At 62.3% G+C, this 56471-nt stretch carries 47 protein-coding genes and 7 pseudogenes; 17 read left to right on the top strand and 37 right to left on the bottom strand.

All coding sequences use genetic code 11. The annotated features are described in order from the left end of the window. A partial coding sequence (locus WA145_RS01410; RefSeq protein WP_422579848.1) for a metal-dependent hydrolase occupies positions 1-795 on the top strand: 795 nt, incomplete at its 5' end. Positions 796-807: 12 nt separating this feature from the next. Here the strand turns inward: WA145_RS01410 and WA145_RS01415 are convergent. The 10 genes and pseudogenes from WA145_RS01415 to WA145_RS01460 form a co-directional block, all read right to left on the bottom strand. Further along, the gene (locus WA145_RS01415; protein ID WP_422579892.1) at positions 808-1689 is read right to left on the bottom strand and encodes a methyl-accepting chemotaxis protein; all 882 of its coding nucleotides are present in this window, start codon (positions 1687-1689) and stop codon (positions 808-810) included. Further along, positions 1666-2763: pseudogene (locus WA145_RS01420) on the bottom strand (HAMP domain-containing protein); the annotation flags it as partial. The pseudogene WA145_RS01420 and the gene WA145_RS01415, both read right to left, overlap by 24 nt. A 356-nt stretch (positions 2764-3119) precedes the next feature. Beyond that, entirely contained in the window at positions 3120-4580 is a 1461-nt protein-coding gene (locus WA145_RS01425) for a sodium-dependent transporter (protein WP_422579849.1), read from the bottom strand. A 123-nt stretch (positions 4581-4703) separates the two neighbouring features. Beyond that, positions 4704-5354 carry a maleylacetoacetate isomerase gene (maiA, locus tag WA145_RS01430; protein ID WP_422579850.1) on the bottom strand — a complete coding sequence of 217 codons (651 nt, stop codon included), beginning with the start codon at positions 5352-5354 and terminating at the stop codon, positions 4704-4706. An 88-nt stretch (positions 5355-5442) separates the two neighbouring features. Then, the gene (locus WA145_RS01435) at positions 5443-6426 is read right to left on the bottom strand and encodes a fumarylacetoacetate hydrolase family protein (RefSeq protein WP_422579851.1); all 984 of its coding nucleotides are present in this window, start codon (positions 6424-6426) and stop codon (positions 5443-5445) included. Beyond that, positions 6426-7565 (bottom strand): homogentisate 1,2-dioxygenase, encoded by a 1140-nt coding sequence (locus tag WA145_RS01440; protein WP_422579852.1) that lies wholly within the window; start codon positions 7563-7565, stop codon positions 6426-6428. Before WA145_RS01440 ends, WA145_RS01435 begins: the two co-directional genes overlap by 1 nt. A gap of 4 nt (positions 7566-7569) precedes the next feature. After that, positions 7570-8652, bottom strand: coding sequence for a 4-hydroxyphenylpyruvate dioxygenase (hppD, locus tag WA145_RS01445; protein ID WP_422579853.1), 1083 nt, complete (start codon positions 8650-8652; stop codon positions 7570-7572). 267 nt (positions 8653-8919) lie between these two features. Then, positions 8920-9246: pseudogene (locus WA145_RS01450) on the bottom strand (DUF934 domain-containing protein); the annotation flags it as partial. A 17-nt stretch (positions 9247-9263) separates the two neighbouring features. Next, positions 9264-9817 (bottom strand): annotated as a pseudogene (locus WA145_RS01455) (hypothetical protein); the annotation flags it as partial. A 33-nt stretch (positions 9818-9850) separates the two neighbouring features. Continuing rightward, positions 9851-9913 (bottom strand): annotated as a pseudogene (locus tag WA145_RS01460) (GFA family protein); the annotation flags it as partial. Between the two features lie 264 nt (positions 9914-10177). On the opposite strand from WA145_RS01460, the gene ccoG reads away from it, so the two are divergent. Next, on the top strand, positions 10178-11593 hold the full coding sequence (gene ccoG / locus WA145_RS01465) for a cytochrome c oxidase accessory protein CcoG (protein WP_422579854.1): 1416 nt from the start codon (positions 10178-10180) through the stop codon (positions 11591-11593). Positions 11594-11657: 64 nt separating this feature from the next. Next, positions 11658-13067 carry a GntR family transcriptional regulator MpaR gene (gene mapR / locus WA145_RS01470; protein ID WP_422579855.1) on the top strand — a complete coding sequence of 470 codons (1410 nt, stop codon included), beginning with the start codon at positions 11658-11660 and terminating at the stop codon, positions 13065-13067. A gap of 149 nt (positions 13068-13216) precedes the next feature. Here mapR and WA145_RS01475 read toward each other — a convergent pair whose 3' ends face one another. The 5 genes from WA145_RS01475 to WA145_RS01495 all read right to left on the bottom strand — a co-directional run bounded on the left by WA145_RS01475 (position 13217) and on the right by WA145_RS01495 (position 17610). Next, a complete protein-coding gene (locus WA145_RS01475) occupies positions 13217-14995 on the bottom strand; it encodes an ABC transporter ATP-binding protein (RefSeq protein WP_422579856.1) in 1779 nt (592 codons plus the stop codon). Then, the gene (locus WA145_RS01480; RefSeq protein WP_422579857.1) at positions 14988-15620 is read right to left on the bottom strand and encodes a DsbA family protein; all 633 of its coding nucleotides are present in this window, start codon (positions 15618-15620) and stop codon (positions 14988-14990) included. Before WA145_RS01480 ends, WA145_RS01475 begins: the two co-directional genes overlap by 8 nt. A gap of 2 nt (positions 15621-15622) precedes the next feature. Then, a complete protein-coding gene (locus WA145_RS01485) occupies positions 15623-16561 on the bottom strand; it encodes a rhodanese-related sulfurtransferase (RefSeq protein ID WP_422579858.1) in 939 nt (312 codons plus the stop codon). A 242-nt stretch (positions 16562-16803) separates the two neighbouring features. Then, positions 16804-17097, bottom strand: coding sequence for a BolA family protein (locus WA145_RS01490; protein WP_422579859.1), 294 nt, complete (start codon positions 17095-17097; stop codon positions 16804-16806). A 12-nt stretch (positions 17098-17109) separates the two neighbouring features. Further along, positions 17110-17610 (bottom strand): DUF2059 domain-containing protein, encoded by a 501-nt coding sequence (locus tag WA145_RS01495; protein ID WP_422579860.1) that lies wholly within the window; start codon positions 17608-17610, stop codon positions 17110-17112. A 263-nt stretch (positions 17611-17873) separates the two neighbouring features. On the opposite strand from WA145_RS01495, the gene WA145_RS01500 reads away from it, so the two are divergent. From WA145_RS01500 to WA145_RS01515, 4 genes are all read left to right on the top strand, one after another. After that, positions 17874-18884, top strand: coding sequence for a DUF2804 domain-containing protein (locus WA145_RS01500; protein ID WP_422579861.1), 1011 nt, complete (start codon positions 17874-17876; stop codon positions 18882-18884). Positions 18885-19003: 119 nt separating this feature from the next. Next, positions 19004-20398, top strand: a complete 1395-nt coding sequence (locus tag WA145_RS01505) for a class II fumarate hydratase (RefSeq protein WP_422579862.1) — start codon at positions 19004-19006, stop codon at positions 20396-20398. After that, the gene (locus tag WA145_RS01510; protein ID WP_422579863.1) at positions 20391-21011 is read left to right on the top strand and encodes an NAD(P)H-dependent oxidoreductase; all 621 of its coding nucleotides are present in this window, start codon (positions 20391-20393) and stop codon (positions 21009-21011) included. The genes WA145_RS01505 and WA145_RS01510 overlap by 8 nt, the downstream gene beginning before the upstream one ends. Positions 21012-21322: 311 nt before the next feature. Next, complete coding sequence (locus WA145_RS01515; protein ID WP_422579864.1) at positions 21323-21538, top strand: DUF6316 family protein; 216 nt, start codon at positions 21323-21325, stop codon at positions 21536-21538. Between the two features lie 108 nt (positions 21539-21646). Here WA145_RS01515 and WA145_RS01520 read toward each other — a convergent pair whose 3' ends face one another. From WA145_RS01520 to WA145_RS01530, 3 genes are all read right to left on the bottom strand, one after another. After that, a complete protein-coding gene (locus WA145_RS01520) occupies positions 21647-22831 on the bottom strand; it encodes a thiolase family protein (protein WP_422579865.1) in 1185 nt (394 codons plus the stop codon). A gap of 112 nt (positions 22832-22943) precedes the next feature. After that, positions 22944-24431 carry a polyphosphate:AMP phosphotransferase gene (gene pap, locus WA145_RS01525; RefSeq protein ID WP_422579866.1) on the bottom strand — a complete coding sequence of 496 codons (1488 nt, stop codon included), beginning with the start codon at positions 24429-24431 and terminating at the stop codon, positions 22944-22946. A 331-nt stretch (positions 24432-24762) separates the two neighbouring features. Further along, positions 24763-25071: a class I SAM-dependent methyltransferase gene (locus tag WA145_RS01530; RefSeq protein ID WP_422579867.1), complete on the bottom strand. Its 309-nt coding sequence runs from the start codon at positions 25069-25071 to the stop codon at positions 24763-24765. A 543-nt stretch (positions 25072-25614) separates the two neighbouring features. On the opposite strand from WA145_RS01530, the gene WA145_RS01535 reads away from it, so the two are divergent. Then, positions 25615-26559, top strand: a complete 945-nt coding sequence (locus WA145_RS01535; RefSeq protein ID WP_422579868.1) for a triacylglycerol lipase — start codon at positions 25615-25617, stop codon at positions 26557-26559. 93 nt (positions 26560-26652) lie between these two features. After that, a complete protein-coding gene (locus WA145_RS01540; RefSeq protein WP_422579869.1) occupies positions 26653-27675 on the top strand; it encodes a lipase secretion chaperone in 1023 nt (340 codons plus the stop codon). Between the two features lie 51 nt (positions 27676-27726). Here the strand turns inward: WA145_RS01540 and WA145_RS01545 are convergent, their stop codons facing one another. Beyond that, positions 27727-28161 (bottom strand): DoxX family protein, encoded by a 435-nt coding sequence (locus WA145_RS01545; protein ID WP_422579870.1) that lies wholly within the window; start codon positions 28159-28161, stop codon positions 27727-27729. Positions 28162-28287: 126 nt separating this feature from the next. Beyond that, positions 28288-29673 carry a transglycosylase SLT domain-containing protein gene (locus tag WA145_RS01550; protein WP_422579871.1) on the bottom strand — a complete coding sequence of 462 codons (1386 nt, stop codon included), beginning with the start codon at positions 29671-29673 and terminating at the stop codon, positions 28288-28290. 234 nt (positions 29674-29907) lie between these two features. Between WA145_RS01550 and WA145_RS01555 the strand changes: the two genes are divergently transcribed. The 3 genes and pseudogenes from WA145_RS01555 (at position 29908) to WA145_RS01565 (ending at position 32298) form a co-directional block, all read left to right on the top strand. After that, entirely contained in the window at positions 29908-30726 is an 819-nt protein-coding gene (locus tag WA145_RS01555) for a TatD family hydrolase (protein ID WP_422579872.1), read from the top strand. Positions 30727-31266: 540 nt separating this feature from the next. Beyond that, positions 31267-31428, top strand: a pseudogene (locus WA145_RS01560) (HAMP domain-containing protein); the annotation flags it as partial. A 114-nt stretch (positions 31429-31542) separates the two neighbouring features. After that, complete coding sequence (locus tag WA145_RS01565) at positions 31543-32298, top strand: methyl-accepting chemotaxis protein (RefSeq protein ID WP_422579893.1); 756 nt, start codon at positions 31543-31545, stop codon at positions 32296-32298. A 140-nt stretch (positions 32299-32438) separates the two neighbouring features. Here WA145_RS01565 and WA145_RS01570 read toward each other — a convergent pair whose 3' ends face one another. The 5 genes from WA145_RS01570 to WA145_RS01590 all read right to left on the bottom strand — a co-directional run bounded on the left by WA145_RS01570 (position 32439) and on the right by WA145_RS01590 (position 38048). Further along, positions 32439-33236 (bottom strand): acyl-CoA thioesterase, encoded by a 798-nt coding sequence (locus tag WA145_RS01570; protein WP_422579873.1) that lies wholly within the window; start codon positions 33234-33236, stop codon positions 32439-32441. A 107-nt stretch (positions 33237-33343) separates the two neighbouring features. Then, entirely contained in the window at positions 33344-34117 is a 774-nt protein-coding gene (locus tag WA145_RS01575) for a CHAD domain-containing protein (RefSeq protein WP_422579874.1), read from the bottom strand. 69 nt (positions 34118-34186) lie between these two features. Further along, positions 34187-36181 (bottom strand): transglutaminase TgpA family protein, encoded by a 1995-nt coding sequence (locus WA145_RS01580; RefSeq protein ID WP_422579875.1) that lies wholly within the window; start codon positions 36179-36181, stop codon positions 34187-34189. Further along, a complete protein-coding gene (locus tag WA145_RS01585) occupies positions 36178-37134 on the bottom strand; it encodes a DUF58 domain-containing protein (RefSeq protein ID WP_422579876.1) in 957 nt (318 codons plus the stop codon). Before WA145_RS01585 ends, WA145_RS01580 begins: the two co-directional genes overlap by 4 nt. Then, positions 37131-38048, bottom strand: a complete 918-nt coding sequence (locus WA145_RS01590; protein ID WP_422579877.1) for an AAA family ATPase — start codon at positions 38046-38048, stop codon at positions 37131-37133. Before WA145_RS01590 ends, WA145_RS01585 begins: the two co-directional genes overlap by 4 nt. A 183-nt stretch (positions 38049-38231) precedes the next feature. On the opposite strand from WA145_RS01590, the pseudogene WA145_RS01595 reads away from it, so the two are divergent. Beyond that, positions 38232-40898, top strand: a pseudogene (locus WA145_RS01595) (HAD-IC family P-type ATPase); the annotation flags it as partial. A 64-nt stretch (positions 40899-40962) separates the two neighbouring features. Here the strand turns inward: WA145_RS01595 and WA145_RS01600 are convergent. The 4 genes and pseudogenes from WA145_RS01600 to WA145_RS01615 all read right to left on the bottom strand — a co-directional run bounded on the left by WA145_RS01600 (position 40963) and on the right by WA145_RS01615 (position 43971). Then, positions 40963-41835, bottom strand: coding sequence for a methyl-accepting chemotaxis protein (locus tag WA145_RS01600; RefSeq protein ID WP_422579894.1), 873 nt, complete (start codon positions 41833-41835; stop codon positions 40963-40965). After that, positions 41818-42975, bottom strand: a pseudogene (locus tag WA145_RS01605) (HAMP domain-containing protein); the annotation flags it as partial. The pseudogene WA145_RS01605 and the gene WA145_RS01600, both read right to left, overlap by 18 nt. Positions 42976-43084: 109 nt before the next feature. Next, positions 43085-43693, bottom strand: coding sequence for a flavin reductase family protein (locus WA145_RS01610; RefSeq protein ID WP_422579878.1), 609 nt, complete (start codon positions 43691-43693; stop codon positions 43085-43087). Then, positions 43693-43971, bottom strand: a complete 279-nt coding sequence (locus tag WA145_RS01615; protein WP_422579879.1) for a hypothetical protein — start codon at positions 43969-43971, stop codon at positions 43693-43695. Before WA145_RS01615 ends, WA145_RS01610 begins: the two co-directional genes overlap by 1 nt. A gap of 232 nt (positions 43972-44203) precedes the next feature. Between WA145_RS01615 and WA145_RS01620 the strand changes: the two genes are divergently transcribed. After that, positions 44204-45226: a patatin-like phospholipase family protein gene (locus tag WA145_RS01620; protein ID WP_422579880.1), complete on the top strand. Its 1023-nt coding sequence runs from the start codon at positions 44204-44206 to the stop codon at positions 45224-45226. Between the two features lie 98 nt (positions 45227-45324). On the opposite strand, the gene WA145_RS01625 is transcribed toward WA145_RS01620, so the two are convergent. The 8 genes from WA145_RS01625 to WA145_RS01660 form a co-directional block, all read right to left on the bottom strand. Continuing rightward, positions 45325-46869, bottom strand: coding sequence for a YdgA family protein (locus WA145_RS01625; protein WP_422579881.1), 1545 nt, complete (start codon positions 46867-46869; stop codon positions 45325-45327). Positions 46870-47054: 185 nt separating this feature from the next. Next, on the bottom strand, positions 47055-48134 hold the full coding sequence (locus tag WA145_RS01630) for an AI-2E family transporter (protein WP_422579882.1): 1080 nt from the start codon (positions 48132-48134) through the stop codon (positions 47055-47057). Positions 48135-48224: 90 nt separating this feature from the next. Beyond that, entirely contained in the window at positions 48225-49037 is an 813-nt protein-coding gene (locus WA145_RS01635; RefSeq protein ID WP_422579883.1) for a DUF4892 domain-containing protein, read from the bottom strand. After that, positions 49034-49696: a glutathione S-transferase family protein gene (locus tag WA145_RS01640; protein WP_422579884.1), complete on the bottom strand. Its 663-nt coding sequence runs from the start codon at positions 49694-49696 to the stop codon at positions 49034-49036. Before WA145_RS01640 ends, WA145_RS01635 begins: the two co-directional genes overlap by 4 nt. 51 nt (positions 49697-49747) lie before the next feature. After that, on the bottom strand, positions 49748-50611 hold the full coding sequence (locus tag WA145_RS01645) for an alpha/beta fold hydrolase (RefSeq protein WP_422579885.1): 864 nt from the start codon (positions 50609-50611) through the stop codon (positions 49748-49750). Next, positions 50608-51417, bottom strand: a complete 810-nt coding sequence (locus WA145_RS01650) for an alpha/beta fold hydrolase (protein WP_422579886.1) — start codon at positions 51415-51417, stop codon at positions 50608-50610. The genes WA145_RS01645 and WA145_RS01650 overlap by 4 nt, the downstream gene beginning before the upstream one ends. A 138-nt stretch (positions 51418-51555) precedes the next feature. Next, positions 51556-52002 (bottom strand): hotdog fold thioesterase, encoded by a 447-nt coding sequence (locus tag WA145_RS01655; RefSeq protein ID WP_422579887.1) that lies wholly within the window; start codon positions 52000-52002, stop codon positions 51556-51558. Between the two features lie 68 nt (positions 52003-52070). Then, on the bottom strand, positions 52071-53738 hold the full coding sequence (locus tag WA145_RS01660) for an AMP-binding protein (protein WP_422579888.1): 1668 nt from the start codon (positions 53736-53738) through the stop codon (positions 52071-52073). 371 nt (positions 53739-54109) lie between these two features. Here WA145_RS01660 and WA145_RS01665 point away from each other — a divergent pair, with 371 nt between their 5' ends. From WA145_RS01665 to WA145_RS01675, 3 genes are all read left to right on the top strand, one after another. After that, positions 54110-55843, top strand: coding sequence for a PAS domain-containing sensor histidine kinase (locus WA145_RS01665; protein ID WP_422579889.1), 1734 nt, complete (start codon positions 54110-54112; stop codon positions 55841-55843). Then, a complete protein-coding gene (locus WA145_RS01670; protein WP_422579890.1) occupies positions 55828-56196 on the top strand; it encodes a response regulator in 369 nt (122 codons plus the stop codon). The genes WA145_RS01665 and WA145_RS01670 overlap by 16 nt, the downstream gene beginning before the upstream one ends. A 29-nt stretch (positions 56197-56225) precedes the next feature. Beyond that, positions 56226-56471 (top strand): response regulator (locus WA145_RS01675; protein ID WP_422579891.1); only part of this gene is annotated, 246 nt, incomplete at its 3' end.

The raw sequence follows: 56471 nt of genomic DNA on the forward strand, positions 1-56471 counted from the left end.
TGGCTGGTGCTGATTACCCATCCGCTGCTCGACAGCTTTACCAGCTACGGCACCCAGCTGCTCTGGCCGCTGACGCCGATCCCCACCGCCTGGTCGAGCATCTTTATCATCGACCCGCTGTACACCTTACCGCTATGCATCGCCGTGACGCTGGGGCTGCTCTATGGCCTGCGCGGCAACGGCTTGCAGAAAACGGCGGCCAAGGCGCCGACCCTGGCGTTGCTGGTTTCCTCGCTGTACCTGGGCTTTACCCTGGCCGGCAAATACATGGCCGAGCAGCGCGTGGAAGCCGAACTGGCGCGCCAGGGCATCGAGGCGCAGCAAATCTTCAGCACCACCACGCCGTTCAACAGCCTGCTGTGGCGGGTGATCGTGCTCGATGGCGAGGATTACCACGAGGCACTGGTCAGCTGGTTTGACGATGCACCGCCAACGCTGGCGCGCATCCCCCGCGGCACGCACCTGGCGGCAGCCCTGGCCGATTCACCGGCGCATGCGCGGTTGGCCTGGTTTACCAATGGTGTGCTGCGCTATGACCAACTGGGCGAGCAGTTGGTGGTCACCGATATCCGCCTGGGCATGACCGGTTTCCACCCCTTCCGCTTCACCTTCGCCACCCTGGAAAACGGCCAGTGGCGCGTGCATGACGAGATTCAGCGCCTGCCGTTTCAGCGCGGCGACGTTTCGCGCCTGCTGCTGCTGTGGGCGCGCATCTGGCAGCCCGAGGTACAAGTGCCGCTGCTGGCCTGGGCCGATGAGCTGCGTAAAGTGCCGCTGGCCAGCAGTTCGCAATAACGCACTTGCCGATCAGCTGCGAAACTGTGCCACCAGCCCCTGCAGCTCGACACCCAGGCGCGCCAATTCGGCGCTGGATACCGCCGTCTGCTGACTGGCACTGGCGCTTTGCTCACCGATATCACGCACCCGCGTCACGCTTTCGCTGATGGTTTCCGCCACCGCGCTCTGTTCTTCGGCGGCAGCGGCGATCTGCTGATTCATCTGCTCGATGGTGCTTACCGCCTGGGTAATGCGACCCAGGGCGGCGCCGGCTTCACCCGCCAGGGTCACGGTGCGCTGAGTCAGGTTGCGACTGCTGTCCATTTTCTCCACCGCGCCCTTGGCCAGACGTTGCAGGCTGGCAATCAGCCCTTCGATTTCTTCGGTGGAGTCCTGCGCGCGCTTGGCCAGGGCGCGCACTTCATCGGCCACCACGGCAAAGCCACGGCCCTGCTCGCCGGCCCGCGCGGCTTCGATGGCAGCGTTCAGCGCAAGCAGATTGGTCTGTTCGGCGACGTTGCGAATCACCTCCAACACGCCGCCAATCCGCGCACTTTCCTGATTCAGCGCGGCGATGGCTTCGGCAGACTCTTCCACCTCGGTGGCCAGGTCGCCGATCTGGCTGACCGCCTGTTGCACCACCAGATTGCCCTGCTGCGCCTGCTGATCGGCGGCGCGGGCGGCCAGGGACGCCTGTTCGGCGTTCTGCGCCACCTCCTGCACGGTCGCGGCCATTTCATGCATGGCGGTGGCGGTCTGTTCGGTTTCCATCTTCTGGTTCTGCACCCCTATGCTGGTTTGCGCGGTAATCGCCGAGAGCTGCTCAGCAGCGGCGGCAATCTGGCTGACGCCTCCACCAATGCGCCCGACCAGGGTGCGTAGGCTCACGCTCATCACCTGCATGGCCGCCATCAACTGGCCCGGCTCGTCACGGCGATCCTGCGGCAGGTCGTGGGTCAGGTCGCCAGCAGCGATGCGCTGGGCAAACAACACGGTCTGCTGCAAAGGCGCAACAATCAGGCGGGAGATAATCAGCGCCGCCAGCATGCCAATAATCACCGCTGCAATCCCCATGGCACCGAGCATCAGCAGGGCCTGGCGACTATCAGCAGTCATGGCGCGTTCTTCCTCGACCTTGGCTTCATCCACCAAAGCCAGCACCGCCTGAGCGCGCTCAACCATGGCGGCCTCGCTCTGCTGGCTCAGCCCACGCACCTGCTGGTAATTGGCAAAGGCCTGCTGATACAGCGTCAGCGCCTGCAAGGCGGTTTCGATGGCACCTTTCTGCTCGTCGTCCAGCCAGACCATCAAACTGCGCGCCACGGTTTGCAGGTCATCGTTGATATAGGTCCACTCTTCCAGGGCTTCGGCCGAGCCGTCGATGAGGTACTGGCTCTCATGGCCGCGCAGGTCGAGCATGCGCTTGCTCAGGCCCGAGGCGGTTTCCGCCAGGGTCAGCGGGTCGCTGCCACGCAGCTTGTCACCTTCCAGGCGCAGCTCACGCACCGCGTCATACATGTCCAGCTCGATCACCTCGAACTGATCACGCGCCTCACCGGCCGCCTCACGCATCTGCGTGCGCGCGGCGCGGGCATTGTTCTGCTGCTCGACAAAGCTGTCGAACTGCCGGCGATAGTCGTCGAGGGCCTGCTGCATGCTTTGCAGACGCGCCTGATCGGCACTGGAGGCGGCCGCCAGCTGCTGGGCGACTGCGGCGCCGACCCGGTCCAGCTGCTCATGCACCTGGGCGGCGGCCGCGCTGGTCTGCCGCAGGGCAAAATCACGCTCGGCGCGGCGCGCCTGCAACACCTGGGCATCAATTGCCGAGAGGCCACTGCTGCTGGCATGCCCGTCCAATACGGCTTGCACTGCCAGAAAGCCACTGCCGGTAACGGCAACCGTGAGCAACAGCACCAGGCCGAAGCCACACATAAGCTTTTTACCGACAGACAGATCGGCCAACAGGCGCGCGGCAGAAGAGGACATAACAACACTCCGTTTTTATTATCAGGCGCAGCCAGGCGGCAGATGGCGGCCCAGGCAAGCACATAAACCAGTGATGGCAGTTTAGCTCCGCTCTGTTGCAACCCTTGAGCCAGAGGCCTACCCAGCGGCTAGGTAACAGCGTCAAGGCCTGAGCCAGAGCCGTTGGCGCCAGCTCAGGGAGATAAAGCCAACGCTCGAATGCGGCGTATAGCCCAGTTTTTCGGCAGGTTTCCGCTGATCCTTTATCGAGAGTGGCGAGTTATCGCCAAAAGGCCCACGCCAAGGATATGACCATAAAAAAGGGCGCCCGGCTTTTGCCCGTGCGCCCTTCTCTACTGCCGCTTAGCGAGGCGTGATTAACGCCCGGCGAGCGCCGTTACGACCCGTGGCCGCAGCAGTTCACCGAGCACCGCGAGCAGCCCGATGGCACCGGCAATCCAGTACCACTGGGCCACCGGGTCAAACATCAACCAGCCCAGGGCGTGGAGGAACACCACCATGATCAGCACCGGGCTGACGTAGCGCACCATAAACAGCCACAGGGCATAGCCCAGCGGCGGCAGGTTCAGCTCATCACGCATGATCTCACTGCGCAGGGCGTAACCGGCCAGCAGCACCATAAAGATCCCGCCCAGCGGCATCATCCAGCGTGACGTCAGGTAATCCAGCCAGTCGAAGAAGTTCTTGCCCAGTGGCGTCCAGCCGGCCAGCAGGTTGAACGAGAGCATGGCCAGCAGGCTGATTACCAGCAGCACCGCGCCGGACATGGCCGCCGCCTTGAAGCGGCTGATGCCGTGTTTTTCATTGAGGTAGGCCACCGTGGCTTCGATCATGGAAATCGCCGAGGTCAGCGCGGCAATCGATACCATGGCGAAGAACAGCACGCCGAAGGCAGTGCCGAACGGCATCTGCTGGAAGGCCAGCGGCAGGCTCATAAAGATCAGCCCAGGCCCGGCGCTCGGGCTCAGGCCGTTGGCGAAGATGATCGGGAAGATCGCCAGCCCCGCCAGCAGCGCCACGCAGGTGTCGCAGATGGCCACGACAAAGGTGGTACGCGCCACTGACTGACCGTCCGGCAGGTAGGAGCCGTAGGTGAGAATCGCTCCGGAGGCCAGGCTCAGGGTAAAGAACGCATGACCCAACGCGGCCAGCAGCGCTTCGCCGGTGATTTTCGAGGCATCGAAGGTAAACAGGAAATCGAAGCCGGCGCTGAAGCCGCCACTGGTAAAGGCGTAGCCCACCAGAATCAGCAGCATCACAGCCAGGCCCGGCATCATCCAGCGCACGGCGTTTTCGATGCCCTTCTGCACGCCCTTGGCGACGATCCACAGGGTCAGTAGCGCCACCAGCACGCTCCAGCCGCCGAGCTGCCAGGGGTTGGCGTTATGCGCCTCGAACACCCCGCCCAGCGCCTCGACACTGGTAGCGGCCAGGGAGCCGTCGAGCATTTTCAGCGTGTAGGCAAAGGCCCAACCGGCCACCACCACGTAGAAACACAGAATCATAAAGCCGGCCAGCATGGACATGCCGCCGACCGCCTTCCACAGCGGATTGCCGTTATTTTCCTTAACCACCCGACCGATCGCATCGATGGGGCTGCCCCGGCCGCGTCGGCCAATGGCGATCTCGGTCATCATCACCGGAATACCGATGGCCAGGATGCAGGCCAGGTACATCAGCACAAAGGCTCCACCGCCGTATTCGCCGGTGATGTAGGGGAATTTCCAGATATTACCCAGGCCCACAGCGGAGCCGGTTGCAGCAAGAATAAAGCCCCAGCGCGAGAGCCAGAGGTTTTTCGGTTTTTCACGGGTCATGCGTCACCTGTTTGTTTTTATCTGTGACGAAATGGAACCCGCCGCGCTTGTGGCGCGACGGAATGAGCAAGGCTTGGATAAAGCCGGGATTCACCTGACCCCGGCAGGCTAAACCGGCTGGGGTCACTGGGCGTCGGGTTGCACCTCCGGCGCGGCCTGCTTAAAGGCATCCAGAGATTCACAACGCGCCGCCATGGCAAGGATGCGCGGGTACGCATCAAGGTCACAGTTAAAACGGCGCGCATTATACAGCTGTGGCACCAGACAGGCTTCCAGATAGCCGGGCCGCTCGCCGAGCGACAGACGATCATTGAATACCGCCAGGCCGGCGTCGACCGCAGCCAGGCCCTTGTGCAGCCAGTGCTGATACCAGGCGTCCTTGGCCGCCTCACTTACCCCAAGCTCACCGCTCAGGTACTGCAGCACCCGCAGGTTGTTCAGTGGGTGCAGATCACAGGCGATATGCAAGGCCAGGGCACGCACCTGGGCGCGTTGCGCCGCATCGCTGGGCAGCAACGCCGGCACGGGGAAGACTTCTTCGAGGTATTCAAGAATCGCCAAGGACTGGGCGATACGTACCCCGCCGTTGCCGTGATCCACCAACAAGGGCAACAGCTCCTGCGGATTCAGCGCCTGGTACTCGGCCGAGTGCTGCTGGCCGCCATCCTTGACCAGGTGCACCGGTACTTGTTGGTACGCCAGGCCCTTGAGGTTTAGCGCGATGCGCACCCGGTAGGCGGCGCTGGAGCGCCAGTAAGAATAAAGCGTCAGCATGGACATTCTCCCAACGTAGGATGGGTTGAGCGTAGCGATACCCATCACGGCCCTCGATGGGTATCGTCGCTACGCTCCTCAACCCATCCTACGACTCGTATTTTTCCACCCGCTGGTCGATAGCGCCGAAAATGCTATGGCCGGCGGTGTCGAACATCTCGATGCGCACCCGGTCGCCGAACTTGAGGAACGGGGTTTTCGCCTCGCCGCTCTCGATGATTTCCAGCATGCGTTTTTCCGCCAGGCAGCTGGACCCCGCGCTACGGTCGTAGTTCGACACGGTGCCCGAGCCGATAATGGTGCCGCAGCCCAGCGGGCGGGTCTTGGCGGCGTGGGCGACCAGGGTGGGGAAGTTGAAGGTCATGTCCACGCCGGCATCCGGCTGGCCGAACAGCGCGCCGTTGATATGCGAGACCAGCGGCCGGTGCACCTTGCCGCCCTCCCAGGTATCGCCCAGTTCATCCGGGGTAATCGCCACCGGCGAGAAGCTGGACGACGGTTTGCTCTGGTAGAAGCCAAAGCCCTTGGCCAGCTCGCCGGGAATCAGGTTACGCAGCGACACATCGTTGACCAGCATCAAGAGCTGGATATGCCCGGCCGCCTCGGCGGGGCTGGCGCCCATGGGTACGTCATCGGTGATCACCGCGATCTCGGCTTCCAGGTCGATACCCCAGGCCTCGTCGGCCATCTGGATCGGGCTGTGCGGCGGGATAAAGCAGTCGGCGCCGCCCTGGTAGATCAGCGGATCATGCCAGAAGCTTTCCGGCATCTCGGCGCCGCGAGCCTTGCGCACCAGCTCCACATGATTGACGTAGGCGCTGCCGTCGGCCCAGTGATAGGCACGCGGCAACGGGCTATGGCAGGCGGCCTGATCGAAGGCAAACGCGCCCGCTTCCAGGCCATCGTTCAACCGCTGATACACCGCCTCCAGCTTGGGTTTGGCCACCGCCCAGTTATCCAGCGCGGCTTGCAGGGTCACGGCAATCGCCGGAACTTCGGTAGCGCGGCTTAGATCGCGCGATACCACGACGAGTACACCGTCGCGGCCTTGTTTCAGTGATGCGAGTTTCATCAGGATTCCTTGCCCGGCGCGCGCCAGGAATTCACGTATTCGGGAACATCCACCCCAGCGGCGGCTTCGCCAACTTCCAGGGCGCGGCGGGTGTCGATCATCACCGCCACTTCATCGATAAAGGTCGCCGGATCGGTCTGCGCCTTCTTCAGCGCCTTCGGATGCGGGCCGTGGGGGAAGCCGCACGGATGCAGGGTGACCATGCCCTGCTCGATATTGTCGCGGCTGAAGAAGTTACCGCGGTGGTAGAACAGCACTTCGTCGTAGTCGTCGTTGTTGTGATAGAACGGCACCTTCAGCGCACCGGGGTCGCTCTCCACCGGGCGCGGGGTAAAGGTGCAGATCACAAAACCATTGGCGACAAAGGTGGTGTGCGCCGACGGCGGCAGGTGGTAGCGGTGGCTCATCAGCGGGCGGATATCGCGCCAGTTGAGCCGCACCACGGTGTTGTCGCCATGCCAACCGACCACGTCCAGCGGGTTGTAGGGATAGGTCACGGTGCTGATCTGGCCACGCCGCTTGATCCTGATCTGCCAGGTGTTTTCGTCCTGTTGGGCCTTGAAGGCGTCGTCGATGCGCGGATGATCGAGCACCGCCGGGTCGAAGATCGCCTGGGGGCCGAGCAGGCCCTTGTCCGGCAGCTGGTACGCGCCATCGGTGCTTTCGATCAGCAGCATAAAGCTCGGCGCGCTGGCCTCGATGCGCCAGGCGGTGCCGCGCGGGATCAGCAGGTAATCGCCGTCGCGGTAGCTCAGGTGGCCGAAGTCACAGTAGAAGTGCCCTGCCCCCTCATGGATAAACAGCAGGTCATCGCCATCGGCGTTGCGCACCAGATGACGCATGGCGCCGTGGGTCTTCCATACGCGCAGCTTCAGATCACTGTTATGCAGGGTCAGCGGCGCGGCCAGCGGGCAATCACGCTCGCTGGCAATGTCGTTGAAGTTGAACGCATGCGGGCGCAACGGCCCCTGCCAATCGATCCAGCCGGTGGGCGGATGCTTGTGGTGCAGGTGCGCGGTGGGGCCGAAAAACCCCTCACGGCCCATCTCGCGCTCGTAGGTGCCTTCGGGAAAGTCACAGTGCGCCTGGCGCGAACACTCGCCTTCACGCAGGGGAAAACTGATCCAGTGTCGGCTCATCGCATCACTCCTCGGAGATTACGCCGCGCTTGATCTGGTCTTCCTCGATGGACTCGAACAGCGCCTTGAAGTTGCCCTCGCCAAAGCCCTGGTTGCCCTTGCGCTGGATGATCTCGAAGAAGATCGGGCCAATCACAGTATTGGTGAAAATCTGCAACAGAATGCCGTCATCGCCCGGCGCGCCGTCGATCAGGATATTCAGCTCGCGCAGCAGCTCGGTCGGTTCGCCATGCCCGGCCACTCGGCTGTCGACCTTGTCGTAGTAAGTGCCGGGGGTGACCATAAAATCCACGCCATTGGCGCGTAGACGCCGTACCGTCTCGTAGATATCGTCGGTGCTCAGGGCGATATGCTGGATGCCCTCGCCGTGGTACTCACGGATAAATTCCTCGATCTGCGACTTGTCGTCGGCCGACTCGTTGATCGGGATACGGATCTTGCCGCATGGCGCGGTCATGGCCCGCGACAGCAGGCCGGTGAGCTTGCCTTCGATATCGAAGTAGCGGATCTCGCGGAAGCCCGCGATACGCTCATAGAAGCCCGACCACACGTCCATCTGCCCGCGCTTGACGTTGTGGGTCAGGTGGTCCAGCTCTTTCAGGCCGACCGCGTTATCATTCGGCGTGCGGCCCTCGATGTACTCGAAGTCAACGTCGTAGATGCTCTTGTCGCCGTAGCGGTCCACCAGATACAGCAGGGAGCCGCCGATACCCTCGACGCAGGGGATATTCAGCTCGCCGAAGTTGGCGTGGCTGCCTACCAGCTTGGCACCCTGGGATTCCACATAGGCGGCGGCCTGGGCGGCGTTCTGCACGCGGAAGGCCATGGCGCAGGCGCTCGGCCCGTGCTTCAAGCCGAACTCGCGCACATGCCCGGTAGGGCTGCCGTTAAGCACGAAGTTGATATCGTTCTGCTGGAACAGCCAGACCTCTTTCGAGCGGTGCTTGGCGGTTTCGGTAAAGCCCATGGCGGTGAACAGCTCGCGCAGCTGCTGAATGCCTTCCGGCGTCGGGGCGGTGTATTCGACGAACTCGAAGCCGTCGGTACCGATAGGGTTGTGCTGCTCGATCTTGTTCACGGCGTTCATTGCGCCTCCTCGTTGTTGTTGTAGGCATACGCCCTGCCCTGGCGGCAGCGCGCTATGAATGGCTCCATAACAACCCGCAACAAAGGTACGAACAAGCCGGCTCACGCACCCGGGGCAGCCAGCCTAACCGCCTGACTGGCAGATTTTCCTTACACCCTTAAAATCCCCGGAAAGCACCACCGTAAAGGCTTGCCATACGTAACGATTTCTTGCCGGAGCGGCTCAGTAAGCTGCCAACGCACGCTCGACAAGCCCACCCAGAGGAGCTTAGCGCCGGCGAAACAGTGGCCGCGGCTCGATCACCGAGCGGCCGTACTGCACGCTTATGCCGGCCAGGCCCTTGAGCGCATCGGCAGCCGACTTGTCGGCGCGTACGGCAAAGCTGTCGAAGCCACACTGGTGCATATGGCTGAGCTGGTCGCGCAGCACATCGCCCACCGCGCGCAACTCGCCACGCCAGCCCAAGCGCGTACGCAGCAGGTAGGCCTGGCTGTAGCCGCGACCATCACGAAAACTGGGGAAGTCCACGGCAATCAGCGGCAGCGCGGGCAGGCAGATGGCCAGGCTGTGCACCTCGTCGTCCGGAGCCAGCCACAGACCCTGTGCCGGGTCGCGGCGCCGTGGCCCTGGGCGCCGCCGAGAGTGATCTGGTACCACTCGCTGCCGTTCTTATCCACGCCGAGGATGCCGATGTTGCCGATATGGTGGTGGCCGCAGGCGTTCATGCAGCCGGAGATGTTCAGGCTCAGCTCACCGATATCGTGCAGGTAATCGAGGTCTTCGAAACGCTGCTGGATGGCCTGGGCGATGGGGATCGACTTGGCGTTGGCCAGCGAACAGTAGTCGCCGCCCGGACAAAGGCCGCGGCGGTGACGTTGCGCACGCAGTTACCGGAGGTCTGGATGGCGTGCATCTGCACCGCCGCCAGCTGCTCGAGAATGTCCGGCACCTGTGCCAGCTCGATCCAGTTGAACTGGATATTCTGCCGCGTGGTCAGGTGACCGTAGCCGCGATCATGCTCGCGGGCGATCCGCGCCAAAGTACGCAACTGGGTCGACAACAGGGTGCCGTAGGGTATCGCCACCCGCAGCATATGGGCGTGCTTCTGCAGGTACAGGCTGTTCTGCAGGCGCAGCGGTAGGAACTCCTCCTCGCTCAGCTCGCCACAGTCGAGACAGTGGCAAAGACCTACCCGCTATGGCAGCCCCGAAGCCACAAGGCGGGCGTTGCCGCACAGGCAACCAGCGGTGAATTGCTGCATGCTGCGCCTCCTTGCAAATCATCCGCTGGCAATCCTGATAACGCGCCTGGTCTGGCGTGTATGCGAGCGGTAGCAACTATTGTGGGTGTGAAAATAGCAGCTAAAGCAACTACAGAAGAGCACCGCAGCCCTTCGCGAAAACCATCTCCGGCCCAAGCTCACCAGGCCATCTGATCCGCTTTTTATTTGAAAACCTGAGTCTGTTATCCAAACAGCTGCACTCACATCATTCGCCTCGCCTGATTAAGCCCAGCGAGGCCCACAATGAGCGAACGTATTCCCGCGCAGATCATCGAGACCATCGACCCGCGCCAGCCTATCCGCCTGACGCCATCCCAGGCCGGCGGGCCGATTCATACCCGCAGTTTTAGCGGGCGTTTTCGCAATCTGCGCCTGTATGGCGCGGGCCTGCTGTTCCTGCTCTTCTTCGGTACCGCCTGGCTGGACTGGGACGGGCGTCAGGCGGTGCTGTGGAACCTGGCCGAGCACCGCTACTACATCTTTGGTGCGACCTTCTGGCCGCAGGATTTCACCCTGCTCTCGGCACTGCTGATCATTGCCGCCTTCGGTTTGTTCGCCATCACCGTGGTGGCCGGGCGCGTGTGGTGTGGCTATACCTGTCCGCAGAGCGTGTGGACCTGGGTGTTTATGTGGGCGGAGAAAGCCACCGAAGGCGAGCGCAACCAGCGGATCAAGCTGGATGCCGCGCCCTGGTCGCTGAATAAACTGGCGCGGCGCAGTGCCAAGCATGCGATCTGGCTGGGTGCCAGCCTGTTCACGGCGCTGACCTTTATTGGCTACTTCACGCCAATCCGCGAGCTCAGCAGCGACCTGCTGCGCCTGCAACTGGACGGCGGTACGCTGGTGTGGGTGCTGTTCTTTATGGCCGCCACCTACCTCAACGCCGGCTGGCTGCGCGAGAAGGTCTGCGTGCACATGTGCCCGTATTCGCGCTTCCAGAGTGCGATGTTTGATGATGACACCCTGCTAGTAGCCTACGACGCCAAGCGCGGCGAAGGCCGTGGCCCGCGCAAGAAGGACAGCGACCACAAGGCCCAAGGCCTGGGTGACTGCATCGACTGTTATATGTGCGTGCAGGTGTGCCCGACCGGTATCGACATCCGCGCTGGCCTGCAGATCGACTGCATCAGTTGCGGTGCCTGTATCGACGCCTGCGATTCGGTCATGGACAAGATGGGCTATGCCCGAGGCCTGGTCGGCTATCACTCCGAGCGCGAACTGCAAGGTGGCAAGACCGACTGGCTGCGGCCACGGCTGATCGGCTATGGCATTGCCCTGGTGCTGATGATCGGAGCCTTTGCCTGGGCCTTGAGCGCGCGTTCGATGCTGTCCATCGACTCGGCCAAGGACCGCAGCATGTACCGCGAAAACCAACTGGGGCAGATCGAGAACAGCTACCGGCTCAAGGTGATCAACAAGACCCAGCAGCCGCAGCGCTATGGCCTGGGCCTGGTAGACAGCCCCGGCCTGCGCCTGGATGCGCCGCCGCAGTTGCAACTAAGCCCCGGGGAAATTCTCGATGTACCGGTAACTGTGGTGCAGCTGGTCGAGCAGGCTGGCGGCGCGACCAGGCCGGTGCGTTTCGAACTGAACAACCTGGCCGAGGCGGATGAGCGAGCGCAAACCCAAAGCGTATTTATCGCCCCGCGCGGGCGCTGACAGTCGCATGACCAGGCAACTCCCCGTAGAGTGCACTGATCTGCAGAGCGCACCTACTGACACGATGAAACGCTACGAGAAATTCGCCGAGCAGATTGCCGAACTGATCCGCAGTGGCATGCTCGCCCCTGGCGAAAAAGTACCCTCGGTGCGCCACGCCAGCCGTACCTACGGGGTTAGCCCGTCCACGGTGTTCCAAGCCTATTACCTGCTGGAAGACCGTGGTCTGATCCAGGCCCGCGCCCGCTCCGGCTACTTCGTCCGCGAGCTGGCGCGGCATTCCCTGGCAGAGCCGCAAACCTGCCAGCAGGCTAACCAGACCACCGAGGTGGATGTCAGCGAGCTGGTGTTCTCGGTGCTCGCCTCGCTGAAAGACCCGCACACCGTGCCCTTCGGCTCGGCCTTCCCCAGCCCGCAGCTGTTTCCCCTGCCGCGCCTGGCGCGCTCCATGGCCCACGCCCTGCGCGACATGCCGGCCCATGCGGTGATCGCCGACATGACCGAGGGCAACCCCAACCTGCGTCGGCAGATTGCCCTGCGCTATATGGTCAGCGGCGTGATGCTGGCGCTGGAGGAACTGGTGATCACCAGCGGCGCCATGGAGGCGCTCAATCTGTGCCTGCAGTGCGTGACAAAGCCAGGCGATCTGGTGGCCATCGAAGCGCCGGCTTTTTATGCCACCCTGCAGGTGCTGGAGCGCTTGCAGCTCAAGGCGGTAGAAATCCCGGTCAACCCGCGTGAAGGTATCGATCTGGAGGTGCTGAGCGAGCGCCTGGCCAGCCTGCCGATCAAGGCCTGCTGGTTTATGAGCAGCCTGCAGAACCCACTCGGCGCGAGCATGAGTGACTGCAAGAAAGCCGCGTTGTATGAGCTTTTGCACCAGTATCAGGTGCCGCTGATCGAGGATGACGTGTACGCCGAGCTGTACTTCGCCAGCCAGCCGCCCAAACCGGTGAAAAGCTTCGACCGTGACGGCCTGGTGATGCACTGCGGCTCGTTTTCCAAATGCCTGGCGCCCGGTTACCGGGTCGGCTGGGTGGCCGGAGGGCGCTATGCCGAGCAGATCAGCCGGCTCAAGCTGATGACCACCATATCGCCCTCGGTGCCGGCCCAGGCCGCCCTGGCCGATTACCTGCAACACGGCGGCTTTGATCGCCACCTGCGCAAGCTGCGCCATGCCCTAGAGACGCAGCAGGCCTCGATGCTGGCCTCAGCTGCCCGCCACTTCCCACCTGGCACGCGGGTCACCCGGCCCAGCGGCGGCTATTTCCTCTGGTTCGAGTTCCCCGAACGGGTCGATGCGCTGCAGCTGTTCCAACTGGCCCTGGCCCAGGGCATCAGCCTGGCGCCGGGGCCGATCTTTTCCGCCACGCGGCGCTTCGGCAACTGTGCGCGACTCAACTACGGTCACACCTGGGATGCGCAGAGCGAGCAGGCCATGGCCGTGCTGGGGCGGATACTCGCCTCGTTCTAGAGCCGAGGTGGCAGCGCAGGCTGAGGGATATTGGTGCGCACGGCGCACCCTACAAAGCAGACTGCCTCAGACTCAAGCGTCGCCGTATTCGAGCATGGCCATTCCAAGGAGCGCCGTTAAGCATCGCTGGCAGATCCAACAAGATCGGGCTAATGCTGCAAATGTCCATAGAGCTTGGCGTACAGCCCGCCCTCGGCAATCAGCTGCTGATGGCCGCCGTCTTCGGCGATGCTACCGCCGTCGAATACCAGCACCCGATCCGCCTGTTTCACCGCACTCAGGCGGTGGGCGATGATCAGTGTGGTGCGGCCATGCAGAAATTGATTGAGCGCCTGGTGCAAGGCGTATTCGGTGGCGGCATCCAGGGCCGAGGTGGCTTCATCGAGAATCACCACTTTCGGCTCGGCCAGCACCATGCGGGCAATCGCCAGACGCTGACGCTGGCCACCGGACAGGCGCACGCCGGAGCGGCCGACGATACTGTCCAGGCCCTGCGGCAAGCCGCGAATGGTGTCGGCCAGTTGGGCGATTTCCAACGCGCGCCAGCAGGCGTCATCCGCGCGTTCGCGGCCCATACACAGGTTGGCGCGCACCGTGTCGTTGAACAGCGCCGGATGCTGCAGCACCACCGCCACATGCTCGCGCACCGCTTCCAGGCCGATTTCTTCCTGGCTGCTGCCGCCGAAGCGGATGATCCCAGCCTGCGGCGTATACAGGCCGAGCAATAGCTGCACCAGGGTGCTCTTACCACCACCGCTGGCACCGACGATGGCGACCTTCTCACCGGGTGCAATGCTCAGGTTGAGCTGGTTGAGCACCGGTTCGTCGTTATAGGCGAAGGTCAGCCCGCTAACCTCGATGCCCACGGTGTCGCGGCCCTTGAACGGGTCGACGCGGCCGGGATACTGCGGTTCGTCCTGGCGCGCCAGCAGCTCGTTGATCCGGCTCAAAGCGCCACCGGCAGCGTAGAAGGCATATTGCAGGCTGAGCAGCTGCTCGACCGGACCGATCATAAACCACAGGTAACTGAACACCGCGAGCATCTGGCCGATCGACAGGTCGGAGAACAGCACGGTGAGCATGGCGGCGGCGCGGAACACGTCGATACCAAACTGGAACAGCAGGCCGCTGGCACGATTCGAGGCATCGGTTTTCCACTGCGAGGCCACGGCGTAGTCGCGTACTTCCTTGGCGCGGCCACCCAAGCGGCCGAGGAAGAAGCCCTGACGATTGCCGGCACGGATTTCCTGAATTGCTTCGAGGGTTTCGGTGAGCGCCTGGGTAAAGCGTGAGGTGCTGTCGTTTTCCAGCTTTTTCAGGTGTTTGACCCGTTTGCCCAACTGCACCGTGGCGTAGATCACCAGCGGGTTGAACAGCAGGATCAGCAACGCCAACTGCCAGTGCATCCAGATCAGGATCGCCGAGGTGCCGGCCAGGGTCAGCACCGCCACCAGAAAGCGGCTCAGGGTTTCGCCGACGAATTTGTCCAGGGTGTCCAGATCGGTGACCAGGTGAGTGGTCACGGTGCCGCCGCCGAGGCTTTCGTATTCGCCAAGGGAAATCCGCTTGAGCCGCTCGATCAGGCGAATACGAATGCGGTAGACGATGTCCTTCGACAAGCGGGCGAACAATCGCGCCTGCAGCACGTTGAAGATCAGCGCGCCACCGCGCAGAAACAGGGTCAGCACCAGCATCAGGCCGATATAGCCGGCGGCGGTTTCCCAGTGGGCCGGCAGGAAGTTGTCCATCACCTTGAGCGCGGCGTCACCGTCGTTGAGCAGCACTTCGTCGACCAGCAGCGGCAGCAGCAGCGGGATCGGCACACTGCACAGGGTGGCCAGAACAGCAACCAGATTGGCCAGGATCAGGGCTTTTTTATGTTGCAGGGCCAGCCGGCGAATTTCCGCCCAACTCAAACGATCAGGCATGGCCAACCCGCTCCAGCCAGCGCGCCAGCAAGGGCTGCAGCACTTCCAGGGGTTGATAACCGTTGGTCAGCAGCGCCAGCTGGCCGTTGCGTTCGGCCAACAGGGTGGGAAAGCCGGCGATGCCCAGGTCCTGCACCCAACTGACATCGGCGGCAGTGGCGGCGCGTTGCGCGGCGCTGTCGAAGGCTTCGGCAAACACGATGCGCGGGATGCCCGCTTGCTCAGCCAAGTCCACCAGCACACTGGCCCGGGTGACATCCACGCCTTCGGTATAGAACGCGCGCTGGATCAACTGTGCCAGCGGCCAGACCAGCTCGGGGGCCAGGTTGCGCGCCGTGACCAATGCACGGCAGGCCGGCTCGGTGTCGTAGACCAGGCCTTCGGGCAGGCCCTCGTTGAAGTTGAACAGCTGCCCCGTGCTGGCATTCACCGCCTGCCAGTAGCCCAGGTAACGCACGCGAGCGGCCGCATCGATGGCCACACCATCACGGCGCAGGCCGCCCAGCACCAGCTGCAGGCCAACGCCCGCCGCCGCGGCCTGCTCGGCGAGGGACTCGAGCACCGGGGCAAAGCCCCAGCACCAGGAACACATCGGGTCCATCACATAGAGCAGGCGTGCGTGCATGCTTAAGCCTCGCGGTTTAGTCGGGGGTTGTAGCCCAGTGGATGTGGCTGATTGCGCTCTTTTGCCAGCTCGATCTGCCGCTGGCGCTCGCGGGCGCCGGCGCGGGTTTTCTCTGGCAGCGAGTCCCAGCAGTGCGGGCAACTGACGCCCGGGGTATACAGCTCGGACTGACGATCTTCCACCGACACCGGCGTGCGGCAGGCGTGGCACTGGTCGTAATCGCCTTCGCTGAGGTCGTGACGCACGGTGACGCGGTTATCGAAAACGAAGCAGTCGCCCCGCCACTTGGTCTGTTCCTGCGGCACTTCTTCCAGGTACTTGAGGATGCCGCCTTTGAGGTGGAATACCTCCGCAAACCCTTCACCGAGCATATAGCTGGAGGCCTTCTCGCAGCGGATGCCGCCGGTGCAGAACATGGCGACTTTCTTGTGCTTGGCTGGGTCGAAATGCGCCTTGATGTACTCGGGGAACTCGCGGAACGACTTGGTCTTCGGGTCTACCGCGCCTTCGAAGGTGCCAATCGACACCTCGTAATCGTTGCGGGTATCGATCAGCAGCACTTCGGGGTCCGAGATCAGCGCATTCCAGTCCTTGGGCTCGACATAGGTGCCGACCTTGCTGTTGGGATCAACCCCCTCAACGCCCAGGGTGACGATTTCCTTTTTCAGCTTGACCTTGGTGCGATAGAACGGCTGTTCATCGCAGTAGGATTCCTTGTGATCGATATCGGCCAGACGCGCATCCAAACCAAACCAGGCCAGCAGGCCATCGATACCGGCGCGCGAGCCGGAGACGGTGCCATTGATGCCTTCTTCGGCAATCAGCAAGGTGCCTTTGATGCCATTTTCCAGCATGGCTTGCAGCAGTGGCTCGCGCAGGGCATGGAAGTCAGGCAGGGAAACGAATTTATACAGCGCGGCGACAACGATCTTGTCAGTCATGGACATGTCCTTCAGTAGTCGCCCACGTAAAGGGCGGACTGGAATATAAAAATGGCCAGCTGCAACTTTAAAAGGCTGGCGGACCACAAAAAATTGTCTGGAGCAATTTTTGACGTCGCTCCGCGACGGCTCCGCAGGGGTGGCCGCCATGGCTGGCAGGCCACAAACAAAACCGCCGGCGCTAGGCCGGCGGGATGCGCAGTTTACGTTTCTTCAAGCCTGGCGTGTAGGGGCCAATTGCCTCAGTGGCCGCCCTTGCAGGTCGGTGACGCCGGCGCCACGCCCTGCTGCGACCATTCATCTGGGGTGTAGGTGTGCAGCGCCAGGGCATGGATCTGGCCCATCAGCTCACCAACCGCGGCATAGACCTTCTGATGGCGTTTGACGGCGTTCAGGCCGGCGAATTGCTGGCTGACGACCACCGCCTTGTAATGGGTTTCCAGACCCCGGCTGTGCATATGGCTTTCATCCAGCACGTCGAGGTGCTGGGGTTGCAGGCTCGCCAGAGCGGCTTGCAACAGATCGATTTTCGGCATGGGAACTGTCACTCAGGGCTTTTTCGGGGTCAGTTTGCCGGTCATTTCCGCCAGCAACTGGTTGACCTTGGGCACGGCAGCTTCCAACTTGCCCTGGGTCAGCTGCGCCGACTGTGCGGTCAGTGTCGGCATCTTTTCCAGGACTTTCTTGCCCAGCGGCGACTCATAGAAACGAATCAGGTCCTGCATTTCCTGCTCGGTGAAGTTGCTGGTGTAGAGCTTGACCATATCCGGCTTGAGCTTGTCCCAGCCCACGGCCTGTTCAAGCGCGGCATTGGCCTGGGCCTGATAGGTTTCCAGCACGGCCTTCTCGCTCTGCGGTGCGTTGCTCTCGGCAAAACGCTGGGCAAACATCTGCTGCACCTGGGCATACACCGGTACCGCCAGCTTGTCGGCACGGGCCAGCAGCAGGAAGCGCTCGGCGTCGGCGGCGTGGCTCTTGGCATCGGCGAGCACCTGAGCACTACCACACGTCAGTATTAAGGCAGCGCAAAAGGCAGGTAAACGTGACATGTACTACTCCTGAGAAAGGGAATGAGTGCTGTTGGACTCAACTGCCGGCATTTTGTGCCCAAGCGCGGGTCACACTCAAGTCAGTGAGCACGCCAACCAACTCACACTGCAACCGTGCACTGGCGCACTGTCTGCTTAAAGGCCAAAATGCCAGCACTTGCCGAGCCGGCTAACGCCTGTGCATGCTCGACCAGATAAGCCATCTTCTGCTTGAGTGTGCCTAAACCCGCTAGGTGAGGCACCAACCACACATGGACGTGTCGATGAACAGCTTCACTCACCCAGAGCCTCTTGCCACCATCGCATTGTGCGATAGCCATGGCCGACTCAACCCGCAGGCCATCGGCTGGTCGCCCAGACCCGTGGTCGATTGTGCGATACCCGGGCACTTCGGCCGGCGTAAACGCTGGAACCATTGGTGCATCACCACCCCGCAGTGGGTGCTCTCGTTTACCCAGGCCGACCTCGACTACCTGGGTTATGCCGCTGCCTACTTCCTTGATCTGCAAAGCGGTCAGTCCGTCGCCTACAGCCAGTACCGCCTGTTCGGCCGGGGCTGCGAGCTGCCAGATCAGCCGCAGGCCAGCCACGCATTCAACCACCCACGCCTGCAACTGCGGGTGGCTGAACACACCGGGCGCACGCGCATCATCATCAATGCGTCAGAGCTTGGCGGGCAACCGCTACAGGTAGCCCTGGATATTCAGCGCCCTGCCCACCTGGACTCGGTCAATCTGGTCGCCCCGCTTGGCCCGCGCAGCTTTCACGCCACCAGCCGCCAGCTGGGCCTGCCCTGCACTGGCAGCGTGCAGCTGGGCACACAGCAGTACAACTGCGTCGCCGGGCACAGCTTTGCCGCGCTCGATTGCGGTCGTGGCGTCTGGCCACTCAACAGCCACTGGACCCGCGCCGCCTTTGCTGCGCCCGGCGGTATCGCCGGTAACTTCGGCGCGGGCTGGACGGACCACAGCGGTCTATCGGAAAACACCCTGTGGTTTGGCGGCGAGCTGCAGCACCTGGATGCGCCCATCGCCATTACCCAGGCACAGCACAACCCGCTGGCGCCCTGGCAACTGCGCAGCCCGGATGATGCCGTGCAGCTGACCTTCACCCCACGCCAGCGCCACCAGGCCTACCGCCGGCTCGGGCCGTTCTATGCCGATACGCAGCAGTGGTTCGGCCATTTCGAGGGCGTTTTGCGCGGCCCAGAGGGTGAGCGCGTGCCGGTCAGCAACGCCCTCGGCTGGCTCGGTGAAACCCGCGCCCGCTGGTAATTGACCATCGATGTTGAACCTCTGCTGATGCATAGCGACCTAAGCTGAAATACGCCCAGACTGACATTCACCGGCCTGGGAGTCTGCGTGCTGCACGCGCAACCAGCAGGAGAGCCACCATGAGCCGCACTGAAACCGACAGCCTGGGTCCCATCGACGTACCCGATGAAGCCTACTGGGGCGCGCAGACCCAGCGCTCGCTGATCAATTTCGCCATCGGCCAGGAGCGCATGCCCTTGCCAGTGGTGTATGCCCTGGCACTGATCAAGAAGGCGGCCGCGCGGGTCAACCAGCGTATCGGTGAAGTGCCGGCCGACCTGGCCCGGCTGATCGAGCAGGCCGCCAATGAAGTACTGACCGGCCAGCACGATGAGCAGTTCCCCCTGGTGGTCTGGCAGACCGGCAGCGGCACGCAAAGCAATATGAACGTCAATGAAGTGATCGCTGGGCGCGCCAATGAGCTGGCCGGCAGCGGCCGTGGCGGCAAGACGCCGGTGCACCCTAACGATCACGTCAACCGCGCGCAAAGCTCCAACGACAGCTTCCCCACCGCCATGCATATCGCTGCCGTGCAGGCCGTAAAACAGCAGCTGCTGCCCGCTCTGCACGAACTACGCGACGGTTTGCAGGAACAGGCCGAGCGCCATGCGCGCCTGCTCAAGACCGGGCGCACGCATATGATGGACGCCACGCCCATGGCCTTCGGCCAGGAGCTGTCGGCCTTTGTCGCGCAGTTGGGTTATGCCGAACGAGTAATCCAGGCCGCCCTGCCGGCCGTCTGCGAACTGGCCCAGGGCGGTACGGCCGTCGGCACCGGCTTGAACTCACCGCAAGGCTTTGCCGAGGCTATGGCTGCAGAGTTAGCCGCCTTGAGTGGTCTGCCGCTGGTCAGCGCGCCCAACAAATTCGCCGCTCTGTCCGGCCACGAGCCGCTGGTGGCGCTGTCGGGCGCCTTGAAAACCCTCGCGGTGGCCCTGATGAAACTGGCCAATGACCTGCGTTTGCTAGGCTCCGGCCCGCGCGCCGGCTTTGCCGAGGTGCGTTTGCCGGCTAATGAGCCTGGCAGCTCGATCATGCCGGGCAAGGTCAACCCCACCCAATGCGAGGCGCTGTCGATGCTGGCCTGTCAGGTGCTGGGTAATGACAGCACAATCAGCTTTGCCGCCAGCCAGGGCCATCTGCAGCTCAATGTGTTCAAGCCGGTGATCATTCATAACCTGCTGCAATCGATACGCTTGCTGGCCGACGGCTGTCATAACTTCCAGCGGCACTGCGTAGCTGGCCTACAACCCGATACGGAAAAAATGGCCGAACACCTGGAACGTGGCCTGATGCTGGTCACTGCACTCAACCCGCATATCGGCTACGACAAGGCCGCACAGATCGCCAAGCAGGCCTATCAGGATGGCACCACCCTGCGTGAAGCAGCGCTGCAACTGGGCTATCTGAGCAATGAGCAGTTCGACGCCTGGGTGCGTCCTGAAAATATGCTGGAGGCTGGTCAACATGAGTGAAGCGGCAAAGAGCGGGGCAACACCACTGGAAGGTGACGGCAAACGCATCCTGATGATTCTCGGCACGCCGAAAGGCAACAGTTTGTGCCATGCCCTGGGTGAAGCCTATGCCCAGGGCGCGCGCAGCAAGGGCCACGTGGTGCGTCAGCTGAAACTGGGCGAAATGAGCTATGACCCAGTGCTGCGCGACGGTTACGAACAGAGCCAGACCCTGGAACCTGACCTGCTGGAAGCGCAGCGGCAGATTCACTGGGCCGAGCACCTGGTGTTCGTCTACCCGGTCTGGTGGGGCGGCATTCCCGCGCTGCTCAAGGGTTTTTTCGACCGCACCTTTCTGCCAGGTTTTGCCTTCAAGTACCGCAACCGCTCGCCACTCTGGGACAAACTGCTGACAGGACGCACCGCCGATCTGCTGGTGACCATGGATACACCGCCCTGGTACTTCCGCTGGATCTACGGCGCGCCCGGGCATCGGCAGATGACCCGCACCATCCTCGGTTTCAGCGGGATAAAAACCCGCCGCCTGGCCGAATTCGCCCCGGTGCGCCCTTCATCCGAAGAGCAGCGCCAGAGCTGGCTGCGCAGGGCTGAAGCACTGGGCGTGCGCGCCTGAAGCCCTAATCAGAACCTCTTAGATCAGTGCCCAGCGGCAAGCAGCACCGGCACCGTCATCGGCCACTGAGGCATTCAAACTGCAGCAGCCAAGCAGGTACCGGCAAGCGCAACAGCCACAGTGCAATTCGGCTATACCGCAACGCCGTACCTATACGGCGCAGGTTATCGCCATAAGGCTGACGTCAATTTCCAAAAAATGGCGCCAATATTCAGAAAAACCCCAAAAAATCGACCATCTGTCGCCAACTCCCGTTGCAATTCGAGTTGTGATTAGACTCAAGAGATTGGCTTATCGTCGGAGGGTTGAGCATGTTCGGTGCACGCAACGTAGATCCAAGCCCAGGCACACATTACCGCAGCGAGCGAGTGACTGCCGTCAATGGCCAGTACTTCTTCTCAACCCGGGAGGGCAGTCTGGAAGGCCCCTTCTTCACCCGTGTCGACGCTATACACGGCGTAGATGCTTATATACATCGTATGCAGGTCGCCAGCGCACTCTCCAGACGCGCAAACATCAGCTCTTGAGTCACTGAACTGCTGGCCCAAGCAAATTAGCCTCAAGAACTGGCTCCAAACAAAAAACGGCGCAGCCCAGCTGCACCGTTTTTATGCTTGCAGGTTTGATAATTACCTTTAACCAGCCGCTTCAAACAACCCGGTTGCACCCATGCCGCCGCCCACACACATGGTGACGATGCCGTAGCGCAGCTGGCGCCGCTGCAGCTCACGCACCAGGTGGCCGACCTGGCGCGAACCGGTCATGCCGAACGGGTGGCCGATGGAGATCGAGCCGCCGTTGACGTTGTACTTGGCGTTGTCGATTTCCAGACGATCGCGGGCGTACAGACACTGCGAGGCAAACGCCTCATTGAGTTCCCACAGGTCGATATCGGCAATGCTCAGGCCCTTGGCCTTGAGCAGCTTGGGCACCGAGAACACCGGGCCGATACCCATCTCGTCCGGCTCGCAACCCGCGGCAACAAAACCACGGAAGAACGCCAGCGGCTTGAGGCCCAGCTCGATGGCTTTTTCCAGGCTCATCACCAGGGTCATCGAGGCGCCATCGGACAGCTGTGAGGCATTGCCGGCGGTCACCGAACCGTCATCGGCAAATACCGGTTTGAGCGCGGCCAGGCTTTCCAGGGTGGTATCGGCGCGGTTGCAGTCGTCGTGAGCGACGATGCCGTCGACGATGCTCTTTTCACCGCTGGCCTTGTCTTCGACCTGGTACTTGACGGGCATCGGCACGATTTCATCGTCGAACAAGCCTTCGGCCTGAGCTCGCGCGGTGCGCTGCTGGCTCTGCAGGGCGTAGGCGTCCTGCGCCTCGCGGCTGACGTTATAACGACGGGCAACGATCTCGGCAGTCTGGCCCATGGGGTAATAGATACCCGGCACCTCTTTTTGCAGCAGCGGGTTGAACAGGTTCTGCGTGTTCATGCTCTTGAGGGTCATGGTGATCGACTCGACGCCGCCCGCCACGATCACATCACTGCAGCCGGACGCCACCTGGTTGGCAGCAATCGCGATGGCCTGCAGGCCCGAGGAGCAGAAACGGTTGAGGGTCATGCCGGCCACGTGGGTGCCCAGGCCGGACAGCACCGCCACGTTGCGGCCGATGTTCATGCCCTGGGCGCCTTCATTGGAGCCGGCGCCGACAATGCAATCATCCACCAGCGCCGGGTCGATACCGCTGCGTGCCAGCAGCGCATTGACGCAATGAGCCGCCATGTCGTCTGGACGGGTCAGATTGAACTTGCCACGGAAGGACTTGGCCAAACCAGTCCGTACGCTGTCAACGATCACCACTTCACGCATGTCGCACCTCATTGTTATTGGGTTGAGTTGCCAACAAGAATAAAGCCGGACAATCTCCCTCAGCGATGATCATTCATCAGCCGTATGCGCGACCATCCTGTTGTCCATGTGATCAGTCTTTGCCGAACGCAGCTTCAAGCGCCTGATTGATCGTACGCAGCACCTTGATCCGGGCAAAGCGCTTGTCATTGGCCTCCACCAGCGTCCAGGGCGCGATTTGCGTACTGGTGCGGTCGACCATATCGCCCACCGCATCGCGGTACAGCGGCCACTTGTCGCGGTTGCGCCAGTCTTCTTCGGTAATCTTGAAACGCTTGAAGGGGGTCTGCTCACGGGCCTTGAAGCGCTCCAGCTGGGTCTGCTGATCAATCGACAGCCAGAACTTCACCAGCACCACACCGGCTTCGCAGAGCTGCTCCTCGAAGTCATTGATCTCGCCATAGGCACGCAGCCAGTCGCCGGCGCTGCAAAAGCCCTCGACCCGCTCCACCAGCACCCGGCCATACCAGGAGCGATCAAATACGGTGAACTTGCCGCGCGGCGGAATATGCCGCCAGAAGCGCCACAGGTAGGGCTGCGCACGTTCTTCTTCGGTTGGCGCGGCAACCGGGACGATGCGGTACTGACGAGGATCGAGCGCGCCAATCACCCGGCGAATCGCCCCGCCCTTGCCCGCCGCATCGTTGCCTTCGAATACGGCGATCAGCGAATGACGGCGCATGCGCTTGTCGCGCATCAGGCTGGACAGTCGCGCCTGCTCAATCACCAGTTGCGCGTTGTAGCTGTCCTTGTCCAGCGCCTGGCTCATGTCCAGGCTGTCGATCAGTCCGCGTTCATCCAGGCTGGAAGTCAGCGGCGCCGCATGTGGGTGTGGCAGCGGCTGGCTTTGCGCCCTTAGTGCGGCTTGCAGGCCATCGAGCAGGATGCGCCCGACCGTCAGGCTGCGGTAATACTCGTCCACACCCTCCACCACGTACCAAGGCGCGTAATCACGGCTGGTGCGGCGCAGTACACGCTCGCCGACTCGCACGAACTTGTCGTAGGTTTTCGACTGTTGCCAGTCCAGCAGGCTGATCCGCCAGCTGTGCAGCGGGTCGTCCTGCAGGGCCTTGAGGCGCGCCTTCATCTGCTGCTTGGACAGATGAAACCAGAACTTGAAAATCAGCGTGCCCTCATCGCAGAGCATGCGCTCCAGCCCCAGGGTGCTGTCGATGGCCTGGTCGAGCACGGCATTCTTGATCCGCCCGTGCACCCGCCCCTGCAGCATCTGGCTGTACCAATTACCGAAGAAGATGCCGATACGCCCCTTGGGCGGCAGTTGCCGCCAGTAGCGCCAGGCCGGCGGCCGCGCCAGCTCCTCATCGGTCTGCTGATCGAAGGTGTTGACCTGAATCAGCCGCGCGTCCATCCACTCGTTGAGCAGTTTGACCGTTTCACCCTTACCCGCCCCTTCGATCCCGTTGATCAGGATAAGCACGGCAAAACGCCCCTGCTGCTGCAGCTCATACTGCGCCTCCAGCAGTGCTTCGCGCAGCGCCGGAGCCTCGGCTTCAAAGGTGTCTTTATCGATGCTGCGGCCGATTTCGGCGGATTCGAACATAGCCCACTCCCTGACAATATCGATTGAGCCTAGCGGATCGGCAGCGGCTTTGGCCAAGCCGTTGTGGGATTCAACTTGCAGGCCGTTGAAAACGTAGGCGAGGCAGGCAAGACAAGGCGAAAGCGGCCGCTACGCAGCACAGCGGAGTAACAGCCGCAGGCTGGCCCGCAGGGCGAACGTAGTGAGTCAAAAGCGGAGTTTACATGCTGTAAATGAGCATTTGATTCGCTTTGCTCACCCCTTCTGGGCCGTGCTAAAGCACGTTCAGCCTTCGGCTGTGAGGCCGCTTTCAACGCAGTATTGCCAACGCAGGTAGTTTCTCAACGGCCTGTCAGCGCCGGGTGATTAACCCCTGCCTGGCCACCCGCGTCAGCTGGCGCACGGTCTCCTCCAACTGCGCGGCCGTTGGCGCCTGGATCACCGCCATATCGAAGTGATTGCTGGGAAAACGCGCCAGGGATTCGCCATCGTGAACAAAATGGATCAAAAAGGTCCGCGGCCCCGGCCAGCGCTTGGGCCAGCCGTCGAGGTAGCGCAGCAGGGTCGGCTGGTGGCTGCCGCCAAGAAGGATTTTCGGATTGTGCAGGGCCAGTCCGGAGGTGATCGGGGCCAGACGAATAAGCGGTTGGGGACAGTGCATCGATATGTCTCCGCCTCATTGAGTCCGCTGGGCAGCGGTGAGAGGCGACACCGAACCAGCGCTTTAGCGGAATTTCAAAGCCTCCGAAGAGTGCTTCTCAGGGCGCTGCAATCAGCAGGTCACCCGGCGCCCCGCAAGTAGCTGTTTAAATCGGCGCATGGGGCGGCATCCTAGAGAAGCCCGCGCAGCACTGTCAAGGCGCACTGCTGCAGCCATGTCGCAGCCCCCAACCTTTGACTGGTGGCGCGACTGATCGACCTGCTCGCCTGGCGTTTTACCGCCGGCATGCGGGCGGCCGACCCTGCATATGGGGCCTGAATCCAGGCATGCGCCGTTTCACCCCGTAACAAACCTGCAGTACTGCGCCGACAACGGGTTGCGCACAGCCACGATGTAATGCCCGTGACAGAGCGCTACACGGCTGTTTGCGGCTACTGGCATGCTTTCTGCCAATACCCTTGGGCTGATGTACACGCCTCAGGATGGGCGTTGTGGCTGCATGGATCGCCTTGAACTGCCCGATCAACCCTAGTGAGAGCACCAATGAACAACAATAAAACCCTGCTCGCCCTCTGCCTGGGTGCCGGTTTACTGGCCTCCAGCAACACTTACGCCTTCTGGTTCGGCTCCTCCGGCTACACCCAGACCCAATACCCAGTCGTACTGGCCCACGGCATGCTCGGTTTCGACAGCATCCTTGGGGTCGATTACTGGTACGGCATCCCTGCCGCACTGCGCCGCGACGGCGCCAGCGTGTACATCACCGAGGTCAGCCAGCTAAACACCTCGGAAGCGCGCGGCGAAGAGCTGCTGGCCCAAGTGGAAGAGATTGTCGCCATCAGCGGCAAGCCCAAGGTCAACCTGATCGGCCATAGCCATGGCGGCCCGACCATTCGCTATGTCGCCGCCGTCAGCCCCAATCTGATTGCTTCGGCCACCAGCGTCGGCGCACCGCACAAAGGCTCAGCCACGGCCGACTTTATCCGCCAGGTGCCACCCGGTTCCGCCGGGGAAACCTTGCTCGCAGGCATAGTCAATGGCCTCGGCACACTGATCAACTTCCTATCCGGCAGTTCCAGCACCAGCCCGCAGAACGCCCTGGGCGCGCTGGAGTCGCTCAACAGTGAAGGCGCGGCGCGCTTCAACGCCAAATTCCCGCAGGGCATTCCCACCACCGCCTGCGGTGAAGGTGCCTACAGCGTCAATGGCGTGCGCTACTACTCTTGGAGCGGCACCAGCCCGGTGACCAACATTATCGACCCGAGCGACCTGCTGCTGGGCGCCACCGCGCTGACCTTCAATGGCGAAGCCAACGATGGCCTGGTTGGCCGCTGCAGCTCGCGCATGGGCAAGGTGATCCGCGACAACTACCGGATGAACCACCTTGATGAGGTCAACCAGACCCTGGGGCTGACCAGCCTGTTCGAGACCGACCCGGTCACAGTCTATCGGCAACATGCCAACCGCCTGAAAAACGACGGTCTGTAACCGCCTCACTGGGGGCTGCATGTAGCCCCCAGTGTTCTGCCACCGCGTCTCGCCTGAATCCGCCTGACCCGCCTGTACACATGAAGAATGCCTGTGAAAAAACTTCTGCTGCTCTCCCCGCTTTTGTTCGCCGCCGGCCTGGCGCTGGCGCTTTACCTGCAACCCGTGGATATTCCCGCGCCGCTCAGCGGCGCTTCGTCACACCCCCTACAACGCACGGATACGCCGCCTGCCACACCAGGCCAATCCGGCGCGCAGACCAAGGCAGACCCATTAAAAACCCTGCCCGCCTCATTCGGCGGCACCAAGGTGGATGGCGTGTTTCGCCTGGACGCAGACGGCAATCTGCTGATCAGCGAAGACATCCGGCGGATCTTCGATTATTTCCTTGCCGCAGCCGGTGAAGAACCGCTGCGCACCAGCGTCGAGCGGCTGCGCGCCTATATCGCCGCAGAGCTGCCGGCCAATGCCCGCGAGCAGGCCCTGGCCTTGCTCAACCAGTACCTCGACTACAAACGCGAACTGGTGCTGCTCGAGCGCGACCTGCCGCAGCTGGCCAATCTGGATGCCCTACGCCAGCGCGAGGCCGCCGTGCAGGCGCTGCGCGCGCGGATCTTCGATAGCCAAACGCAGCAGGCGTTCTTTGCCCGCGAAGAGGCTTACAACCTGTTCACCCTGCAGCGCCTGGCAATTGTGCAGAACAGCCAGCTGAACGATGCCGGCAAAGCCGCCGCTGTCGAGCAATTGCGCAACAGCCTGCCCGCCGAGATGCAGGACACCGTGCTGCCACAACTGCAGAACGAACTGCGCCAGCAAACCGCGCAATTGCAGGCCGCCGGCGCCAAACCGGAACAGATCCGCCGGCTGCGTCAGCAACTGGTCGGCGCCGAAGCCACCCAGCGCCTCGAAGTGCTCGACCAACAGCGGCAAACCTGGAAAAAGCGCATCGCCCAGTACAGCGCTGCAAAAGCCGCCATCGAGAACAACCCCGGTATAAGCGCCAGCGACAAACGTGCTGCCATCGCCCAACTGGCCGCGGAAAACTTCGATGAGCGCGAACAACTGCGCCTGGAAGCTGCCGAGCAGCTGGCGACAAAGAACAAACCAGACGCCTGAAACGCAAAAAGCCCACCGAAGTGGGCTTTTTGCTGGCTGCTGCCGAGTCGCTTAGCTGGCGATGCGCTTGTCCAGCGACAGCTTGCCGGCGCCTTCGACCAGGATCGCTACGCTGATCGCCAAGAGCGCCAGGGCGAACTCATAACCGTTGTTGCTCATAAAAAAACCGTTGGCCAGGTGTACCGTGACAATCGCCACCACCATGGTCAGCGCCAGCACTGCGGCGGCTGGGCGCGCCAGCAGACCGATGATCAGCGCCAGACCACCAAAGAACTCGGCGCTACCGGCCATCAGTGCCAACAGGTAGCCCGGCGCCAGGCCGATGCTTTCCATCCACTGGCCGACACCTTCCAGGCCGTAACCGCCAAACCAGCCAAACAGCTTCTGCGCGCCATGGGCGGCAAAGGTGATGCCGGCGATGATGCGCAGCACGGTGAGGCCATAGCCAGCTTGGGTTGCAACAACAGATTTGATCAGAGCGTTCATGTGCAGCAGTCCTTGTAGTGGGGAGTTGATGGAATGGATATTAAACCAATTATCGAATGATTAAATCGGATAAAATCGCTTTAAATTATCGAATAAACCAATAAATAATCACTCTCAACCTGCGCGCTAGGGCTCCAACAAATAGCGCTCACGGTCATAGGCAAGGTAGTACTTGTTCACGCTATTCACATAGCTGACCACGCCCATGCCCATCTGCTCCATCGCCACCCGCTCCACCTGAAAAAACCACTGGTTGGGGTTCAGACCGCGTCGGCGTGCCTCCGCCCGTAGGCTTTGTACCCGCTGCGGACCCATGTTGTAGCCGGCCAGGATAAAGGCCATACGCTCGCGCTCATTGAGCTGCGGGCTGTTGAAGTAGTTGCGCCGAATCATTGCCAGGTACTTGGCACTGGCCTGCACATTGTTCTCCAGCACGCTGATATTGCTCACGCCCACGCTGCGCGCCGCCGCCGGGGTGATCTGCATCAGACCGGTGGCGCCACCCGCCCCGCGCGCCGCCGGGTTAAGGGTGGATTCCTTAAAGGCCACGGCAGCCAGGGTCAGCCAATCGAAATTATGCTGAATGGCATAGCGCTGTAGCACCGGGCGAACCTTTTCCAGACGCTGACGCTCGATGCGGCCCAGCGGGTAATGCACCTTGTACAGACGCCGGTAAACGCGCTGGAACGCCGCATCCTGATCCGCCGGGTCGCGGTAGCCCTTGAGAAAGCGGTCGATGCTTGCGCCGAGCATGGGCGTATCGCGGCGCACGTACCAGCGCATATCACCGTCGTTGGTCAATTGCAGGTGGCGATCCAGACGCAGCTTGGGCATCACCTTGGCCCAGCGCTCGGCAATCGGCTGTTCGACTGCCGTCACGCTGAAGATGCCGGCCTGGACCATTTCCAGCACATCCTCGACCGCCAGGCTGGGGTCGACCCACTCGACGACAATCGGCGAACGCTGGCTGTCGATCAGGCGTTGGTTAAGCGCCCGCACCGCTTCACCCGCCACGCTGCCTGCGGGTAAGGCCAGGCTACGTCCGGAGAGCTGATCGAGGCTCTGGTAACGCCGATTACCCTGTTTGGCGACGATGATCAGCGGCACATTGCTGCGGATCGCCGCGCTGGCACTGAGCTTGCTGCCGCGCGGCATATGCAGCAGCTCACCGGGAGCAACCAGATCACCCTCGCCGCGCTGCAAGGCGGCCAGCAGCTGATCCTTAGCGCGAGGGATGATCTTCAGCTTGAGTGTGCGGCCATCGCGCGAGTTGCGGTTGAGGTACTGCTCGAAGGCGCGCATGCGCTGGTATTCGACGCCAATGCTCTGGCCCTTGACCTCACCTGAGCTGTTGCGGCTCTGGTTGACCAGCACGCGCAATTCACCACTGCTGCGAATACTTGCCAGATCACGGGCGGCCTTGGGCTGTTCGACTTCCAGTGGGCCAGCCACGCGCGCCGCCGCTGTGCAAGACAGCAGCAATAGGCAGCAGGTGAGCAGCACTCGCAACATCAAGGCTCCAAGACGGGATAGACCGATAGATCAGTGCAGCGGCTGGTCTGCAGGGCTGCGTATAAGACAACTGATCCCTCGCGCGGGGCGCGGAGGGTCGCACAGCCCGCCCATGGATGCCAGCCAACAATCATACGCAACATCATGTATAGGCTTTAAGTAACTGTATTTATTGATTTTTAATCTATTGAAAAAGCTCTGTTATGCTGCCCAATCAATTCAGCAGGTAGCACCATGCAACTCATCGACATCGGCGTCAATCTGACTCACCCAAGCTTTGCCGAACAACGCGAAGCACTCCTCGCGCGCGCTTATGCGGCGGGCATTCAGCAAATGCTGCTGACCGGCACCAGCCTCGCGCAAAGTCAGCACGCCCTGGAGCTGTGCCGGCAGTTGGATAACAGCGCCGAGCATTTGTTCAGTACCGCCGGTATGCACCCCCACGACGCCAGCAGCTGGAACAGCGACAGCTACAGCGAACTCAAGGCCCTGCTGGCCGATCCCCGAGTACGCGCGGTGGGCGAATGCGGGCTGGATTTCAACCGCGACTTTTCCCCCAGGCCGCAACAGGAGCAGGTTCTGGAGCAGCAACTAGCCCTGGCGGTGGAACTGCAATTGCCGGTGTTTCTGCATGAGCGCGATGCCGACGAGCGCCTGCTGGCGATCCTGCGGCACTTCCGCGACCAACTGCCGGCGGCCGTAGTGCACTGCTTTACCGGGGACAAGCGCGCACTGTTCAACTACCTGGATCTGGACCTGCATATCGGCATCACCGGCTGGATCTGCGACGAGCGGCGCGGCAGCCATCTGCATCCACTGGTCAAGGACATCCCCCGTGGCCGCCTGATGCTGGAAAGTGACGCGCCCTTCCTGCTGCCGCGCAGCCTGCGGCCGAAACCGAAGAGCGGCCGTAATGAACCGGCCTTTCTCGTTGAGGTGTTGCGTGAAGTGGCGCAGCACCGTGGTGAAACCGAACAGCTACTGGCTGCCCATACCAGCGCTGCGGCCCAGGCCTTCTTTAAGCTGCCCGCGTTCAAGGGCGCAGCCAGCTAATTAGGCCAATAGCGCAGTACGGTTGATAAGGATCAATAGATCCCGCGTGAGGCTGAGCGACACTCCTGGCACTTTGCCAAGCCGCCACCTCACAGAGACACCTGCATGGGCCATTGGATCAGCGACCTTTCCCTGAAGTACAAATTCTGGGCCGTAAATGCCGTGGCCTTCTTTACCACGCTGCTGCTGGTGCTCTATGCGCTGCAACTGGAACAGCAGGTGCATCACGACACCGCCAAGCGTGCCGCGCAGCAGCAAGCACGCTTATTAAGCCAATGGCCACAGGAGCAGGCTTTGCCGAAGGCCGGCAACCTGCTGCGCATTGCCAGCGGGCAGACGCCACGCCTGCCGGATAATCAGGGCCGTGCCCTGGTCAACGCACGGGGCTGGGTCGACTTAAATGGCAGCGCGGGGCTGATCGGCGCCGAAGTCATTGTCCGTGATGACGGTCAGCGTCTGGCCATCAGCGCTTCGGCGCCGAGCCTGAGCGAGGTGTTGTTCGACCGCGCACCCAGTTACGCCCTGGTCGTCGCGTTGTTGATGCTGCTGTTACTGGCGGCCTCGCAGTTGCTGATTCGTTTTCTGCTCAGCCACCTCAACACCCTCAAGGACGTGATGTTGCAGGTGGAGAAAAGCGGTGATCTGAGCGCCCGTGTGCCGCTCGATTGCAAGGATGAAGTGGGCCAGATGGCCAGTGCCTTTAATGCCATGCAGGCTGGATATCAACGGGTGGTCGGGATTGTCGCCCAGTCGGCGGCGCAGCTGGATGCGGGGGCCGAGCGCCTGGCCGGCAATATGCGCGACGTGCGCCAGGGCATGCTCGAACAGCAGAGCGAAACCGAACAGGCCGCCACGGCGATCAACCAGATGTCCGCCACCGTGCACCATATTGCCGAGCACACGGCCGCTACCCGCGACCAGTCGAAGAACGCCGAACAGCTGGCGCACAGCGGCCAGCAGGCGGTTGGCCGCGTGAGCCTGTCGATTTCCGGGCTGTCCAGCGGCGTGCAGCAAACCGCGCAGATGATCGAACAGCTGGCGGTCGACAGCCAGAAGATCGGTGGCGTGGTCAGTGAGATTCACGGCATCGCCGAACAGACCAACCTGCTGGCCCTGAACGCCGCCATCGAAGCCGCCCGCGCCGGCGAAATGGGTCGCGGTTTTGCCGTGGTCGCCGATGAAGTGCGCAACCTGGCCAAACGTGTGCAGGACTCCACCGATCTCATCACCCAGATGATCAACACCCTGCAAAGCGGCACCCGCAATGCCGTGGACTTTATGCAGGACAGCTCGATCAAAGCCGATGAGTGCGTCAAACAGGCCGGTGAGGCCGGTCAGGCGCTGGTGGCGATCACCGAATCCGTGGCGCATATGCGCGAAAGCAATACGCAGATCGCCGTAGCGGCCGAGCAACAGAGCCAGGTGGCCGAAGGGATGAACCGCGCGGTGATGCGCATCCGCGATGTCACCGAACAGACCGTCGGCCAGACCGGCCAATCGGCGATTACCAGTGCCGACCTGGCCAGCCTGGCTGGCGAGCTAAATAAGGCGATTCGCCAGCTCAAGCTCTAGCAGGCTGTTGAAAAACTACCTGCGTTGGCAATACTGCGTTAAAAACGGCCTCGGAATGCTCATTTACAGCCAGTAGACTCCGCTTCCTCGGCCGTTTTTGCCTTGTCTTGCCTGCCTCGCCTACGTTTTTCAACGGCCTGCTAACCAAATACCGCTACCGTCTGCCGGCTGATCGCCAGCAACTCACCGGCCGGCGACCACAGCGCCGCCGCAACATGGCCGTAACCATCACGGGCATGTTCGATCTGCGCGCGGTACAGGCACCAGTCCAGGGTGCTCAGCTCGCTCATTGGCTGGACAAACTCGATGGTCCAGGTCAGCGAGCTGCCCGGCGCCGGCGCGCTCAGGTGCGGCAGCACCGCAGGCGGCCAGGCATCCACCAGAGCCAGCAGATGGGCCTCGTTGGCCGGCTCGGCAACGCCTTGATCACGTAGGCGCACCCAGCCGCCCATCTGCCGCGATGGGGTGTTGGTAAAAGGCATGCCGCCAAACGCCCAGCGCATCGCCAGAAAACGGGTGAATTCGGGAGTGACGTTGGCGATATACGGCAATTCCTGGCACTCCTCCACCGCCTTGGCCGGCGGCGCGGGATCGGCTTGCACCGCGATGCGCGACTCGCGCCCGGCACCGAAACTGCCCTGCACGATGGTCACCACCTGGCCATCCTGTATCGCCCGACCCAGCACCTGGCTAACGGCCTTGCCTTCGCGCAGCACTTCTACTGCAAAGCGCACCGGCACATCAGGCGCGGCAGGGCCGACAAAGGTAATCGCCAGGGAGCGTGGCGGCCGCCCGCTCGGTACCTGAGCGCGCATGGCCTCGTATACCAATGCCGCCACCAGGCCGCCAAAACTGGCGCGGCCCTGCCCCCATTGCGCGGGAATCACGACCGCCTGCGGGTTGTCGCGCACTGCCTGGAGTAACTCGGAAAAACCCATAACCACCTCGAACACTGAAGATGTGGGTGATCTTAGGGCAAAGACGCCGGCGCATGACAGGGCATTTCGGCCAAATAAGCCGAAGGTCTAACGTCTTTTCAGCCAGCTCAGCTGCTGGTGCGAGCAAAACCTGCGGTCAATGCCTGCAGAGCCAGATCGGCCTGCTGCTCGGCGCCTTGCATCGCCGCCTGCCAAGCCGGCACGCATGGCTGCAGATCCGCTTCGACTTCGGCGCGCAGCAGCCACTGCCAATGGTCGTGCCAATCGCCCAGCGCCGACTGCGCCTGTTTCAGCTGCATGCGCGTGCGCCCGGACAACTCGACCAACGGCGGATAGGCCTCGGCGGCATAGCGCAGTCGCTTGACCAGCAAGCGCAGGCGGTGACGGTCATGGGCGGGATCAAGCAGGGCTTGCGCCAGGCGCTTACGGTCCTTGCGCAAGCGCTGCCTGATCAGCTTGTGCAGGTCGCGCAGTTGCCCGCTGCTGGCAACCTGACGCCACTGCTGCGGCCAGTCATCCAGCGCGCTCAGCAGTTGTGCCAACTGCGCACTGTCCAATAGCTGCAGGTAGCCCTGCTGTAACAGTGGCTGGCGTGATTGTGCCGCGCCGTCGAGCCCTTGCTGCTGCAGATAGCCTTGCAACACCTCCAGGTCGCGCAGCGGGCCGGTCAAGCGGCCCAACTCGGCCGCACGCTGCTGCAAGTCGTCACAGACTGCGACCGAGGCCAGCGGCCGCAACAGACTGCGCAGTTGGCGCAAGGCGATACGCAGATCGTGCAGAGCCTCATCGTCAGTAGTTACCCGCAACCGTTCACGACAGGCATACACGCGCATCTGGATGCGCAGCACATGTCGCGGCACCTCATCAATCAAGCCTTGCATCGCCTCACTCCTGCTAAATCGTTCCCCAACTTAGGTGCTTATGGATCGGCCACAAGTGGCCAATAGTCGCTATGAGTCCAGACGGGTAAGCCGCCAAGGCAAGGCCCGCCGCAGCGCCTTCAAGTGCTGACGCAACTGAGCCGCCGCAAGCGTTTGTCCGGCATAACGCTGCGCCTCGAAGGCCGCCGCAAAGTCGGCAATCGCCTGGGCCTGGGCCGGCAACTGCTGAGCCGCCCGATGCGCATAATCACGCGGCCCTTCACCAGGCTTTCGCGGCACGCCATGGCGCGCCAGCAGACCCTCGAAACGACGGAACAGCCGCTGCTGCACATCGCGCTCACGCTGCCAGGGTTTGAACAGCCAGAGCGACAACAGACCGAGCAGCAACGCACCGCCGCCGACCAAACCGATCACCAGCGACTGCGCATCCACCCGCCCCAACCAGCGCTGGAGAAACTCCAGCTGCTGCTGGCTCTGGTAGCCCAGCACCCAGCGCTGCCAGCCGTAATTGAGATTGTCCCAGGCCAGGCGCAAATCATTCAGCCAACTGAGGTTGCGGTAGCGCAGCGGGGAAAAGGGCGAATCCTCAAGAAAGCTCTCTTCACCGGCCAGGGCCTCTTCCAGGCCCATTTCGATCCGCTCGGGGGCCACCTGAAAAGTCGGGTCAACGCTGACCCAGCCCTGCCCCGTCTGCCAGTACTCAACCCAGGCATGGGCATCAAACTGACGCACCTGCACATAGTTGCCCGCCGGGTTGAACTCGCCGCCCTGATAACCGGCCACCACCCGCGCCGGAATACCGGCTGCGCGCAGTACATAGGTCATGGCGCCGGCATAGTGGGCGCAAAAGCCGCGGCGGGTCTCGAAGAGGAAATCATCGATATTGTTCACCCCCAGCCTTGGCGGGCGCAGGGTGTAGGCAAAGGGTTCACGATTGAAATGGCTAAGCAGCGCCTGCACCAGTTGTTCGGGCTGCGGGTGCTCACGCTTGAGCTGCGCCGCCCAGGCGCGGCTGCGTGGCTCGCCTTGCTCCGGCAACTGCAGGGCGCGGCGCAGGGTTTCCCGCGTGGCTTGCGGTTCACGCAGCGCCTGCGGCCAGGAGGTGGCCTGATAGATCAACGAACGCTCCACCGGCTGGCGGCGCTGCAGACGGAAATCGCTCATCTGCCGGGTCTGTTCCAGCGTGGTTTCGGCCACATCCAAGGCAAACAGCCAGCGCTGCGCACTGGGCTGCATGACGATGCTGTAGCTGAGCGCCTCGCCCTGCTTCTGCCACTGCGCGCTGGGGCCAAACTCGGCGTAATTGGATTGCGACCAGCGCCGCCCATCGAAGCGATCCAGGGTCAGTGCGCGCCAGTACAGCTCATTACGCGGCGGGGTTGCGCCGTTGAAGCTGGCGCGAAAGGCCAGGGCAGCGGAGCGGCTTAGGTCGGCGATATCCGCCGGAGCCATGCTGTCTGATAAGCCAGTAGTGGTTTTATCGTTCGGCGTGGGCAACGACCACAACGGCCCCATGCGCGGGAAGAACACAAACAGCAACAGCATCACCGGCAGCGCCTGCAACATCAGCCCTCCGGCCAGGCGCGCAGTCGGCCAGGGCTGTTCAGCCAGGCTGCTCTGCTGCAGGCCAATCAAGGCCGCGAGCAAGGCGGTGACCGGCAGCAGACTGAAGAAAGCCATCAGCATGCTGTCATCGAACAGGTAGGCGGTGACCACCACAAAGAAGCCGAGAAAGATCAGCACCAGCGCATCACGCCGCGTGCGCATCTCCAGCAATTTGAGGATAAAGGCCGCGACCAGTAGCACCACCCCGGCATCCAGACCGATCAGGCTGCCGCGCGAGAGAAACACCCCAAGCGCCGCCGCCAGCATCAAAGCGCCCTTGACCCAGGCATTCGGGTAGCGCGCGCGCATGCGGAAAACCTGAATGCGCCAGGCTGCGCTGCCCAGCCACAGACCGATGATCCACAGCGGCAGATGCGGCAGATGGGGAATGATCACCAGGACCTGCGCCACCAGCAGCCAGGTCAGGCTGATCCGCGGGATCACTGCCATACGGCTCATGGCGCACGACCGAACAGCGCCAGGGCGCGCAGGCAGGCATCGCGGTGCAGCTCGCCGCTGTCGGCGCCCAGTACCTGGCCCGGCAGGCTCAGGGCAAATGGCTGCTGACGCTCGGACAATTGCAGCACCCAGTGACAGAGCAGCGACAGGCGGGTTTCGACATCTCCGGCCAACGCATCAAAATCCAGGTACAGATCACGCCCAGTGATCGAGGCAAAGTCCTTGACCAGCAAACCCTGGCCACGGGAATAGGCTTTCCAGTGCAGGCGACGTTTGGAATCACCGGGCTGGTAGGTCTTCAACCCCTGGTAATCGTCCACACCCTGGCCGTGGGGCCGGCTGCCCTCCTCGTCCTGATCCTCACTGATACCCGCGGACAGTGGCAAGTCACCGGGCAAGGGCCGTGGATAGACCAGCACGCGCTGATCCAGATCGACCCAGCTCCAGGCCACCAGAATACCTAGGGGGAAACGGCTCTCAACGCGCAGACGACCGGGTCGCAGCCAGCCGCGCTGTAGCGTTGGCAGGTTTAACTGGCATTCACTCACGCCTTCGGCCGGCACATCCAGCGTCTGCAACTCGGCCGGTGGCCAACCCAGGCTGACGGCCTGATGAGGCCGCTGGCTGCTTTCCAGGCGCACGCGAAAGCCGGCGGGTTCGCCGACAAATACCGCCGGTGCACTGCCAGCCTTGAGGATCAGTCCAGCCAGGTTGCGGTAGGTGTGCAGAATGGCCACGACAAATACCGAGGCCAGCAGAAAGGTCAGGCCATACGCCAGGCTGTTCTGGTAATTGATCGCCGCCAGCAGCATCAACAGCAGCGCCAGCATAAAGGCCGCGCCGACCCGGCTGGGGATGATAAAGATCCGCCGCTGGTTCAGCCGCACGCTGCTGGCTGCCGGAATACGCCGGGCCAGCCAGCGGTTCCAGAGCGGCCTGAGCTGGGCGATCAAAGCGCCGGCACCTCACGCAGCAACCACTGCACCAGGCTGCCGGCGCCATGCCCGGCCGGGTCGGCGCGCTCACGCAGACGATGGCCGACCACCGCAGGCAGCACGGCCTGCACGTCCTCCGGAATCACATAATCACGCCCCGCGAGGAAGGCCCAGGCCCGCGCCGCTGCCAGCAGCGCCAGGCTGGCGCGGGGCGACAGACCCCAGGCGAACTGCGGCTGGGTACGGGTGGCATCGACCAGGCGCAGCACATAGTCGATCAACGCATCGCTGGCACGCACCTTCGGTACTTCGGCCTGTAGTAGGGCCAGTTCGGCGTGATCCAGCAGCGCTGGCAAGCTGGGCAGTAGCGAGCGCCGAGAATCACCGAGCAGCAGGGCTTTTTCCGCGGCCTTGCCGGGATAGCCGAGGGACAGGCGCATCAGAAAACGGTCCAGTTGCGACTCGGGCAAGGCGAAGGTGCCGCCCTGGCTGACCGGGTTTTGCGTGGCAATCACAAAGAAGGGTTCAGGCAGCGGTCGGGTCGCGCCTTCGATGGTTACCTGGCCCTCCTCCATGGCTTCGAGCAATGCGCTCTGGCTTTTCGGCGTGGCGCGGTTGATCTCATCGGCCAGCACCAGCTCGGCGAAGATCGGCCCCGGGTGGAAGATAAATTGCCCGCTGTCCTTGTCGAACACCGAGGTGCCGAGAATGTCGCCGGGTAGCAGGTCGGAGGTGAACTGAATACGCTGAAAACTCAGGCCCAACACCTTGGCTAGGGCGTGACTGAGGGTGGTTTTGCCCATGCCGGGCAAGTCCTCGATCAGCAGATGCCCCTGCGCCAATAGGCAGGTCAGCGCCAGGCGCACCTGCGGCTCCTTGCCCAGCAGCACTTGATTAACCGTCTGCAGCACAGCTTCCAGTTTGGCGCGCATGTATCACTCCTTTAAGACCGATTGGCGATGCTACTGCGCCGCGTTGCCACGGCATAGCGGCTGGAAACCTTTACTGACGAACTTGTGAGCCATGCCATTGATCCAGGCCAACGCCCACTCTGGTTATGGTGTTTAGGATAGGGGCTGTGATCCTTCTCGTTCGCGGCCACCTCGGAGCACCGCATGCAAGCGCCAACTGGCCATGACTGGCACGCCCTGCCAGGGCAACAAAGCCTGGAGCACCTCAACAGCAGCGCCCAAGGCCTGGACAGAGCTGACGCCGCCCAGCGGCTCAGCGAGCATGGCCTCAACCTGCTGCCGCAACAACAGCCCAGCGGGCCGCTGCAGCGCTTTGCCCTGCAATTTCACAACCTGCTGATCTACGTCCTGCTCGGCGCCTGCCTGCTGACCCTGCTGCTGGGCGAATGGCTCGACAGTGCGGTGATCTTTGCCGTGGTGCTGATCAATGCCCTGGTCGGCTTTGTTCAGGAAGGCAAAGCCCAGCACGCCATGCTGGCGATTCAGCAGCTGCTCAGCCTGGAAAGCCGGGTACGCCGCAACGGCCAGGTGCACAGCATTGCCGCCGAACAGCTAGTGCCCGGCGACTGGGTGCTGCTGGAAGCCGGCGACCGCGTGCCCGCCGCCCTGCGCCTGCTGGAGACCCGCGACCTGCGCATTGATGAGGCCGCTCTGACCGGTGAATCCCTGCCCGTGGATAAACACCACGCTGCCGTTGAGCCAGCAGCCAGCCTTGCCGAGCGCCGCTGCATGGCCTACTCCGGCACCCTGGTGAATGCCGGCAGCGCTGCGGGCGTGGTAGTGGCCACGGCCAAGCACACCGAGCTGGGCAAGATCAGCCATATGCTGGAAAACGTGGTCAGCCTGCAAACCCCGTTGCTGGTCGACATGGGCAAATTTGCCCGCCACCTGACCCTGGCTATTCTCGTTCTGGCGCTGCTGACCTTTGCCTTTGGCGTGCTGCTGCGGGGCTACAGCGCAGAGGACATGCTGCTGGCCGCGGTCAGCCTGGCGGTGGCAGCGATTCCGGAAGGCCTGCCGGCGGTGCTGACGATCATCCTCGCCCTCGGCGTGCAGCGCATGGCCAAGCGCCGGGCGATCATTCGCCATCTGCCAGCGGTGGAAAGCCTGGGAGCGGTGACGGTGATCTGCTCGGACAAGACCGGCACCCTGACGCGCAACGAAATGACCGTGCAGCAGGTGTTTACCGCCGCACAGCATTACCGTGTCGAGGGCGTCGGCTATGCACCGCAAGGCAACATTCACTGCGATGACGGCCAACTCTGCCAACTGGACGCCGCCGATGACCTTCGCGAGCTGGCCCGCGCCGGTTTGCTGGCCAATAACGCCAGCCTGTGCAGCGGCGAAAACGGCTGGTACATCACTGGCGACCCCACCGAAGCCGCCCTGCTGACCCTCGCCGGCAAAGTCGGCCTGGACCTGCAGCATGAGGCGCGTGACCTGCCGCAGGTCGATGCCATCCCCTTCAGTTCCGAGCGACGCTGCACCGCCAGCCTGCACCATGACCATGCCCGCCATGGCCTGATTTATATGATCGGCGCCCCCGAGCGTGTGCTCGCAGCCTGCAACCGCCAATGGCGCGACGGCCATCCCGAGCCGCTCGACCCACGCCACTGGCATCAGGCCTTGGACAGCGGTGCCAGCCAGGGCCTGCGTATGCTCGGCCTGGCCATCCGCCCGCTCGCTGAACCGCAACAGAGCCTCGACTATCAGGACCTGGACGGCGGCTACGTGCTGCTCGGCCAGGTCGGCATGCTCGACCCGCCCCGCGAGGAAGCAATTGCCGCTATCGCCGACTGCCACAGCGCCGGCATCGCGGTGAAGATGATCACCGGCGACCATGCCGGCACCGCCAGCGCCATCGCTCAGCGCCTTGGCCTGGGCGATGGCAAACCGCTGACCGGGGCCGAGCTCGACAGCCTCAGCGACAGCCAGCTGGATCAGTTACTGCCGACTACCAACGTCTTCGCCCGCACCAGCCCGGCGCACAAGCTGCGCCTGGTGCAGCGCCTGCAGGCCGGTGGCGCACGGGTGGCGATGACCGGCGACGGCGTTAACGACGCGCCGGCACTGAAACGTGCAGATATCGGCATCGCCATGGGCATCAAGGGCACCGAGGCGGCCAAGGAAGCGGCGCAGATGGTGCTGGCCGATGACAACTTCGCCACCATCGCCCATGCGGTCGAGGAAGGTCGCACGGTCTATGACAACCTGAAGAAAACCATCCTGTTTATCCTGCCCACCAATGGCGGCGAAGCGCTGATCCTGCTGGCGGCCATCGCCCTGGGGCTGACCTTGCCGATCACCCCGTTGCAGATTCTCTGGATCAATATGATCACCGCCGTGACCCTGGCCCTGGCCCTGGCGTTTGAGCCGGCAGAGGCCGAGCTGATGCGCCGCCCACCGCGTGACCCCAAGGTCAATCTGCTCAGCCAGCACCTGCTGTGGCGCGTGGGGTTTATTGCGGTGTTGATGACGCTGGCCAGCCTGGGCCTGTTCTTCTACGCGCAGGCGCTCGGCTGGAGCCTGGAAAGCAGCCGCACCCTGGCGGTCAACGCACTGGTTGCCGGCGAAATCGGCTACCTGTTCAGCAGCCGTCGCCTCGAAGGACCGGCGAACTTCGGCCTACGCGACAACCCGATGGTCTGGAGCATGGTCGCCCTGTTGCTCAGCCTGCAGCTGCTGCTCAGCTACTGGCCGGCCATGCAGCAGGTCTTCGCCACCGCCGCCCTGCCGGCATTCGCCTGGGGCTGGTGCCTGCTGGTGGCGCTGGCGGTATGCGCCTGTGTTGAAGCGGAGAAGTGGCTATTAAACGCAGCCAGGAGCCCCGCTAAATGCCCCCGACACACTGGTCGAATATTGCTTGCGGGCGCATTTACAAGCGAAAGCGTCCGGCCATGCCCTGCAGCTCGCGGCCCAGTTCGGCCAGCTGAATGCTGGAACTGGCGGACTCGTCCATGGCCAGCGCGGACTGGTCGGCAATATCGCGAATCGAGGTAACGCTGCGGCTGATCTCCTCCGCCACCGCGGTTTGCTGTTCGGCGGCGGCGGCAATCTGCTGGTTCATCTCGAAGATCTGGCTGACTGCCGCAGCGATTTCCGCCAGTGCGCCTTCGGTCTGGTTGGCATCCTCTACGGCCTGCTCTACCAGCACGCCACTCTGATGCATGTCCGCCACAGAGCGGCGAGTGCCCTCACGCAGGGTGACGATCAGCCCTTCGATTTCCGCCGTGGACTGCTGGGTGCGCCGGGCCAGCGCGCGCACCTCGTCGGCCACCACGGCAAAACCGCGACCCTGCTCGCCCGCCCGCGCCGCCTCGATGGCGGCATTGAGCGCCAGCAGGTTGGTCTGCTCGGCCACGCTCTTGATCACATCCAGCACCGAGTCGATGCGCTGGGTGTCCTGGCTGAGGCGTTCGATGCTCTGGGTGGTGGTCTGCATGGCGCTGGCCAGCTGGTTGATCCGCCCCAGGGTCTGCTGCACCACGGCCACGCCGCTGTTGACCCGGCGGTCCGCCTGTTCGGTGGAAGACGCCGCCGCCTCGGCGTTACGCGCCACCTCATGCACGGTGGCGGTCATTTCACTCATGGCGGTGGCGACCTGATCGGTCTCCACCTTCTGCCCATTGACGCCCAACCGCGTTTGCTCGGTACTGGCCGACAGTGACTGCGCAGACGCGGAAATTTGCAGCACGCCGCCCTGCAAGCGCCCGACCATCTCGCGCAGGTTGCTGGACATGCCCTGCATGGCGGCCTGCAACTGGCCGATCTCATCGCCGCGCCGCACCTCGATCTGCACGCTGAGGTCGCCATCGGCGATGCGCCGCGCCTGCTCGATCACCTGCTTGAGCGGGCGCACGATCAACAGGGTGATGGCCAGCGTCGCCAGCAGGCCAAGCAGCAGCGCCAGCGCCGTGGCCAGCACGATCAACCAGGTGCTGGCCTGCAACTGTCCATGCAGGCTGGCCTTCTGCCGCGCGTAGGCCTGGTCGACCAGCGCCAGGATGCGCTCGGCTTGCTGCACCAGGTTCTGGTATTCGCGTTTTTGCTGCTGCAGCAGCCCGGTGTATTCGCCCAGCCGGTCATTGAAGGAATTGACGTTGCCGATCACCTCGGCCAGCACCGCCGCATAACCGGGGTCATCCATGGCATCGCGCAACTCGCCGGCCAGGGCCTGGGCGTCGACAGCTTCCTGAATGGTCGTTGGCGTCGCCTCGCCACTGCCGCGGCTCTGTTCCAGCAGCACGCGGGCCTGGTCGAGGGCGCGCAGCAGCAACTGATGCACCTGGCTGATCTGTCCGGCCTGCAGCACGGACTCGGCGCCTGCTTGGCCCTGACTGCTCTTGAGCCGATCGACACCGTCTTCGGCCAGGCCATCCTTGAGCAGGTCAAGGCTGTTGGAGGCACTCACCACCAGCCAGGTAGCGGCCTCCAGCGACAGGCGCATGTTGTCGCTCTGCTCGACATAGCGATCAAAGGCATCGCGATACGCCGTCATGGCCTCGGCCACCTGATCCAGCCCCGCCCGCTCGGCCTCGGGCAGCAGGGCCTGCAGCGCGGTACTGGCTTCGAGAATCTGCTGCGCCTGTTCGTGCAACCGGGTGGCGTGCTGTTTATCGCCGCTGAGGGCGAAATCCTGCTCGCTGCGGCGGATCAGCATGACCTGGCTATTGATCGCGCTCATGCGCTCCAGCAGCGCCGAACGCGCACTGACATCGCGCAGCGCCAGAAACCCGGTGGCCGCCACCAGCGCGGTAAGCGCCAGAACAATGCCAAAGCCCGCCGCTAGTTTGCTCGCCGTGCTCAAACTGGCGACCCGCCGCTGCACCACAGTCCACATAGCTCCCCCTGCCCGAATGACCACAAGGCCGCCCTGCGCTGCCTGCATTCAAGGTTGGCAACATAGGAGCACAGCCGTGCCGGCGACAAGCCAGCAGCCCTGCGCGTGGTGCTAACAGCTAAACGAAGGTCGCTTTTGCGCCAGGCAGCCACGTGCGTCAGCCAGGGCGACGCATCTCGAAACTATCGCGGGTGCGGCTATAGGCCATGCCGCCCAGGCGCCCGACCAGATCGAGCTTATGCGCATCGATGCGACCCTGCTCATTCAGTACCGCATCGTCGATATGCGCCAACAGCACCTCGGCGAAGATCAGATGGCAGTTGGGCTTTTGCGCAGGGTAAGCCTGAATCTGCGCCACCCGGCATTCAAAGGCCACCGCCGCACCGGCGACCCGGGGCGGCGCAATCCGCTGCGAGGGCAGACTGGCGATGCCGCACTGCTCGAACTCGCTGATGCCATAAGGTAGCACCGCCGCACTGGCATTCATTGCCTCGGCCTGGGCAAAAGACACCAGCTGAATCACCAGTTCAGCACTGGCCTGCACATTCAGCAGGGTGTCTTTCAGGCCGCCATCGGCGCGGTGATTGACGTTGACCATCAGGGTCGGCGGGTCATCGCTGATCACCTGAAAAAAACTGAAGGGCGCCAGGTTGTTCACGCCCGCAGCCGATTGGCTGGAAACCCAGGCAATCGGTCGCGGAGTGATGGTCGCAGCCAGCCAGCGGTAACGTTCGAGCGGTTCGAGCGCATTGAAATCCAATTGCATCAGCGGCCTGCTCGCGACTCACGGATATAGAAGCGCGCCCGCTCAGACTTCGCCGTACAGCCCTTGTAACCCTCGAACTGCTGCTGGGTTTTCGCCGCAGTCAGCAGCGACAGCGCCTTGGAATAGCTCACCGTACCGGCAAAGCCCTCGGCCTTGGCCAGGTCCAGTTCGCGCCAGGCCGCATCAAGCTGAGTGGCGCAGCTGTTGCGATAGGCCGTTTTTCCCGCACAACCGCTCAACACCAACAGCAGCATGGGCAACACGATCCACAGTTTCATCGAATAACTCCTACAGATAGACAGACGAATGACTCGGCATCAGGGTAGATCGCGTCAATCCGCGCGATCTATCAGTACAGCCAGTAAGACGCGAAAAACAGACAAAAGTGCCCACACCCCCGATTGCCGCCACATTCCGCCTCGACTGCCATGGATACTAACAAATCGCGCCTTGGCGGCACGCGGTGCGGCGCGTATGTTCACTGCATAAAAAGTGACGGGGATCATCAGGATGAGTAAGCGCATTGCGCTGGTATTGGGCTCCGGGGGCGCGCGTGGCTATGCGCACATCGGCGTAATCGAAGAGTTGGAAGCCCGTGGTTATGAAATCGCCTGCATCGCCGGCTGCTCCATGGGCGCGGTGGTGGGCGGCATCTATGCCGCTGGCAAACTTAATGAATACCGCGATTGGACGCAAAGTCTGGATTACCTGGACGTGTTGCGCCTGCTCGATGTGAGCTTTCGCCTCGGCGCAATTCGCGGCGAAAAGGTCTTCGGCAAGATTCGCGAGATGGTCGGCGAGATCAATATCGAAGAATTGCCGATCCCCTTTACCGCAGTGGCTACCGACCTGACCAACCAGCAGGAAATCTGGTTCCAGGAAGGCTGCCTGCACCAGGCGATGCGCGCCTCGGCGGCAATTCCCAGCCTGTTTACGCCAGTGATACAAGGCAGACGCATGCTGGTCGACGGCAGTTTGCTCAACCCATTACCGATCATTCCGGTGGTGTCCGCGCACTGCGATCTGATTGTCGCGGTCAACCTCAACTCGGCGCACCAGCAGCATTACGAGCTGCCGATTATCGAACGTGCTCCGGCGCTCAAGGGGCGCTTCGATCTGCTGATGAGCTCGCTCGGCTCGCGTCTGCCCTCGTTCAAACGCAAACCGGGGGAAGATGACGAACTGCTTCTGCTGGAAGACCAGAGCCATGCGATGCAGCCCGAAGCCATCAACCCCTGGCAGCAAACCCGCGCCAATCCGGACAAACCAAGCGCGCCAAAATCGGCCAGCGGCTCGCGGGTTGCCGACCTCAGTGGGCCGGCCTCACTGCTGGAGCTGATCAACCAGAGCTTCGAGGTGATGCAGACCTCCTTGGCGCAGTACAAGATCGCCGGCTACCCGCCGGATATCCTGATCAATGTACCTAAGCGGGTGTGCCGCTTCTTCGAGTTCTACAAGGCGCCGGAGCTGATCATGCTTGGCCGGCAGATCGCCAGCGATACGCTGGATAAGTATGAGCGTGGCGAGCGCTAACCCCTCAGCTCCAACAAAAACGGCCAGACGCCCTGCTTTACAGGGCGTCTGGCCGGTTTTACCGCGCGAGCTATGCCGCTGGCGTAGCGCTGTAGGCGTTACTGAAGGGTGCTTGCACCCTCGCTGTCGTCCAGCAAGGTTTCATCGGCCGGGGCTTTATGGCCCATACCGGCCAGACCGCCACCACTGTTTATGGCCAGGGCCACAAACTGCTCCACGGTCATCTGCTTGCCGTTGAAGGTCAGCTGATCGTTGGCGTAATGCAGGCTGGAACTGATGTCCTCGCCCTGCACCACCGCCAGTTCGCTGGCCACCGCCATACCACTGGCCATTTCGCCCACCATCACCGCCTGCTGAGCAATCGCCTGCTTGTCGGTTTCGCCGGCAATCGTGGCCTGCACGCCGACCACATCAGCGATCATGGCTTTGGATACCCGCAATTGGGCATCCAGCCGGGCGATCAGTTGCTTGGCCAGTTCAGGCGCCGGCAGGTCGAAGGATGCTGGCTTGTCGAGGTCGAGGGCAAAACTGAAGCTGCTCTCGCCGTTGGCGGTCTTGAATGCGAGTTTTTCCAGGGCCAGGCCCGGTTTGCCGGCTAGGAGTTTCTCCAGATCGCTCTTGAACTGCGCGGCCTGCGCGTCGGTCAGCTGCGGCATAGCGTTTTCACTGTCGACCTTGCCGCTCTGCAGCAGCGTGCCGTACAGCTCGACCAGCGATTGCAGGGCGGCGGCGTCGAGGTTTTTCACGCTCCAGAGCATCTGCGAAGAGCCGATGTCGTTGCCCTGGTAGCGGATCATGCCAACGTCATAGCTGTAGCGCGCCGACAGCTGCTGGTTGGCTTCGCTGGTTTCATCGCGCTGAACGAAATCCTTAAACAGAATGGGCGCGTTCGCGCCAATCTGCAGCTTGATCTGCTGCAGGCGCACCTCGTTCTGCCCCAGGTAAAAGTCGCTGACACCCTTACGGGTGTTGCTGCTGAGGTTCATGCCCTTGAACTCAAGGTGCATGCTTTGCTCGCTGGCCAGAGTTGAGCTGACCTTGAAGCTGTCCATCACGCCGCTGGCGCTGACTGTCTCGAGATTCGCGCTGCTGTCGAAGTCGATCTCCAGGCCGCTGAAATCGATCTGGGTCTGTTCATCCAGCGCCACTTGCAGCGGTTGCACACCCAGTTTGCCGCTCAGCGAACGGTCGTAGCCAAGGCTGACCTGCCCCTGCAGCGGCGTACCGCCCTGGCTGCCGGCGAACCATTTTTCCAGCTCCGGGCTGCGCTCCAGCGCGTAGTTGCTGGTGGCCATAACGGGCAGCAGCTTGAGGGTTTGCAGTCGCGACAGCGGGAAAGGCCCATGCTCGATACGGTCGCTGACGAACCACTCGAAATGGCTCGGCGCTTCGCCGTCCAGGCTGCCGGCAAACTGCATGCGGTAGCGCGCGTTGCTGCTGAACAGCTGGCGCTCCAGCGAAACCAGCTCGATGGTGGCGCTCAGACCCAGGGCCGGCAGGGTTTTAGCCATGTCCTGGTTGGCTTGCTGAATCGAGGTTTCCAGCACCGCGGGAAGCTGTTGCCCGGTGTACCAGGCGCCTGCGCTGCTCAATGCGCCGAGAATGACAACTGCGCCAAGGGCGCTGCCTACGACTTTCTTCATGGGGGTATCCTGCGTGTCCGTTAGGTGTATGGGCTTCCCTGCTGCCGTCTGTGCCACTGCGGGGCAGTGTGGCGGCCGAAGGCGCAGCAAGGCTACCACCGCAACCACAGGCGACCTAGGCGCCGCCGGAGAAATTTACCGGAAATGCCAACCCGCTCGAACCCCGGCGCGGTGGCGGCGCACACTCAGCTGCGCGGCTTGTCGACCGTTTCAGCGCTGCTCGCTGCACTGTTCAGCACCGGGCTACCGACCCAGTCACTGAGTAAGCTGTAAGCCACGGCCAACAGGGTTGGACCAAGGAACAAGCCCATAAAGCCAAACGCCAGGATGCCGCCGAACACCCCGAGCAGCACCACGATCAATGGCAGGTTGCCGCCACGGCTGATCAGATAGGGTTTGAGGATATTGTCGACGCCGCTGATCACCAAGAAGCCCCAGATCAGTAGAAACACGCCCATGCTGACTTCACCCTGCCAAAACAACCAGGCCACGGCCGGGCCCCAGATCAGCGGCGGCACCATGATCAGGCTGAAGCCGAAAGTCAGAATCCCCAGCACCAGCGCACCCGGCACCCCGGCGATGGTGAAGCCGATCCAGGCCAGAATCGCCTGGGCTGCGGCTGTACCGATCACCCCGTTGACCACCCGTTGTACGGTGCCGGCGACCAGCTCCAGGTAATGCTCGGCGCGATCCCCAATCAACCGCTGCAACAGGCTTTCGGCAAACGCCGCCAGACGCGGCCCATCGCGGTAGAAGAAGAACACCAGAATCAGGCTCAGGGCCAGTTCCAGCATGCCGCCACCGATCTGCGCACTGCGCGCCAGCAGCCAGTTGCCGACCTGGCCCAGGTACGGCCGCACGGTGGCGAAAAATGCCGCACCCTGCTGGTCGATGGTCATCCAGAAGCCCACCAGACGCTCGCCAACCAGCGGCACGCCAGCCAGCCAGGTGGGGGCCGGCGGCAGGCCGTCGACCTGGAAATCCTTGAGCAAGGCAGTGAAATCCTTGATGTGATCCGCCAGGTTGAAACCGAGCATCACCAACGGCACGGCCACCACCACGGTCCAGGCCAGGGTCAGTAGCCCAGCCGCCAACGCCTGACGGCCGCCGAGCAGGCGCGTCAGCACGCGCATCACTGGCCAGCTGGCAAACGACAACACCGCAGCCCAGAACAGCGCCGACCAGAACGGTGCCAACACCCACAGGCTGGCGCCCAACAGGACCAGCAGCAGTATCTGCACCAGTAAACGATCGTTATTGGCCATTCAAGCAGCTCCCTGCACAACGCAAAAAGGCTCTGCCACAAGGGACAGAGCCGGATCTATTAATAACGACAGAGTAGCGACAGTGATGTCTTAGCGCAGCACGTTGAGTTGTACGCCGCTGACATCCGCCTCACCCAGCTCCAGACGGCTGGCGCGCACCCGCTGCTCAACCAGCGCATCACGCCAGGCTTCGGCTTGTGCACCGCTGATGGTCACACGCAAGGTGCTGTCGAGCCTGAGGCTACGCGCCAGCAGTTCGATCCACGCAGCGCTGGGTTCGACCTGTTTGGCCAGGCGCAGTTCGCCGGTGCTTTTCAGCTGGCGCTGCAGGGTGGCCGGGGTGGGCAACAGCTCACCCAGTGGCGCAGTGGCCTTCAGCAACTCGGCATGCAGGTAGGCGCGTTTGTTGCCACGGGTGATGCTATACAGCGCCAGCAGGCTGTCCTGGCGCGGTTCGGCCAGGCGTAGCAGCGCGTAAGTCTGCTGGTCATCCGAGCCGGTCAGGGTGGCGTTATCGAATACCGCGTTAGCCCACAGGCTGCTTGAACCGCACTCACGGCCCACGCACCAGTAAAGCAATTCGGCATCCTTGGCTTGCAGATCGCCCCGGGCCTTGGCAAACACCTCATTGGCCGTGTGGGTGCGCGGCAGCTCATAGGTCAGGGCGGTCAGCTGGCCCTGTGCAGCCACTTCGCGCTCGTAGCGCAGGGTGCCGCTGATGCGCCGAATCGCCCCTTGCGGGAAGATCCGCTCCTGCTCGGCAACCTCCTTGAAGTTGACAATCTTGCTCCCGGCGAAACGCGGCAGCACGTCCAGGTCCTGGCTGCCGGCCACGTCTGCACAAGCCACGGCACTGGCCAGCAGCAGGCTCAGACCGAGGCAGTAACGATTAAAGCGGCTCATTTGATCAGCATCGCTTGGCCGGCTTTGACGATTTTCTCGCTGTCTTCTTCGCGCTTTGGCACCAGCAGGCCCCGCTGCACCGCAGGACGGGCGGCCAGCTCAGCCATCCAGCGCTGCAGATGCTCCAGACCATCGACCGAGACGCCGGCCCAGTCATGGATGCGCACCCAGGGATAGGTGGCGATATCGGCAATGCTGTAGGCATCGGCCAGGTACTGCGACTCGCCCAGGCGCCTGTCGAGCACTTCATACAGGCGGCGGGTTTCGTGCTGATAACGGTCGATGGGGCCCTGCAGCTTCTCCGGAAAATAACGGAAGAACACATTGGCCTGACCCTGCATCGGGCCGACCCCGCCCATCTGGAACATCAGCCACTGGATCACCCGCGAACGGCTTTTGCCGTCGCTGGGCAGCAACTGACCGGTTTTCTCGGCCAGATACAGCAGTATGGCGCCGGACTCGAACACCGCGAAATCATCATTAGCGCGGTCCACTATCGCCGGAATGCGGCCATTGGGATTGATTTTGAGAAAGGCCGCAGCCTTCTGTTCTTGCTTGTCGAAACTCAACGCCTGCACGTTGTACGGCAGTTGCAACTCTTCCAGTGCGATGGACACTTTATGGCCGTTGGGGGTGGCGGCGGTATACAGGTCGATCATGCGAATCTCCGTGGCTATCGGCCACACCTTTCCCCAGTTGCCTTGATCAAGTCAAGGCGCACCCAGGAAAGCTTTGAAACAGTCTGCGACCAAGCCCGCGCCCACGTCGTCATCCAGGTGCAGATGATGGCCACCAGGCAACTGCGCCACCTCGATGGCCAGGCCCGCGACCAACTGAGTGATGCTCGGCTGCGCGAGCAACATGCCCTGCTGCGCCATCAGCAGTTTGACCGGGCATTGCAGGTTGCGCACAAACGCCAGTGCATGGGCGTGGGTCAGGCGCAGTGGTGATGGCAACGTCAGGCGGCTGTCGGTGCGCCAGGTGTAGCCACCGGGCACGGGCATCAGGCCACGTTGCGCGAGCAATTCTGCCGCCTCCCGGCTGACCGCCCCTACCCCGCGCATGCGCGCCTCCACGGCGCGAGCAAACTCCGCGTATACCGGCTTGCTCTTGCCGGCCAAAGCCAGCTGCGCCTTGAGCGCTTCACCGAGTTTCTGCGGCGCCGTGTCCGCCTCGCCGGTATAGGGAATCAGGCCGTCGATCAGCGCCAGGCGCTCGATCCGCTCCGGCATCGCCGCCGCCAGCAGCACCGAGACAATCGCGCCCATGGAGTGCCCGAGCAGGGCAAAACGCTGCCAGCCGAACTGCTCGGCAACCTGCAGCACATCATGGGCATAGTCCCAGATGGCGTAACTGGCGCCTGGCGGGCGGTGATCGGAATGGCCGTGGCCGGCAAAATCCAGGGCCACGATGCGCAGCCCCGGTAGCAGCGGCGCCAGACGGGCGAAGCTGGCGGCATTGTCCAGCCAGCCATGCAGGGCAATCACCGGCACGCCGTCTTCGGGGCCATAGAGGTGAGCGGCCAGTTCGATATGCGGCAGGCGCAGACGGACTTCTTCGAAATTCAGGCTCATGCACTTTGCTCGCTTGCGGGCTGGCCGGACCAGCGCTGAAACAGGGTTTTCAGCAGCTCAGCGGTGTCCTGCGGGCGTTCCAGGGGAAACATATGCCCGCCTGGTAGCGTCAGGTATTCGCCTTTAGGCACGCGCCGCACCAGATGTGCATGATGCGGCAGGACCACCCGGCTATGCCGGCCGCGGACCATGGCCAGCGGCACTTTCAGCTGCTGCGGACGGCCCGGGCTGGTGTGCGGCACGCTGCGGTAGATGCTGATTTCCGTGGCCGGATCAAAACGCAGGCGCAGGTTATTGCCCGTTGCTTGCAGGCCATGCTGCACATAGGCGTCCAGGCACTCGGGATCGAAGCGGCGGAACAGCCCTTTAGCGGCGAAATAGCCGCGCGCCTCGGCCTGGTCGACAAATTCCTCACGCCGGCCCAGGGTTCGCCCGGCCGGGGTGATGCGGTCGATAAAGCCGAAACGCTTGGCGGCGCGAATCACCAGCTTGTCCGCCAGGGTCAGCACCGGCGAATCGAGCATCACCACCCCGCGGTACAGCTCAGGGCGCAGCAAGGCAGCGTGATAATGCAGCACACCACCGAGTGAATGACCGACGCCCCACACCGGCTGCGGGCTGGCTTCGAGGTGATGGATCAGCTCATCGACCAGGTTGCTCCAGTTGTCATTCACCGGAAAACGCGGATCATGGCCGTGCTGCTGCAGATGCTGCACCGAATAGTCAGGCGCCAGCGCGGCAAACAACTTGCCGTAGGTGGCCGAGGGAAAGCCGTTGGCATGGGCGAAGAACACAGGCTGGGTCATGGCGGCAGGCTTATCGGGAGAGTTACCGATGATTGTCCGGCAGCCCTGCCGATGCGGCAATGACAAAACGGCCAGTGAATGACGGCACTATGGCCAAAATGAATGGGAGGCCCGCCAGCGATTACCGGCGGGCTGTGCTCAGCGTTGTGCCGGGCCGTTTTCACCTAACGGCACAATGGCCATGGTCAGCCGGGAAATACAGCTGGCCTTGCCATCCTCGCCGCTCAGACGGATATCCCAGACATGGGTGGTGCGCCCCAGATGCACGGCGCGCGCAACCGCCGTGACCCGGCCGCTGCGCAAGCCGCGCAGGTGGTTGGCGTTTACTTCCAGGCCGACGCAGTAGAACCTGCTGCTGTCGATGCACAGGTGGCTGGCGGTGGAGCCGAGGGTTTCCGCCAGCACCACCGAGGCGCCACCATGCAGCAGGCCGTAGGGCTGATGAGTGCGCGCATCGACCACCATGCTGGCGCTAATCGACTCGTCATCGAACGACTCGAAGCGGATATCCAGTTGCTCGCCGATGGTGTTTTTCAGAATCGCATTGAGCTGTTCAAGATTCGGGGTTTGCTGCCAGAGGGCCATAGTCAGTCCTTTAGGGTCGGTTCAGCCTGAATGTGACCGGCACACAAGCACGCCGGCCATATGCCCGATCACTCGTGCCAGAGCACCGCTTCGCTGCGGGTGGTCCACTCGGCGAAGCGTTCACCATAGGTGCCTTCAACCACCGCGCGCTTGATCTTCAGAGTAGGCGTGAGGAAGCCATTCTCCACCGCCCAGACGTCCTTGACCAACACCAGGCGTTGCAGGCGCTCGTGTTTATCGAGGCTCTGATTGACCTGCTCCAGCAGATTTTTCAGGCTACTTTCCAGCTCGCCACGGCCACTGTTGGCCGCCTCGCTGCGCCCCACATCGGAGAGCACGCAGAGCGCCATCGGCTGGGCCATGCCATCGCCGACCACACACACCTGCTCGATACGCGAATGCTCGCCCAGACGGTTTTCAATCGGCGCCGGGGCGACGTACTTGCCTTTGCTGGTCTTGAAGATTTCCTTGATCCGCCCGGTCAGGCGCAGGTTGCCCTCGGCATCCTGTTCACCCTTGTCGCCGGTGCGCAGGAAGCCATCGGGGGTGATGGTTTCTGCGGTTTTCTCCGGGTCCTTGTAATAACCCTGCATGGTCGCGCCGCTGCGCACCTGCACCTCGCCATCTTCGGCGATACGCACTTCCACGCCTGGGCTGTTCTGGCCGATCCAGCCCTGTTTGAACTTGCCCGGCCGGCACACATGCGAGTAACCGCAGTTCTCGGTCATGCCGTACACCTCCAGCACATCCAGGCCCAGGCGCTTGTACCAGGTGAGCAGTGCTTCAGGCACCGGCGCCGCACCGGACAGGGCATAGCGCACGGCATCCAGGCCCAGGCCGACCAGCACCTTTTTGCCGACGATGCGGCCGATAATCGGCAGCTTGAGCAGGAAATCCAGCTTCTCGGCCGGCATCTTGCTGTAGACGCCCATCTGGAACTTGGTCCAGATGCGCGGCACACCGAACATCACCGTTGGCCGCGCGCGCTTGAGGTCTTCAAGGAAGGTTTCCAGGCTTTCGGCGAAGAAGATCGTCTGCCCGGCGTAGATCGACGCCAGCTCGACAAACATCCGCTCGGCCACGTGGCACAGCGGCAGGTAGGACAGCACTCGATCATTCTCGCCAACGCCGAACAGCTCGGTGGCGTGGCTGGCGGCAAAACCGAGGTTGCTGAAATGCTGCATCACGCCTTTCGGCGTGCCGGTGGTGCCGGAGGTGTAGATGATGGTGGCGAGCTGCTCGGCAGCCGCCTTGGGATTGTCCTGAATCGGCGTGCAGGCCTGCAGGTCATCCCAGGTAAAACTGAACTCACCCTGGGGCCGCAGCGGCAGGCCGATGGTCGGCACATCCGGCGGCACACCGGGAGCCATGGCTGGCCAATCATCCAGCTTGCCGACAAACACCAGCGCCGCTTCGGAGTGAGCCAGCACCTGGCCGACAGACTCGGCGGTGAGGTTGGGATAGAGCGGCACCGAAACATGCCCGGCCATCCAGATCGCCAAGTCGCTGACGATCCAGTGCGCGCAGTTCTTGGAAATGATCGCAATGCGGCTGCCCTGCGGCAGTTCGCGGCTACGCAGCCAGTTGGCCGCACGGCGCGCCTGCTCGCCGACATCGGCCCAACTCAGTTCCTGCAGCTGACCGCCCGGCAGCGGCTGCACCATGTAGCGTTTATTCGGGTGCCGAGCCTCGCGCTCATAAAACACCTCAAGCGGCAAACGGATTGCATCAGCCACAGGGCTTCCTCCTTTGTTGTTTTTGTGGAGCCAACCAAGCAATTGCTTGGTCGGACTATTCCACGCACAAAGGCAGCCCGCAAGCGGAGAAATGTTTCGGTGTGTAGTGCCGGCCAGGAAGCCGTTTACAGGCTCACGAGGCGGCGCCAGCCGGCCCAGCGCCGCTGCCCACTGCGCGCCAGACCGTAACCGAGCGCCCCTGCAATGGGGCTCTGCCACCACACGAAAGATCAAAATCACCAGGCCTACGCACACAGAGGTGATCGACGAATTGTCTATTGTCTTCCAGCATTCTTGCGCGTAACTATACTCAGGCGAGTTCTATGAAATGACCCACAAAGTCAGGCGCGCGGGAAAAGGAAGTTCGAACTATGGACAAGCCACCAACAGATAGTCCGCCTGCTGAACTTCAGTCTCGTGCCGAAAAAATTGTTGAGTTTCGCCGGCAAAAAACCCTGCTAAAAACCAGCGCGCTGCAGGACGCCATCTTCAACAGTGCCTACTTCTCCAGCATCGCGACCGACGAAAAAGGCGTGATCCAGATTTTCAACGTTGGCGCTGAGCGCATGCTCGGCTATCTGGCCAAAGATGTAGTTGATCTCATTACCCCGGCGGATATCTCCGATCCCAAAGAGTTGATCACCCGCGCCGCCGCACTCAGCCTGGAGCTGGGCACACCCATCACCCCGGGCTTCGACGCGCTGGTATTCAAGGCGTCCCGCGGTATCGAAGACATTTATGAACTTACCTATATCCGCAAGGACGGTAGCCGCCTGTCAGCCATGGTCTCAGTGACCTCGCTGCGCGACAGTGCTGAGACCATCATCGGTTATTTGTTGATCGGTACCGACAACACCGCACGCAAAGAAGAAGAAGCGGCGCAAGCCTTACTCGACCAACGCTTGCGTGATCAACAGTTTTATACCCGCTCATTGATCGAATCGAATATCGACGCCCTGATGATGACCGATCCCCAAGGCATTATTTCAGACGTCAATAAACAGATGATGGCGTTAACTGGACGCACCCGCGACGAATTAATCGGGGCACCCTGCAAAAATTTTTTTACTGACCCAGCCCGCGCCGACGCCGCCATCAAACGCGTGCTCAGTGAAAACAAAGTTAGCGATTACGAACTCACCGTGCTCGCCTGTGACGGTACTGAAACCGTAGTGTCCTACAACGCCGCGATCTTTCATGACCGTGACAGAAAACTGCAGGGGGTATTTGCCGCTGCTCGCGATGTAACCGAACGTAAGCGTTTTGAGCGTACCCTCGAAGAAAAGAACATTGAGCTAGTGCGTGCGAGCCATATGAAGTCGGAATTTCTGGCCACCATGTCCCATGAACTGCGAACCCCGCTAAATGCTGTAATAGGGTTCTCCGAAGTGCTCAAGGATGGATTAGTCGGCGACATGACGGATATTCAACGCGAGTACATCAGCGATATTTTTACCAGTGGCCAGCATCTACTGTCTTTGATCAACGACATCCTCGATCTGTCTAAGGTTGAAGCCGGCATGATGGAATTGGAACTGGAATCCGTCGATCTAGAAAACCTCTTGAGCCATAGTTTATTGATAGTTCGCGAGAAGGCTGCGCTAAAACGAATTCAGTTGAAACTTGAAATAGCCAGCGACTCTACGATGTTTGAACTCGACCTACGCAAGACCAAGCAAATTGTTTACAACTTGCTCGCCAACGCGGTGAAATTCAGCGCGCAAGGTGGTTCGGTGACCCTGGCTGCGCGTCAGGTCAGGCGTGAGCGTGTGGGCGTGATTGAGGGCGACAGGCCGATATACGGCTTTGCAATCCCGGATAGCGAATATGGGCAGTTTCTCGAACTGAGCGTCAGCGATACCGGGATTGGTATTGCACAAAGCAGCATGAACAAGTTGTTCAAGGCGTTCAGTCAAATCGATAGCAGCCTGGCACGCAAATTCGAAGGCACAGGCCTGGGCCTTGCGATGGTCAAGCAATTGACCGATCTGCACGGCGGCAGCGTTGCCGTGGCCAGTCGTGAAGGGACTGGGGCGCGCTTTGTGGTCTGGCTGCCAGTGCGTCGCTCAATTTCTGTTGTGGAGGAATCGTGGCCGAAATCCTGATTGTCGAAGACAACGCCGCCAACATGCGCCTGGCTTGCCTGCTGCTCACCAATGCAGGCCACAGCGTACTCTGCGCGCGCGACGCAGAAACGGGCCTGGCCCTGGCCCGTGAGCAAAGGCCTAAGCTGATTCTTATGGATATCCAGTTACCGGGAATGGATGGGTTGGAAGCCACCGCGTTACTCAAACAGGACCCCCAGACTTCAGCAATCCCAGTGATAGCACTTACCGCCATGGCCATGAAAGAGGACGAGGAGAAAACCCGACTGGCCGGCTGTAATGCTTACATAATCAAACCGTTACGCTATAAAGAACTCTATCGGGTAATCGATACATTGCTCCAAACCGCCTAATTCTACCGCCTCATACTTGAGCTAGTGCCATGCCCAATAACTCTGCAACAGTCTTGATTGTCGACGATGAAATTCATGTGCGTAAATTGTTGACCACGCTATTGCAAAGTAAGGGCTATGTGACGCTGACCGCTGGCTCGGGCGAGGAAGCGCTCGCAATGACTGAGCAGCAACCACCTGATCTGATCCTGCTCGACATCATGATGCCGGGCATGGATGGCTACGAAGTTGCCCGTCAGCTCAAGGCTGGCAAAACCACCTGCAATATTCCAATC

The organism is Pseudomonas sp. (assembly GCF_049301935.1).
GTDB lineage: Bacteria > Pseudomonadota > Gammaproteobacteria > Pseudomonadales > Pseudomonadaceae > Aquipseudomonas.

What these genes read in the sequence shown, in the direction of transcription:
- WA145_RS01620 (WP_422579880.1), top strand. Translation starts at nt 44,204, where the DNA reads ATGAGTAAGCGCATTGCGCTGGTATTGGGCTCCGGGGGCGCGCGTGGC.
- WA145_RS01625 (WP_422579881.1), bottom strand. Translation starts at nt 46,869, where the DNA reads ATGAAGAAAGTCGTAGGCAGCGCCCTTGGCGCAGTTGTCATTCTCGGC.
- WA145_RS01580 (WP_422579875.1), bottom strand. Translation starts at nt 36,181, where the DNA reads ATGAGCCGTATGGCAGTGATCCCGCGGATCAGCCTGACCTGGCTGCTG.
- maiA (WP_422579850.1), bottom strand. Translation starts at nt 5,354, where the DNA reads ATGCTGACGCTTTATTCTTACTGGCGCTCCAGCGCCGCCTACCGGGTG.
- WA145_RS01555 (WP_422579872.1), top strand. Translation starts at nt 29,908, where the DNA reads ATGCAACTCATCGACATCGGCGTCAATCTGACTCACCCAAGCTTTGCC.
- WA145_RS01520 (WP_422579865.1), bottom strand. Translation starts at nt 22,831, where the DNA reads ATGCGTGAAGTGGTGATCGTTGACAGCGTACGGACTGGTTTGGCCAAG.
- WA145_RS01565 (WP_422579893.1), top strand. Translation starts at nt 31,543, where the DNA reads ATGCTCGAACAGCAGAGCGAAACCGAACAGGCCGCCACGGCGATCAAC.
- pap (WP_422579866.1), bottom strand. Translation starts at nt 24,431, where the DNA reads ATGTTCGAATCCGCCGAAATCGGCCGCAGCATCGATAAAGACACCTTT.
- WA145_RS01415 (WP_422579892.1), bottom strand. Translation starts at nt 1,689, where the DNA reads ATGGCGGCCATGCAGGTGATGAGCGTGAGCCTACGCACCCTGGTCGGG.
- WA145_RS01535 (WP_422579868.1), top strand. Translation starts at nt 25,615, where the DNA reads ATGAACAACAATAAAACCCTGCTCGCCCTCTGCCTGGGTGCCGGTTTA.
- WA145_RS01610 (WP_422579878.1), bottom strand. Translation starts at nt 43,693, where the DNA reads ATGCAATTGGATTTCAATGCGCTCGAACCGCTCGAACGTTACCGCTGG.
- WA145_RS01485 (WP_422579858.1), bottom strand. Translation starts at nt 16,561, where the DNA reads ATGACTGACAAGATCGTTGTCGCCGCGCTGTATAAATTCGTTTCCCTG.
- WA145_RS01480 (WP_422579857.1), bottom strand. Translation starts at nt 15,620, where the DNA reads ATGCACGCACGCCTGCTCTATGTGATGGACCCGATGTGTTCCTGGTGC.
- WA145_RS01475 (WP_422579856.1), bottom strand. Translation starts at nt 14,995, where the DNA reads ATGCCTGATCGTTTGAGTTGGGCGGAAATTCGCCGGCTGGCCCTGCAA.
- WA145_RS01570 (WP_422579873.1), bottom strand. Translation starts at nt 33,236, where the DNA reads ATGGGTTTTTCCGAGTTACTCCAGGCAGTGCGCGACAACCCGCAGGCG.
- WA145_RS01655 (WP_422579887.1), bottom strand. Translation starts at nt 52,002, where the DNA reads ATGGCCCTCTGGCAGCAAACCCCGAATCTTGAACAGCTCAATGCGATT.
- WA145_RS01590 (WP_422579877.1), bottom strand. Translation starts at nt 38,048, where the DNA reads ATGCGCGCCAAACTGGAAGCTGTGCTGCAGACGGTTAATCAAGTGCTG.
- WA145_RS01615 (WP_422579879.1), bottom strand. Translation starts at nt 43,971, where the DNA reads ATGAAACTGTGGATCGTGTTGCCCATGCTGCTGTTGGTGTTGAGCGGT.
- WA145_RS01505 (WP_422579862.1), top strand. Translation starts at nt 19,004, where the DNA reads ATGAGCCGCACTGAAACCGACAGCCTGGGTCCCATCGACGTACCCGAT.
- hppD (WP_422579853.1), bottom strand. Translation starts at nt 8,652, where the DNA reads ATGAACGCCGTGAACAAGATCGAGCAGCACAACCCTATCGGTACCGAC.
- WA145_RS01425 (WP_422579849.1), bottom strand. Translation starts at nt 4,580, where the DNA reads ATGACCCGTGAAAAACCGAAAAACCTCTGGCTCTCGCGCTGGGGCTTT.
- mapR (WP_422579855.1), top strand. Translation starts at nt 11,658, where the DNA reads ATGAAACGCTACGAGAAATTCGCCGAGCAGATTGCCGAACTGATCCGC.
- WA145_RS01550 (WP_422579871.1), bottom strand. Translation starts at nt 29,673, where the DNA reads ATGTTGCGAGTGCTGCTCACCTGCTGCCTATTGCTGCTGTCTTGCACA.
- WA145_RS01490 (WP_422579859.1), bottom strand. Translation starts at nt 17,097, where the DNA reads ATGCCGAAAATCGATCTGTTGCAAGCCGCTCTGGCGAGCCTGCAACCC.
- WA145_RS01665 (WP_422579889.1), top strand. Translation starts at nt 54,110, where the DNA reads ATGGACAAGCCACCAACAGATAGTCCGCCTGCTGAACTTCAGTCTCGT.
- WA145_RS01640 (WP_422579884.1), bottom strand. Translation starts at nt 49,696, where the DNA reads ATGATCGACCTGTATACCGCCGCCACCCCCAACGGCCATAAAGTGTCC.
- WA145_RS01645 (WP_422579885.1), bottom strand. Translation starts at nt 50,611, where the DNA reads ATGAGCCTGAATTTCGAAGAAGTCCGTCTGCGCCTGCCGCATATCGAA.
- WA145_RS01440 (WP_422579852.1), bottom strand. Translation starts at nt 7,565, where the DNA reads ATGAGCCGACACTGGATCAGTTTTCCCCTGCGTGAAGGCGAGTGTTCG.
- WA145_RS01435 (WP_422579851.1), bottom strand. Translation starts at nt 6,426, where the DNA reads ATGAAACTCGCATCACTGAAACAAGGCCGCGACGGTGTACTCGTCGTG.
- WA145_RS01510 (WP_422579863.1), top strand. Translation starts at nt 20,391, where the DNA reads ATGAGTGAAGCGGCAAAGAGCGGGGCAACACCACTGGAAGGTGACGGC.
- WA145_RS01530 (WP_422579867.1), bottom strand. Translation starts at nt 25,071, where the DNA reads ATGCACTGTCCCCAACCGCTTATTCGTCTGGCCCCGATCACCTCCGGA.
- WA145_RS01650 (WP_422579886.1), bottom strand. Translation starts at nt 51,417, where the DNA reads ATGACCCAGCCTGTGTTCTTCGCCCATGCCAACGGCTTTCCCTCGGCC.
- WA145_RS01500 (WP_422579861.1), top strand. Translation starts at nt 17,874, where the DNA reads ATGAACAGCTTCACTCACCCAGAGCCTCTTGCCACCATCGCATTGTGC.
- ccoG (WP_422579854.1), top strand. Translation starts at nt 10,178, where the DNA reads ATGAGCGAACGTATTCCCGCGCAGATCATCGAGACCATCGACCCGCGC.
- WA145_RS01600 (WP_422579894.1), bottom strand. Translation starts at nt 41,835, where the DNA reads ATGCAGGGCATGTCCAGCAACCTGCGCGAGATGGTCGGGCGCTTGCAG.
- WA145_RS01635 (WP_422579883.1), bottom strand. Translation starts at nt 49,037, where the DNA reads ATGAGCCGCTTTAATCGTTACTGCCTCGGTCTGAGCCTGCTGCTGGCC.
- WA145_RS01630 (WP_422579882.1), bottom strand. Translation starts at nt 48,134, where the DNA reads ATGGCCAATAACGATCGTTTACTGGTGCAGATACTGCTGCTGGTCCTG.
- WA145_RS01495 (WP_422579860.1), bottom strand. Translation starts at nt 17,610, where the DNA reads ATGTCACGTTTACCTGCCTTTTGCGCTGCCTTAATACTGACGTGTGGT.
- WA145_RS01545 (WP_422579870.1), bottom strand. Translation starts at nt 28,161, where the DNA reads ATGAACGCTCTGATCAAATCTGTTGTTGCAACCCAAGCTGGCTATGGC.
- WA145_RS01515 (WP_422579864.1), top strand. Translation starts at nt 21,323, where the DNA reads ATGTTCGGTGCACGCAACGTAGATCCAAGCCCAGGCACACATTACCGC.
- WA145_RS01575 (WP_422579874.1), bottom strand. Translation starts at nt 34,117, where the DNA reads ATGCAAGGCTTGATTGATGAGGTGCCGCGACATGTGCTGCGCATCCAG.